This is a genomic window from Thermoplasmataceae archaeon (assembly GCA_038729425.1).
In the GTDB taxonomy this organism is placed as follows: Archaea; Thermoplasmatota; Thermoplasmata; order Thermoplasmatales; family Thermoplasmataceae; genus B-DKE.
The window spans coordinates 225,983-273,096 of the sequence record JAVYSB010000002.1 but is presented as its reverse complement, the minus strand read 5'-3'; the positions used below and the strand labels follow the sequence as shown (position 1 = coordinate 273,096).

The window sequence follows — 47,114 nt, the reverse complement described above, 5'->3', positions numbered from 1 at the left end:
AGCATTATCTCCAGCAGAAACGGTGGCCTGATCTTTGGAGGAGTTGATTACCGTCAGTGAAACCTTGCCATCACTCATAAAAATTGTGTCTCCCGGTTTTAGAGATCCAAGAATGCTTGGATGGTTAATGCCTATCTGATCGTCCCTTGCTGAGCCCTTGGTTAGGCTGTATTCCTTTCCAAGCATAATGTTCTTCGTTCCACCCGGGAATGTTAAGGTTCGGAGCTCAGGCCCTTTCAAATCCACCATAATGGCAACATGCGTTTTCTTCTTTGTATTAAGATCCGAGATAATGTTCGAGATCTCAGTGATATAACCGGCAGTGATGTGGGCAGAATTAATCCTTATGCAGGATAGGCCAAGATCGATCATCTTGGCCAGGATTCCTGGTTCCTGGCTGGCTGGTCCAACGGTGGCTATAATCTTGGTTTTTGGCATGCATGCAAATAGGCATTCACTCTAAAGAAAATGTCGATCAGATCATTTGAAGGCCCATAGCTTCAGTAACCTTCTTCATTTTCCCATAGAGCGACTCGAACTGCTGGAAATTAAGCTGCTGGGCTGAATCACTCTTGGCTTTGTCCGGATTGGGATGCACCTCGATCATCAGTCCATCAGCACCCGCGCCCATACCAGCCAGGGCCAGAGATCCAACAAATTCCGCAAGACCGGCAGGGTGACTCGGATCAACTAAAACTGGAAACTTTACCCGTGAATGGAGCACAGGCACAGCGCCAATATCCAGCGTAAACCTCATAGAACTCTCAAACGTCCTGATGCCACGCTCAACAAGCAGAACCCTGTGGTTCCCGGAATTAGAGACGTACCTGGCGGAACTGATGAACTCGTCAATTGTATTGCCAAAACCACGTTTCAGTAGCACAGGCTTCCCTACATGCCCTATTTTTTTCAACAGGGCAAAATTCTGGGAATTTCTTGACCCAACCTGTAGTATGTCTGAATATTTTGAAACCTCATCCATGACAGAGGTATCCATTACCTCAGTAACGATGGCAAGGCCTGTGGCTTCCCTCGCCTCTGCAAGCAATTTCAAGCCCTCTAGGCCTAGTCCCTGGAATGATTCAGGTGATGTCCTTGGCTTGTAAGCTCCGCCCCTCAAGACCTTCACGCCAAGGCGCCTGAGGAACTTTGCTGTCTCGATGATTTGTTCCCTGTCTTCAACAGCGCAAGGTCCGGCTATAACCAGAAATTTTCCATCTTCGATTGCCAGTTCGTCGTTTAACTGGAATCCTTGCATTCAGATCACCCTGAATTGACCGAGTTTATTCACTATGTCCTGATTGTCTAGCAATGCCTCGCCGATAACACCTTCATTGTATCCTGGGATTATAACTTTATCAATCGCCAGCAATGTTATCCCGCTCCCAGACACCCCTGTTCCGCTTATTTTCCTGTCAGGTCAACTGCCACCTCACGTGACTATTAACACGGGGCGTTCTGAGATTCCTTCTGTTGAAATCTTCTAGCCCAGCGTCGGAATCAAGGAGATCTTGCCATGGATATTGAGCAAATGATTCTCTAAACGTATGCAAGCATGTGCGCCTATTATCTAAACAGTTAGGTTCATTCTCTGAGTATCAAAATATTCAACTTTTCCTTGCGACGTGTATGACTACCGATCCCAGCATGAGCTTCAATACTTTCTCAACCTTCATACCAGCCCCACTGATCAGGCGGGAAATTTCCTCGGATGATTTGAAACGTATCACCGAGTTCGCAAGGTAAGTGTATGATTTCGAATGGGTCATTCTGTCTCCAATGAACGGCACAATATGAAAGAAATATGCAGAAAAAAGTTCCCTATATACAGGTATAACTGGCTTGTAGATATCCATGTTCACGAGAAGGCCACCTTTCTTCAACACCCGGAAGGATTCGTCAAAGTAATTTTTCTGGCTCGAAAGGTTTCTGGTGAGAAAGGCAGACATTATACGGTCCATGGATGAGTCAGGAAAAGGCAGTTTCTCAGCGCTGCCAACCACGAAACTTGTCCTTGGAACCAGTGACTTCCGAAACATTTTCTCAGTAATATCCAGTGAAGTCATGATGCATGTGGGGCATTTTTCGCTAACTATGGCCGTGAGTTTTCCGGTACCAGCGCCGCAATCCAGAAGATGCAGACCGTCCCGTAATTCCATTACTCTGACCATCTTCTTCCTCCATGGCTGGTCCAACCCGAAGCTGATCATGGAGTCTAGAAAATCATATTTATCCTGAATTGATTCGAATACGCTCCTGACAGATTCTTCCATCTTATTGGTTATTTTATGCAGCTGAATAAAGCTAATTGATTATTTTGGCGAGCTGGGCATGAGGCACCCTGCCTATATAGATGACGTTTTCTGGAGATACCAGATCCATTTCAATTGCAATGTTAACTACGTGTTCTCCTACGAGATTTGCAATCGTGCACAGATTTAGTGAAGAGCGGAATGTATCATCGGAAACTTTCACATTACCGTAGAAATCCTCTGAGATATTGAGATGAAGTTTTCCCTCCCTGACCTCCGTGTTAAGAAGATCCTGGTCAGCCGCGGACAGGAGTATCTCACCCTGAGCCCTGACAATCCTCATCACTGCAGGACCGGTCATTTGATAACCCCAACCTTCCCGTAGCCGGGTTCATATATCTGCCCCTGGTTTTTCATTTTTGAGAGGGCTGTTTCCACATTCTCTTTTGTCATTCCGCGGGAAACTGCAACCCTTATGACCTCCTCAATTTCCACCGTCTTCTTTTCTCCACCGAGCTCTCTGGCAATCTCCTTGATTATGTCCAGGACCTTTTCGGCTTCGCCTCTCTGTTTGGAGCTCATTCCAGTGTACAGTATGTCTATGCTCTGCTCTCCATTGCTCGTTGACACGTCACGGAGATAATAGTCAACAATCCTCTTGGCGAGAAGTGCATCGTTGTAAGATACCACGCCGGAAAGCCTAGCCTTGGCTGCTGCTTCTGCAAGCCTGATCGTACTTTCCAGTTGTCTTGCGGTTATTGGTATTGAGTCGGTTCCTGTATTTCTAGTGGTGACATACTCATCCTTCAGCAGGCTGATGGCCTCATCTGATAACCTGGGGAAGACCCTGCTCTTTGCATAAGACACGTATTTCCTCACCATTTCCTTTTCTATTGGTGGTGTGAATTCTTTTTCCTCTGGTATTTCAATGTCGGTCAACTCGTTCTGCTCAAGACTCCGGTAAATTTCACCAACGCGATGCGCCTTCAGGATATGCTCCGCAAGCTTCGAGTCGTTGTTCCTCTCCGGAACGTCAATCATCTTGAATATGACATCAAAACGGGAAAGAAGAGGCGGAGGAAAATCAATCTGATCCACGATGGTCTTGTTCTGATCATAGCGCCCGAATTTCGGGTTTGCGGCTCCCAGTATTGAGCACCTCGATTTCAGCGTGGCCATAATTCCTGCCTTTGATATTGTGACGGTCTGCTGTTCCATAGCCTCATGCATCGAAGCCGTATCCCTGTCATCCATCTTATCCAGTTCGTCAATGGCAGCGAAGCCGTTATCAGCCAGTACTAGGGCCCCTGCTTCAAGAGACCACCTTCCTTCACCAAACTCATCTCTCACGGCGGCCGCTGTCAGTCCAGCCGCACTTGAACCCCTCCCGAATGCAAACACTCCCCTCGGAGAAATTTCAGTCATGTACCTCAGAAGCTGCGACTTCGCAGTTCCAGGATCTCCAACCATGAGAATGTGGATATCCCCGCGGATGTTGGTGCCATCCTTCATCGTTTTTCGTACACCGCCGAACATCTGAAGCACGAGGCTAGTCTTGACCATTTCAAGCCCGAAGATCGTTGGTGCAATGGAACTGGCGAGCCTATCTATTATATTCGGCTCCTTAGATAGCTCAATGATGGCATGTTCGTCCTCTTCCGTGATGTGAATGTTCTCAACATCCTTTGATTCCTTCCTGTAGTTGATGGTATAAAGATACACGCTGAACTCCGTTAACAGAGCCGGACCAGCTCTTTTCTGTTCGGCTTTGAGAATTCCATCTATGATAACTCTATCTCCCGGAAAGAGCTTCCCTGTAAGATCGTCCTCCAGAACGACGGTGATTCTCTGTGGTTGTGCTCCCCCTTCAAGCGTTTCCGGATTTTCCTGGATTTCAATCTTTTCGATATCCACAAACTCTGATTCGCCCGTCAGCAACTTAAATCTAGTCTTGGTCCGGTCAAGTCCGCACTCTTCGTTACGGCATCTTACTGGTTCATCCTGCCTTCCCCTTTCCTGCTTCACATAATTTATCGTTCCGCATACAGTGCATTCAAAGGCTGCATTTTGGAGCCTGGGAAGAACTTCTGTATTCTTCCTTATTATGCCACTGACGCTGATCAGGGTTCCAACGTGGTAACTCCTGATGTTGCGGATCTCAGTATCTACGTCCTTAGCAGGAAGGTCTACAAGGCGTATGTTCACTCTCCTCGAATCAGAGGGTTTTTTCTGCTGCATAACATCTGAGATTACGCTTTCTCCTATCCCCAGATAAAGTTCTGGCATCTGCAGAACGTTTGAGGAAAAAGAGGGAACGTCAGAATCATAATCATATATATCCCTGAATGAAACCTTCAGGGATTTCTCATCTGGATACTGAGTGCTGAGGAAATTTATGGCGGTCCTGTAACCGTATTTACTGAAAAAGTCAGCCCAGTGCTGCTTTATTAGGTCTGCTTCCTCCTCCCCCACAGAGAACATGATTTTAGATAACGATGTGCGATATTTAACCTTCTTATTCCAGTGTTGGGGACCAACAAACAGCAGGTGTTTCGGGTTCCTCAGCTTTGCTGCGGGTCTTGGCTCAACAACTGAAAGGAATTATATACATAGTTTCTTTCCCATATTCATTGCCGCCGTAGCTCAGCCTAGTAGAGCGCGTGCTTGGTAAGCACGAGGTCGCGGGTCCGAATCCCGTCGGCGGCTTCTAACACGTATATTTGTTTATACAGCTTCCTGAATCCAAATTTAGAGCACTTTTTAATAAATTATTGGGCTACCATTTTCAAAAGAGCTCAGATTCAAAGAGTGTTTCCTCAATCTCAATAGGCAAAATCTCTTGCACGCAATTAGGATAAAATTACTGGGACGAAGATGCTTCCTAATTGATTTTAACCAATTTCAAAATATATCCCGGACCATGCACTACATGAAAACAATTCACATAATGTAAAATGAACATCATTATTTATGAACTGTTCGGACTAAAATCATTAAAAGCACCACTTACTAAATTTTGTCCCTGGGTATTTCCCTTGTATAAGCTAATTCTCTGAGCATCCCTATCAAAATGGATTTCAAACCTCAAGCCGGGTTGAAAAAAACTTTAATAAGTATGAATAAAGCTGTTTCTTTTGGCTCACAACGGAAATACAATTTACAAAGGAGATGCCATCTTATTTTTGATGTCAAAATCGAAAACTCCATTCAGACGCTAGCATCTTATCAGTCTGTAAATCCCAAAAAATTTTAGTGCAAAACTATCTGGAAGTATATTATTTCCTGGTCCCTCACTAAGGGCGTCTAAATATGTTCCTGGCTGACATTCGCAAATGACGTTCTCCGAAACGAAATAAGCGGCTTCCTGTATTAGCGTAGAACTGGCAATAATTTTTGTGAACAGAACATTGATTTGAAGGTCTGTGTTTTTTCTCGAAGGGAAGATACGCTTCAAAAAGGTAGGAAATATCAGAATAAAGCTGCCCAGTGAGAAATACGCTGGATCAAGTTCCTAGAATCTCTCTGAACTTCGCATACACTTCTTCTGTCTTATCACGGAAAAATAGATCCAATTCGTACGGCCGCTGTATGGAACTTGTTACCCTATTGTGGTTCTCAGTATCTCTACCTGAGGCCAAAGAAGAAGCTCCTTTTGCACTTACCCCCATATCATTCTTTATTTGTTCTATAGTGCCGAAATCTTTTGCATTTCTCCTTTTAAAATTTTCTACTACGACAGTCAGAGACACAAATCCCCCTTTTAGCAACTTCTTGTCCACGTCTAGGGACCTGACTTCATACCATGTAGAAAAATTCCTCCCTGATGGATGTTTTCTCTCTTCTTTCGCAGCTATTTTCTTTGCTTTAGCCTCTGCCCTCCTGATTTCCTTCGTAACTTTTCTGTCAGCAACCTTTTCTTGGGTTTCAATTCTGGATTTTTCCTGTTCCGTTATAAGACGGTAAACAAGCGTCGGACTGAAAACGATACTGTGTGGAGTGGAAACTCTCAGAGTGTTAACTTGGGTATAATATCCTTCAGTGCCTTTTTTTGTATTGCTTTTGTTGAAGTGAAGGCGCGGGCCACGTGCATCAATACCGTGCAGAAACAACATCCTCGCTGGTTCGCCTGAATCCTTTAATCTCGTGAATACTATGTAAGTAAACTTATCCGTTCCCTTGGCTTTTGACTTTTTTGCCAATGTTCGATCAAACAGAGCCTGCCCAAAAGTTCTGATTTCTTCAGCATGAGACTTCACGTCCCTAACGACATAGTAAACTTCCTCGTCTTCTCTGAGGTGTCTGGCCATCACTGCCTTTTCCGTATCGTTCATTTCTGCATCATTTAATGTTTTCAATTCAAATCACGCTCCATGTTTGTTTTCAGGGTTAGCAATTCGTTCCGTTTTTCGTCGTCCGGGATTCCACTTTCTTCTAATACTCTTATGGCTCTTTCAATGGGGGATATTGCAGCCTTCTTCATTTTCTTCCTGAGATGATTATCCGCCTCTATCATATAACATTCTATAGCCCTTCGCATTACTATTCTGGCGGAATCTGTTTCACCTAACTTCATATGAATAGTTGCCGCATGTTCAAAAGCGCGAGCAGATTCATCGTATCTCTTCTTAGTGAAATAATAATCGCCACCCTCTAAAAACACAGCCATGGCTTTATGCATAAACTCTTGGGCACGACTTTCATCATTATTTTTTACTAACATTTCGTAAACCCTTACATAAGTGTTACCAGCAACAATGTATTCCTTGTGTCTTGTGGCCTTGTCCGCAGTTTTGCTATAGTTAAGCATAGCATCGTCTAAATCGACCTGATCAACTTGAATGCCCTCATGAAGAGCCTTGTTGTGACTGATTTTTTTGTCACCTTTTATTCCAGAGAAATGTCTGCTACTGAGCTCTTTATTGATTTCATATTGCCTCTGGTTATATTCAGACGAGCTTTCGTGCTCAACCACTGCGGCAGACACCCTTGCGATCGTCCTTTCTTTGAGTAGATCAGCTCTTTTCTTTTCCTCATCGTTGCCACCCTGTGGTGATACTGAACTGATCCCAATGATCTTCTGCTTTACTCTCTCTATCCCGCCATCACTACCGCTTCCGCTCTTCTGCATTAATTTAATTGCCTGTTCATAATAAATCGCTGCCTGGTGAAGTTCCCCCTCCCTTTCGACAAACTCCCCTCTTTCTTCGGATAGTTTGGCTGCAATATTGAACTGGGCATTAGCGGCTTCAGTTTGGCCAATCTTAAGAAGCTGATCTCCGGCAAGTTTCCTCATCTCTATGGCAAAATTTGTCTTCCCCTTTCCTTCATACTTTTCCGCGGTCTTTATACTTTTTGATGCTGCCTTAAGACCGGCCTTATTGATTTTTTCCAAGGTAGTAATAAAATCCCCTCAAAAATACATAAACTGATATTTTATAAATTTTATTGTGTATATAATAATTAGGAAAATTTCGCCATACCATGTGGAGATCATTCATAATATAAAGAATAGCAGCTTCTTGGAATGGGAAATTGACTCTCATGGTTTGTAAGCGAAATATTAGAAAGAAGCACTAGTGATCTATTTAATCGAACAGATAACTGAAGGCGCCATGAAAGTTCACTCCAGTAATAAATTCGCTGTGAATGGCCTCGGGAATAACTTGGAATTGAAATATTTCTGTCTCAAACAATAGGGTGTTCTACTCCCCTTATGGTCAATAGAAACATATTTTGCGAAGATTCCTTGGGAATTATTCCAAACATCCGATACCGCAGAGCGACATAAGATCAGGACAGATAACGGTAATAATGAGTAACTGCTTTAATTGAATTGTTTAGTCCCACATCAATTAAAGTTTGTGAATTCCACATTCTGGGAAAAATTTATAACGATCACTCATGGTAATCGTCCATGACTTTCTCAGTGGTGGTTTATGACAGGGATGCAAAGGAGTGGGGAGTTGGTGTGGCCAGCAGGTATCTCTCGGTAGGTTCCGTTGTTCCGTGGGCACTGGCCGGCATTGGAGCTATCGCGACCCAATCATATGCCAACTATTCGTATGGTCCGAATGGCTTGGAACTTTTGAAAACTCATTCCGCAAAGGAAACTCTGGAAATACTCACAAGCGCAGATCCTGAAAGGGAGAAGCGGCAACTCGGAATTGTAGACTCCAAAGGAGAGGCTCAAGCCTTCACCGGAAGCCAGTGTCACGAATACGCAGGCCATTTCGTTGGAGATGGTTTTTCTGTACAGGGCAATATTTTAGCCGGAGAACGAGTAATAAATGCTATGGCCGGTGAAATGGAAAAAAAGGGAAGAATTGAGGACAGAATAATACGTGCCCTTTTTTCGGCTGAGAAAAACGGGGGCGACAGAAGGGGGAAGCAGAGTGCGGCAATGCTAGTGGTATCTGAATCCAGAAGTTTTGAGAAGGGTTCGCGGATAGTTTATGATCTCAGGGTTGAAGACCACAGAAACCCTGTAGAAGAAATCAACAGGTTGGTAGGACTCTGGAAAGCTACCAACCTTGACCGCGAATCCATTGAAATAATCACAGTAAAAGACAGCATCACGCATAGGCTGAGGCATCTGGGTTATGATAGCCTGGAGAAATGGGCATATGACAATTCACTCGAGAACTCTGTCAGCGCAGGGAAGATAGGTGTCGTGGCCTACAGGATTCTAATGGGAGAAACCAACCCAGAACTTAATCAATAGGTCAGAACCGATCTGCCATTCAGGAGATATTGCCCACAAAGGGTCCGATCGGGGCAAAATTAATAATGCCCGACCCATAATGCGCTCTGTTAAAATGAACTATGACTATGATGCAGTCGTGATTGGAGCCGGAACCTCGGGACTGGCTGCGGGTATTGCACTTCAGAAAGCGGGTAAGAATTATATCATACTGGACAAGAAAGACGAAATCGGCCTGCCGGTCAGGTCAACAGGTGCGGTATCCATGGAATGGGTCAACAGAATAGGCATGCCTACTGATAAGAGTATAGTTGCATCAGACATACATGCCATGAGCTTTCGCACTGACACAGGGAAGGCAATCTCAATGTCATTCGACAGAACCGTTGGGCTTGTATACGATTTCACGAAGTATGAGAAATTCCTTTCTGAATCAATTGCCGGAAAGCTGAACGTAAGGATGAGGACAAGGGTGAACGCGGTTGACGGAAATGAAGTTACTACCGATAGGGAGAGATTCACGGGTAAATATATAATCAAAGCTGCCGGACCACAGTCAAACATGGGTGCGAAACTTGCGCGTGACCAGGTGCTGGTCGCATATGAAGAAATCCGCAAATTGCCCAGGAGGGATGATTATGAGATGATACTGTGGTTCAGCGACAGAGCACCCGGTGGCTACTTCTGGGATTTTGCAGACGGGCCAGACAGAAGAAAGGTTGGCGTATGCTACTATCCCCTGAATTCCACGGCGCCAAAGGATGTGCTGGCGGAATTTACGAGGCGCTTCCCTGAGGTTGACGGTGCGATGGTAGAGACCATGGCACACCAAATACCACTTTCGGAACCAGCAGCAAGAGTTGTGGAAGGGGATACGATGTTTGTGGGTGATATGGTGAACGCCGTGTTGAATACAACTGCAGGTGGGTTACAGGGCGCATTCTGGTCAGGGAATTCTGCGGGAATTGCTGCCGCGACAGATAATCCTATCTATTACCAGCAGAAATGGGATTCAGAAATTAGACCATGGCTCATGAAACATCACATTCTCCACAAAAGAATACACAGAAACGGAGCAAAATCCGTGGGAAGATACATTACCATGGCCAAAATGATGCCAAAATCTTTCAAGCAGAGGGTATTCGGGGGCCTGTGACCAGTGTCATACTTCATTCATACTTGAATAACGGGACGGCGATCGCAGCCAGATCGGAACCGTTCTCCAGTGCCCTGACGATCTTCACTTTCCTTGCAAGCGACCTCATTTCCTCCTTCACCGCAAGCCTCAGCGGGTGGAAAAGGTCGTTGCCGGCACGTGAAATACCCCCGCCAATAATTATTAATTCCGGGTCAAGTATGTTCACAATGTTGACTATGCCTACGGCAAGATAATAAACTGTTTCCTCAATGATGAGCTGGGCAAACATATCGCTGTGCTTCTTAGCTTCGAAAACGGCCTGGGCATCAATATCATTGGGCCTCATCGTGGAGAACAACTGAGATTCACGGACAGCGCTAATATTCTCCGACACCCTCCTGGCAATGCCCTTCCCTCCAGCTATGGCCTCAAGACATCCTTTCCTTCCGCAACCGCAGGTTGGGCCATTGGACATTATTACCATGTGCCCAAGTTCACCCGCAAGGCCATGCGATCCGCGGTATAGCTTGCCGTTAATGAAGATCCCTCCACCAATGCCTGTGCTGAGCGTGACATAGACAAAGTTTTCAACATCCGTCCCGGAACCAAAAAGACGCTCGGCTATGGCGGCACCTGTTGCATCATTTTCGAGGGTGACAGGCGCTCCGAAATGTGACTTTATTTCCGAGGCTAAGTTGAAATTATTTAGACCTGGAATATTCGGCGAAGATATCACGACACCATTTTTCTGATCCACCAGACCAGCAAAAAGGATTCCTATACTGTCAACGACATCGAAACCGGCTTTCTCCATTACCTCATTTCCCATTTCAACGAGTTGCTGGACCAGCCTCTTTTTTCCGAGATGCTTTATGGTTGGCCTTCTCAGGTTTGCTATTATTTCCCCAGAATCGTTGCCAGCAACAGCAGATATCTTTGTTCCTCCAACATCAAATCCCAATATGGATTTTGGCACTCGCTGCAATCGGGTCTATATTTATAAATTTGGTTTTTATTGCTTTTTGACTCGTTCGACAAAAACCTTGAGGCCTTCTCTCCGCACGATCCTGACTTCCTCTCCCTTCTGAATTTCCTCGCCACCGTTGCTTTCAGCCCGCCACATTACGCCATCAATGGATACTGTACCCTTCGGGGACATCCTATCCTTCACGACTCCTACTGTTCCAATAAGGCTCTCGCTTCCGGTTATTCTCCTTGATTTGAGAGAAACAACAAGCCTTCTCAGGTATATGGCCAGGACAAAAGAAAGAAAAACGATTATTAAAGCTGCGATGATGCTGGCATTGTTGACCGGGCTCGGTGAATATCCATACTGATTCGCTGCCAGATAGGGCGATGCGAGAAGGAATATCCCCAGCATGCCAACTATAACTCCCGATATGAGGGCAATTCCATGACCCGTTTTGAATTCCAGTATTATGAGTACCCCTCCAAGAAGGAGGAAAATAAGACCAACCAGCGAAGCCCCAACTATTTCCGCCCCTATGAGTCCGAGAGCAATCATTGCGATTCCAACGACAGAAAGTATTGCCGTTCCATGATAAAGATCAAGAAGAATTGCAATTACGCCTATTAGAATAAGAATTCCATCAACGTAAGTGTTGCTCAAGAAACTCAGAAAATTATCATATACAGTCGGGTTCACAACTGTTTGCGGGTAAGACGAAAGTCCCAAGTCATCTATAAAGTTTGTAAAGTTTGTTGCCTGTCCGTCAACCAAGTGCACAGCGAATGCGCTCGAGTAATTATATGCATAGTTGTATGTGACCATTATGCCAGCTGCTGTTGCATTCCTGCCATGAGCGGTAGCCATTGACTGCATAAGAGAAAGCATTGCCGCCTCGGTGTGATTCTGCTCGAGGGCCGTGCCACCAACTACTATTGGGGTAGATGGCCCTATAAATGACCCGGGACCCATGTATATTTTGTCTGATGCCATAGCTACATATGATCCAGCTGAAGCTCCCATACCATCCGGTACGATGTAGGTGTATACCGGGATTCCCCTTGCTTCGGTTGCATTGATTGCATCAACCATCTGTATCATGTTGTTAAGTATGCCGCCGGGCGTATTCATGCTGATTATTACTGCGGCAGTATTCGCTGTGTTAGAAACACTGAGGGCATTTGTTATCATCGATCCGGATCCCGGATCAATTTCTTCATCGAGGTTTATCACCATGACATTCTTGGAGGATACCTGCGGCTGTGATGCCAGATGTGCGGGCAAAATAAGGATTGCCAGCAAGAAAAATACAAAGAAGGCGAGTACCAACCCCGGGTTCCTCATATACAAAGATATTCAGAATATGGTTATAAGGATTGATATTTATTATATCAACCTATAAATTTTTCCTTCAACAAAATAATTTTTAATTATCCATCGCTTGCTGAATACGGAATAATACATCACTACCTGCGTGATCCCAGATGCCAGTATCACGGATTAGTTTGTTTATTACGGATATGAAGAAACTTGTTGCTATAACCTATTTTTATATAATTTAATGACCTGACCCAACCATGGAAAGGACCTATGTCGGTAAAGTGTCAGAGAAACCTGCCGGATCGCAGCTTAGAGTCTGTGGCTGGGTACAGGAAATAAGGAGCCTCAAGAATATTTCATTCATGATTCTCCGAGATAATACAGGTACACTTCAGGTAACACTTAAACCTGACATGCTGGCAAATTACGCTGAGATCAGGGAAATAGATCGGGAATCCGTAGTGTGTGTAACGGGCACTATGCCAGAGAAAGGCAAGAGCACGAGCAACGTTGAGATAATCGCGAATGAAGTCTCCGTTCTCAACAGATCTGAAAAACCCCTTCCGCTTGGCATAAACGATCCTGTCTCAGCTGATTTCGAAACCAGGCTCAACAATCGCTTCCTAGACCTCAGAAAGCCAGAAAACTCTATCATTTTTGCCATAGAGAGCAGGATGCTGTGGGGTATCAGGGAATTCTTCCATAGAATGAATTTTGTGGAGATCCATTCCCCAAAGATCGTCGCAGCGGCCACAGAGGGTGGTGCTGATCTTTTCCCTGTAAAATATTTTGAGAGGGAAGCATTTCTTAACCAGTCGCCGCAACTGTACAAGGAAATCATGATGTCTGCTGGGTTCGATAGGGTGTTCGAAGTTGGTCCCGCGTTCAGAGCTGAAGAACACAACACAGTCAGACATCTCAATGAATTCACATCCGTGGACATAGAAATGAGCTTCGCGGACCATAATGATGCCATGTTTATGCTTGAAAATGCCGTGAAAGAGGGGATAGAGACAGCTATCAATGAACTTGGACCGGAAATAGAGAGAACTGGCATCAGGCTCGAAATACCTAACTTACCGTTTCCCAGGGTTACATACCGGGAGTGCATTGAATTCCTTGGAAAAAGAGATATTGTTGTCAGATTCGGCGACGATTTCTCCCCTGATCAATTGAAAGAGATAGGATCGCAATTTCCAGGATTTTACTTTATCACTGAGTGGCCATCTTCGCTGAGGGCGTTCTATACCATGCCTTCTCCTGATGACCCTGAAGTGTCAAATTCATTTGATCTTCAATACAACGAAAAAGAGATTACCTCAGGAGCCCAGAGGGTACATGACCCCGACCTCCTGACAAAGAGATTTCTAAGTAAAGGGCTTAGTCCTGACGACTTCGACTTCTACATCAAGGCATTCAAGTATGGAATGCCACCGCACGCTGGATTCGGTCTCGGTCTAGAGAGACTCACCATGATATTATGCAATCTTCAGAATATCAGGGAGGCAACCCTATTTCCGAGAGATCGAACGAGAATTGTTCCCTGAATAATTCCTTCTTTGCTTGTTTTCGTCCCCAAAAATTGTCCTTTCGAGTTCGTCGTAGCTGGCTGTTTCTTCCAGGTCATCTTTGCCAAGTCTTCTTTTGCTCATTATGACCGGTTATATATTTGCAATCGAACTATTTAACTTTTCCTTCAGGTGACCGGATACATATTCACCAGACGACTGGTTGGATCGTCAAAAAATCTTCTTCTGGCTGAGAAGTTCAACAGTTTCCTTGGGCAAGCTATCTTTATATTTCAAGAGAATGTCAGATAGAATTTTTGAAGCTTTAAAACTGCCCTTTATCATAAGGTTGTCCAAGGCGCCCACAAATAACCTGGCCGCACTGTCTGCATCTATTCCTCCCGCATCATCGATTTCCTTAAGAAATTGAGCTGCGTAGTTTGCTTCAGTAAGGCTCATGGCATTAACGAGACCATCAATTACCTCTGACGCCCCGATCATGTTCCTCTTGAACATCGCCTTGAGAAGGGCGTTGGACAGATCCTCACCGGAAACGGAGCCGTCAGCTTCCCTCTTCGTCTTTACGCTGTCAAACCTGGACAGAAATCCAACAGGATCTGCATCTATGGAAACAGAAATCACACCCTTCTGCAGAGCAATGGCTGCACCAGATTCCTGCATTGTCCATTCAGATGAAAAAAAATTCTTCGTAAGCAGGGGTACGAACACTGTGGAATTTGAGATATTTTCCAATACCTTTTCCTGAATGAGGGGTGAAACATCGCGTTCGTTATGCGCGATATAAACGTTTATGCCGTATTCACCGAGCCTGTTCCTAACTTTCATCGCGATAGACCGGTCCAGGTATGAATTTGATATGAAAACCTTAATTCGTCTGGAGTCTCCTGTGTTCTGGATCTTCTCTCCCACGCATAATAGCATGTATTGCAGCTATTAAACCTTTATAGGAACCGGCACCTGTATAGGATGCTTTGGGAGCTAATTGGAAATTCATATTGTGATCTAGCATCCTATTTCCCAAAGGGTTTATCGCTTGACAACCATCTGAAGGCCATTCCACCTAACCTTGTATCCTAACGCAGTGAGAACCCTGTTTGCGATGAGCCCTTTCGATTCTATATAGTCAACGATCCTGTCTGAATCCGGGTAAAGCTTTTCAATGTTCATCTTAACCTCGTTAATCAGATCCTTGTCCAACTCATTTTCCATCTTTTTTGTCCTGTTCTGATCATCTCTATGCCTCAGAGCTGTCTTTGAATCCGCCAGGGAATCCCTCAAAGCGTCCCAGTTTAGCGCACCGCTGTAGAATAGCCAGTGGTTTCTCGCTTCCCTTGTTTTGTGATTGATGACAGCTACGACAAAATTTATCCCGGCTTTCTCAAGTTCAAGAGACATTTTTAAGTCGTCCTCAATATATTTTGGTCCGGATATGAATACAAAGTATTTCCTGTCAGCTAGTTTTATTTCAAATGACGGAAAATATGTGTTTTCTCCAATTTTCAAGATCTCGCGTGAAAATCTTACCCATGGTGGGATATCAATTGTGCTGACCTCGATTTTTTTTGGAAGGTAATACAAGGATTCTGTTCCCAGGTGAAGCCAGAGAACGTCCTTCCTGCCCCAGGTTTTGTTTTCAATGAGGACCTGCGCTTCTATTGCCCAGTTCACTGAAATCATGACTGTTCTCACAAGCTCGAGAAATGCCGACATCCCACCGCTACCTCTCCCTCTCCCATTTGAAGGCGGAAAGATCTGAATTTCCACCGGTAGACCGGCATCTGTCTTAATCCTGGCTTCGATTCCCTTTAATCTTGCTACGGTTGAAATCCCTTGCCAGTCAATTTCACCGGTGACTTTAAGGCTGATGGACCTGGACAGCAGGGTCTCAAGCATCTCCATGTTGAATTCCCTGGCCAGATCGTGATCATCCATCACTGCCGAGGATTCGATTACCTGCTCCGATTCCTTATCTCCGTACATTCCCAATACCACTTCTTCCTTCGTTATGTGAAATTCATCTGAAGCTGCCTGAAGAATGACATCTTTTTCTTCCTCTCGGAATACGGCAAACCTTGCACGCTTGAAAAGAAAGTCGCGAATCTCGGAAGCAGGCACATGTGTCGGTGGAACGAAAACGGTTCTCCTGGTCATAATAACTCCAAGTGCCCTGACGATTTTATGCTTCTCAGACCTCAGTTCCAGTTCCCGAATCTCCCTTTCTATTTCACCTCTCGTCCTCCCTTTACTGGATCTAAAGATGCTGTTGATATCTGTGCAATAACGGATCTCCTCATCCTTCAGGAAAACTGGGAAAACTCGGCCATCTTTCGTGCGTCTAATCTGCATCAATTCGTTCGGGAACACCTTTGCGCCTCCTTTTTGAAGTCCCAAATTCGGAAGTGCCACTTGTCACTACCTCGTACATGGTGCTCTTCTTCGAGTCTCCTGGCCGGAGTATCCGTCCAAGCCTCTGCCGGAACTGCCTTGTGCTCCCGGAACCGCTGAGAACGATAGCCACGGAAGCGTCCGGTACGTCAACTCCCTCGTCCAGGATCCTAGAAGCCGCGATGGTGTATACATCTCCATTTTTGAACATTTCAAGGTAATGCTTCCTCTCACCGATAGGAGTCAGATAAGTGAGTGCTGGAACAAGAAACTCCCTGGATATCATGTAAGCCGTGTTTGTGTCCTCGGAAAACACGATTATTTTTTCCCCGGGATGCCTGCGCAGGACGTACCTCACCGCATCGATCTTTACTCTTGAATTGAAAGCTATTTCCCTTGCACGCCTCCAGGCATTAAGTGCCTCACGCCCTTCCCTTGACCAAGATCTCATGATAAACTTCTCAAAATCCCAAGGTCCACCAAGCTTGACACTGTGGCTCCTCAGATAGTTCGTGAAAATGTCCCTGTTTCGTTCATATTCATCTGTTTCTTCCGGGGTAAGCTCCACAGGAAGCCTGATGATTTTGTAATCAGCTATATATTCGCTCAGTTCCTTGTAGCCCATCTCGAAGATTTTTCCTCCCATGACATCCTCTAGCGTTTCATGGAGCTTGTCCGTCCTCTCATATGTCGCTGTAAGACCCATCCTGAACGGTGACGCGAATTTGACGGCTATCTGCCGGAACTGCTCCGAAGCAAGATGATGGACCTCGTCAATAAGCAGGAACTTGAATCGATTCCCAAGCATATCTGCCATTAGGAATGCAGAATCATAGGTACATACAGAAATATCCCTTATTTCCCGAATCCCTCCACCTATCTGCCCTATTTCGGTCTCGAATGTCTCAGAGAGTTTCAACCTCCATTGCGTAATCAGCTCTATTGTTGGTGCTATGATGATAGTGCTGCAGGAAAGCCTCGCTATAGCTTCCATGCCTATATGTGTCTTTCCGGCTGCAGTTGGAAGGACTATTATTCCTCTGCAGCCGTTTTTTTCCCACTGATCAATAGATTCAACCTGATATGGCCTCAGCGTGCCTTTCATCTTAAGATTTACTGGCTTTTGATCCTGGAAAACCATATCTTCGGCTTCAGGGTATCTGGCTTTCAGTTCGGAATAGGTGTAAGCGGGAAAAGAAGCGCCTGGTTCCCCACCGCTGCCTTGCGAGACGGTTATTCTTCCGCTCCGGTAAGTTATATTCATATCTGATTCTGTGATTTGTATCTGTAATGAATTAATAAAAGTATATAGAACCCAAACTAGGGTGTTTCTATCTCCCACACTTTTTTTTACTACTGTACCGATAAGGAAGTGAAATGCAGGCATCCACCAAGTTGATTTCCATCAATAGGACAGCGAGAACGTTCATCTTCTCCATTCTTGCCATAACGGCCCCGTACTATCTTTCTGGCTTTGAAGTCCCGGCTGTCTATATCGCTTTGATAATAATGATGAGCGGGGTTGTCTCGACGTTCTTTGTTTACGGCTTTTCAAGGCTAATCATAGGTGACAGATTAAAACTTATCCTGCTAAGTGCACTTCTGACGTTATCTCTTCTCTTATTAATCACCTTGCGAACGCTCCCTTTCTACATTCTCTCAATTATTATAGGAGGTATACCCCTGTCAGGAAAGGACTTCACAAACAACCAGGCGATTGAACAGTACTCCATAAGCATAGTGGAGCAGGAGAGGAGGAGCAAGAACGTAGCATTCGCGATTTACAACTTCGGATCGTATGCTTCTGCAGCCGTGGCGTCAGGCGTGATTTTCCTCCTTTATCATGGGAATATTGAATTCTTTTACGAGATCTGTTTCGTCCTTTCCTTCGTTCAGTTTATAACCTACAGCACCTCAACCATCACTTTCAGGCATAAAGACCGAATTGCCCCCATCAAGAGTGAGGCAAAAAACCCTGATGTTCCCATGCTCTCCTTCCTGTTCTCACTAGACTCTCTGGGAGGAGGGCTGGTTATAACGTCAATGATCTCCCTATGGTTCAAGATCGTTTACGGAGTTTCGCTTGCCCAGGTGGGATTGATATTTGTGATTGTTAACATCGTTACTGCGCTTTCCATCATCATTTCATCAGCGATATCTAACAGGATGGGCCTTGTCAGGACTATGGTGTATACTCACATAGTGAGCAACGTATTTCTTATTTTGATACCCATCCTTCATTCCCTCGTAATTTCTGAAGCCCTCCTGTATCTCAGGCAGACTACAAGCCAGATGGACGTCCCGGCGAGAGACAGTTTCGTAAACACTCTGATCCCTCATGATCAGAGGGTCAAGGCAAATTCCAGGTTCGTGATGGTAAGGAACTTCTTCCAGATCCCTGGACCAGCCATAGGCGGGGCTTTTTTTGAACTTTATCCTCCCCTCCTTTTTATTTCTGCAGGGGGAGTCAAGATATTCTACGACTTCCTATTTTACTGGAGGTATCGGAAGACTAATTTATAGGGATAATACATTTGATCGAGATCGCCAAAATTAATAGTGTGTCTGAATATCCATACTGTTTATGCTTGATACCTTTAATAAGATGGTGGCAAAGAACGGGAATGTAATGGATAGGATCGTCGACGGGAAGCTCACCCTTTCTATGGAAAGTGGCTCCTTACCTACTGAGAGGTTTATTTTCTTCCTTTCTCAGAACAGGCTTTTGCTGAAGGAGATTTCTGGAAATGTGGCAGTTCTTTCTGCTAGAATGCCCGATGCCGACGACTCTCAATCCCTGCTCTCGCTTTCACAGATCACGTATGAAGAATACATGTTCAGCCACCAGCTCATGAACAGCCTTGGTGAGATCAACAATTCCGGCCCCGATCTGATAAACCAACCGCTGCTGTCAACTCTCTCCTATTACTCCTTCCTGTACAAGACATGCAGCCAGTTTCCCATCAGTTCTTCGGTAGCTTCACTGCTTCCTTTCCTAATTGGACGCTATGAAATAGGAAACAGATATCGCAAAACAGCAAAGGATATCTACAGGCCGCTGTTAGCATATTATGGGTCGACCAAACAGAGGAGCATGGTCGAAGACTTTATCGGGTTATTTAATGCCCTAGATCATCACGATCCCGGTGATGAACTTGCATTTAAAATTGCAGCAAATCTCGAAATCAGATACTTGGATGACGTTGTTGCTGATAATGACCTGTTGTAATCCCCCAAGATAATTAATGACACCTGGCAAAGGCTACGAAAAATACTAAGCTCGTGATCATCACATTATGCTCGCATTTATTTTTTCTTGCGTCCTTTCCGGATCTAGATCGTATTAAATAAGCCCGTATTTCGTATGTTATTTAAATGCCCCATATCTTAATTATAAAGCCAGGGAAGCAAATATTTTCTTTCATGAATTTCCTCCAGTTTTCCTGATGATAAGGGAGAATTCATTTATACATATTAATCCCGGAATAGAAATCAGGAATACCCGGCGAAGAGAGCAGGTATTGGCAAAATATTATTCAACACCGTTATGATAAGCTGTTCGGACACAGTCATGCCAGAAGATCGTAGAAGGTACCTGAGCAGAAACGTTGCACTGTTATCTTTCTCAGCTTTTTTTGCGGATGCTGGCTATCAGGCTGTGACGGCGGTTTTCGCCATCTTGCTGGTAGTACAGATGCATCAGCCAGCCTACATCTACGGTTTACTACTGGCGATCAGTTTCGGAGCTGGTTCCGGATTCTCTCTTATCGGAGGAATACTTGGAGAAAAATATGGTAAGAAAGGCATTTCATTGATTGGAAACCTTCTGATTCCGCTGATGTCCATAAGCGTCCTTTTCAGTAACATCTATATTCTCGGTGCACTTTTCATATTCGGTTGGTGGGCACGATATTTCAGAACTCCGGCCAGGAGGGCATGGATGGTTGAAATATCTGATCCGGCGTACAGATCGAACATTTTTGGATTCCTTCATGCCCTTGACATAGGAGGTGGAATTATTGCCGTCTCTTACTCTGTCGTACTTATCCTTGTTGGCGTGTCTCTGAAGGAAATTATCCTGATAACCAGTGTTCCGATACTTGTTTCGAGTGTATGCCTGGCAATGGCGGGAACCGACGAACACAAAGATTACACAGCAGAAAAAATCAGGTCCGAGACGATGAATGCTCAAGATGAAGATGACCCCGCCATCCAGAAAAATAATTTTATATTCAGGGCAATAATCGTTTCGGCTACCCTGTTTGGCTTCAGTTATTACGCCATGGGTTTTCCAGTCATAACGGTTTCAGCTGCAACTGGAAGTTATGTTTTCGGAATACTTACATTCGGCGTATACCTCAGCGTATCGGCATTTTCCGGGTTCTTGCTTGGAACATTGAGGGGAAAGAAACCGCTAAGAACGCTTTGGTCACTAGGGTACTTGCTTGCCGCAGTTTCCTCGCTGATCATAGGCCTTTCGTACGCCTTTCAGGGAGGAATTTACCTTTACTATATTGGGGCGGCTGGTCTTGGTTTTGCAACGGGATCGGTAGAAACATTCGAACCGGTGATGATAGCTGCTGTAACCAAGGCTAAGAAAATGTCATCCGGAATGGGATGGCTCAGCTCAAGCAGGGCCATAGGACTCTTCGTTTCAAACTTGGTTATGGGAGTAATCTTTGTCATAAGCGTGATTGGTTCATACATATACGCAGCCGTTACTTCGCTGGCAGCTGCCATCATACTCCTTATTGCGGAACTTCTTTTATCGGATAAAACCAGGCAGGCAACCAAGAAGTGAAACGCTGGCCGATTTGGGTATTTTGCTTTTTGCGCATCGTTTATCAGAAATTATCATGTAAATTTTTACAACTTCGTGTCACATTTTCCTTAAAGCAACGTATTTCCATCCTGAACGCTGTTGAAACCTCACTGATTTTTATTTATAAGGACTGCATATCCATATTTATGGACCCAGTAGTTGGTGACATTTTTAATTATTCTGCAGAGGTAAAAAGCGAGGGAATTGACACGCAGAGAGCGGATGAGATCAAGAAGAGAATCGCAGACTCACTGTTTGTAGCATATGCTGCCTCGAATTCTGAACCTGTGATGCTGGAGAGAAAGGCGCTTCTCCCCTCCAAAGGAAAATACAATTCCACTATATTCTTCACGGGGGAAAAAGCATCTGTTGACATAGCTACCTTCCTGAACGGGTCCATGACCAGGTACCTGGATTACAGTGACACATATCTGTCTAAGGAGGCTCTCCATCCTTCTGATAACATCCCTCCAATCCTGGCTATGGCAGAGCCCTTTGAATCGTCAGGAAGCGACATTATAAAGGCTATAGATGTCGCCTATGAGGTGGTAGGATCTCTGTCAGATGCTGTTTCTATAAGGGACAGGGGATGGGACCACGTCACATATATATCCATTTCATCCGCCGCAGGAATTGGAAACCTGCTCGACATGGATGAATCACACTTTGAGAATCTCCTGAATCTAGGCATAAACAATAACATAAGCATGAGGCAGACTAGAGCCGGAGAACTCAGCATGTGGAAAGGCACCACTGCGGCCAATGCATCAAGGAACACTGTGTTCGCTGCTTGTCTTGCTCTGAATGGATTTACGGGACCATCACCGATATTCAACGGGGAAATGGCATTTATAAAACAGGTTTCCGGCCCACTGGTTCTCTCGATCGGGAAGAGAAGAGTCATGAGGACCATGATTAAGAACTACCCCGTTGAATACCATGCCATGAGTGCCGTTGAAGCCGCACTGAAGATTCGTGGTAAACTTACGGGCGGTATCAGGAAAATATCCGTGGAAACGTTTGAAGTAGCTAACAAGATCATTATCAAGGATCCTGAAAAACTTAGACCGCAGACAAAGGAGACCGCAGACCACAGTATGCCATATCTGGTAGCCTATTCACTTGTTTACGGAGATCCGACACCCGACTCTTATAAGCAGCACTTTCTGAACGACCCAAAGATACTTTCCCTGATTGATAAATCCAGTTATACGGTGACGGAACGGTTCAACAGAATGTATCCAGAATTCCTACCAGTCAAGATTACAGTGGAAACTGACAAGCAAACGATCGCTGAGGAACTTGACGTTCCCAAAGGACACCACCGGAAACCCTATACATGGGATGATGTCCTTGCCAAGGGAATGAAGGTTATGAGCGAGAGGAGCGCGAATGAGGTCGTGGACCTGGCAAAACGTTTTGACAGAAGTGACGCGGTAGAACTCATGGAGGTGATTAAGAACGTCCGTAATGAGAGACAATCGTAATCTTGGCCCTTCAGAACTCAGAAGACAGGTCAATGATGGTTTTGTCTTCTCAGCCGGAGTATTCAACGGGATCTCGGCCATGATAGCTGAGAAGGCCGGCTTCAAATCCACTTACCTTTCTGGTTCAGGCGTCGCTGGAGCCATGGGCTTTCCTGATCTTTCAGTGACAACGCTCACCGAGGTTGCGGCTGAAGCCGGGAAAATCGTAAACGTCACCAGATCGCCCCTGATCGCAGATATAGATACGGGATTTGGAGAGACTATCAACGTTACAAGAACAGTAAGGGAGATGGAGCGTGCAGGTGTTTCGGCAGTTCATATGGAGGATCAGGTTCTGCCAAAGAAATGCGGACATCTGAACGGAAAGAGGATCATAGATACCAGAGAAATGATCTCGAAGATAAGAGCGGCCGTGGAAGCTAGGAATGACCCAGATTTCATGATCATTGCCAGGACAGACTCCAGATCTGTAAACGGACTGGAAGATGCCATAGCTAGAGCAAACAATTATTTCGAGGCCGGAGCAGACGCGGTCTTTACAGAAGCCTTAGAAGGAAAAGATGAGTTCATTGAGTTTGCCAAAAGGGTGAACGGTCCACTGATGGCCAACATGACAGAATTTGGGAAGAGCCCACTACTGTCTGTGAAAGAGCTAAAGGAAGCAGGCTACAGAATGGTGATCTTTCCACTGACAGTTTTCAGGGCATTTCTCAAGAACGCACTGGAAGTCTATACTGACCTCATCAAACTCGGAACACAGACAAGCTTTCTGGACAAACTGATGACCCGCAAAGAATATTACAATATCATCGGTTATGACGAATATGAGAAAGAAGACCATGATCTGTTTAGCAGGAACCTGAAACAGTGAAGGCACACAACCCGGCTGATCGTGCACCTCATATAATTTTAATCTCCGTCTTCCTACCATCCTGATTGTAGGCGGAATAATCGCTCAATCGGAAGGGGTAGCCAACTATGAGGTGGATGGGGCCACTGTTCTGAAACATATGTATGTCGGCATCGGATGGCAGCGTAACTCCGGAAGGATGAGAGTGAACGCTCCCAACAATTGAGAAATCTATTGGTTTATTGTATGTCTGAAAAATCGTGTGCTTGTCTCCCTGAATGGTTCCCGGAAGAATTGCTATCTCATAAATGACGTTTTTTTCCGCTCTGAGATATGCGCCAAATTCCTTGGGCATAGAATCCCTTGATGCTTCCATTATCATTCTAAGTACCCTACGTCTAATTGACCACAAGTTTTATCAATTTCTCCCTGAGTTTCTCGTAAAACGTGCCCTTCAGCGAAATGAATCTTGCCTTTTCGTCAGACACAGCCACTTCCACAGTATCACCGGGATTGAGCGGGACATGTGACTGCCCATCAAGAATAAGGATCCCGTCCTGCTCCTTTCCTATCTGTTTTACTTTGATCGTCTCCCCGGCCGGCACGATCAGCGGCCGTGTCCTGGAACCGAACGGGGCGAGATACGAGATGACCATGGCCTTGAGATCTGGAAGAAGTATTGGGCCCCCCGCACTGAATGAGTAAGAGGTCGAACCCATTGGCGTGGCAATAATAACCCCATCGGCGCCGGTTCCCTCAATAAAATTATCGCCAACATAAACATTGAATTTCCTCAATTTGGCGATTTTACCTGTATAAATTACAGCTTCGTTTGTGCAATCAATCTGCCTTATACCGTTTACTCTCACGTCTAGCTTCAGGCTCTCCTTGATCTGGTACTGACCCCTTATAAGTTGGTAAATTGACTTTTCTATTTCCCCTATTTCAATCTCGGTGAGAAAACCGAGGCCACCCATGTTTATACCGAGAATGGGCCCCCTGGCCATCTGGAGTGCTCTGAGGGCTGTTCCGTCACCTCCAATTGTAATTATGATATCAGCATTTATTTCCCCTATGTCTTTACCCTCTTTGCCGACAAGGTCGGCTGTATCCTTATCAAATTCGGCCTCCCAATCTGGTGGGAACAGTTCTATTATTCTGCCAACAATTTTCGCGCATCTGGTGCAGTCACGCCTGATTATGAACGCAACCTTCATAATATCTCACCCTTTGATTTCTCACTGGAAAAAGCCAGGATGTTTTTCCTTTTCGACACATCAAGCCCCATGTCGAACTGATTTCCATCTCGATCGACGACTACACCGCCAGCCTCACGGACTATGGCAATACCGGCTGCAACGTCTATGTTCCTTATAAAGTTGTTCCTTCCAATGTAAGCAACCATATCCAGCCCACCTGACGCAAGTGTAGCCAACTCAAGGGAAGCACATCCGAGCGTTCGGATTTTTTTGGCACGTCTCAATAGTTTTTCAGTTATTGTATCGGAGGCATAATCTGCACTGAGAGAAAAATAACCTCTTGAATCGGTTGAAGTCATTATTTTCTTCCTGCCATGAAATGCTCCAGTTCCAGGTATCGAGTGAAAGTAATCGCCATTCGCCAGATCCATCACAAAGGCAATCTTGTTATCGCTTATTGTACTTCCAGTGCCTGCCACGGAGAGGGAATAAAACGGGATGCCAGCTTCAGCGTTGAAAGTACCATCAAGTGGATCAATAACAAGGTTATTTTCGTAGTGACGGTCGATAAACCCAACTTCCTCACTAACAATATTGTATGGAAGATCATTTTCATAAATGGCGCTGAGAACAATATCTTCGCTCACCTTGTCCAGATACTTTGTTGGCGTTCCGTCCGCGCCCATGCCCGTTATTTCCTGTTTGACTGAAGATGAGTTTAGGCTATCGATTTTCTCCATTATTTCAATACCGGCATCAATAAATATCTCGAGAATTCTATCCATGTTCGCGACACAATCAGCGTAAAAAGATATATAAAGAGTGCCTCAGCGACTCAGAACCCAGAATGTGTACCGCTTGTCACGAATCTTTCAGTCTGGCACAGCCATGCTGTTTAGAAGCACATTGAGTCTCTGCGGTATCCTCTTCAGTGCATAATTCAGGGCGTCTATTGCCTTGAGCGATCCGTCGGTCTCAAACTTGAATATAAACCTAGTATCATCCTCAACTATTTTCACGCCATCAGTTTCGAATAACTCTGAAAGCTTTCTGCAAGGCGAATCATCTGTGAAAACAATTTCATCGCCAGTTTCTCTCAATACAGATTCCGGGCAAGCAGTCTTTAACTCTTCCCACCTGTCAAAATCTGGTTTCTTAACTATGAATTCCCTGTGGTATTTGTAAGATACGCCAGACGTGACCTGCCACTTGGCGTGATCCTTTCCCCTCCCAAGAATTGCCTCGGCGCTTACAATCATGGCCTGGTTCTTACCGAGTTTCACTATTGGTATATCCGGATCAGCAGGCTTGAGGTCAGGATTTCCTATTGGCTGGATATCTCCAGACATTACAGTCGCAGGTCCGTTTCTGTTAACAGAATATGTCATCGTGCAAAGGGAACATCCCTTTCCATTGCAGGTACATTCATCTCTGAAATTCATTGTTAGGTCGGTTATAAGTGGAACCATGGAAAGCCTGTGTGCTACGATCTCATCGAACAACGGAAGCGAAGAGTCATACACGTTTCCTTCTGAGTCCCTGATCTGCCCGTGGTGAAATGTGACTTTCTCTATGGCCAGTTTCGGGATATCGTTAATCAGCGTCCTTCTTAGTGAGTTTGCAATCGATGGAGTTATATCAGTAATCGAGAATCTTGCAAAATTGTCCGTAAGTTCAATTATTTTAAGCGGCATGAAAATCAGACTCTCCTGCCCCTCTTTCCCCCCTTCTTCTTCGTTCCATCATGGGGAACAGGGGTCACTTCCTCAATTCTGAGGATCCTGAACCCAGCTCTTGACAGGGCTCTTATGGCAGATTGCGCCCCCGGGCCTGGAATCTTTGACTTGTTTCCTCCTGGCGCCCTTACCCTGATTATCAGTTCGGTGATCTCTTTCTCTCTGAGTTTTTCCGCAACAAGATCAGCAGCCTTCATGGCAGCATATGGGCTTGATTCGTCCCTGTCATTCTTCACTACCATGCCGCCTGTTGCCTTGGCAAGCGTCTCAGCGCCGGTAGTATCCGTAACCAGGATTATGGTGTTGTTTTGCGATGCAAATATATGGGCGACTCCAGTCTTATTCACTGAGCATCACCCTTTTCTTCGGCTTCACTTTCATTGACTTTTTCATCGGCATTATCTTCATCGGTCATCTTTTCTTCAGGTTCCTTCTCGTCCTCGGCAGTGCCGCTTACCCCGAGTATGCTTTGCCTTATGGGGTGAAGTTCATCAAGCAGTGGCGATCCCGCAGAATATTGTATCGAATCTTCCTCAGTTCCTTCCACCAGTATACCAGGAATAGTAACCCTTCTACCATTTAGGAAGACGTGCCCATGTGTAATGAGTTGTCTGGCTTGCTTTGGGGTTCTCGCAAGATTCTTCTTGGCAACAAGTGTCTGAAACCTCCTTTCAAGGATACTTTCAAGATTCAGTGAGAGTACGTCGTCCAGTGAAGCGTTGTCTCCAAGGATACTGTATCTGCTTAGCCTCTTTATCATTAATCGGAACTGGTTTGTAGCCCTCTCGTCGTTGTATCTGATCTTTGCCTGAAGATACCTGGCTTGTGCCCTGAAAGATTCCAGTATGGACTGCGTTCTCCACAGCTCCCTCTTATTCTTGAGCCCATACTTCTTGACGACCTCTTTCTCCTCGTCTATTCTTGTCTTTTCCCACGGATGCCGTGGCTTTGAGAATTTCTTATGCGGAAATTTAGGATCACCCATTCATATTCACCTTATTGCTGCTGGCCTTCCTTGTTCTTTATTACTCCAATAGCCAGTCCCCTTCTGCCATTTGATCGAGTTCTCTGTCCCCTGACCTTGTGACCTTTTTCGTGTCTTACACCCTTGTATGAACGCATTTTCTTCATCGCGTTGACATCGTCCTGAACCTGAATATCCAATTCGTTTGACACAAGGTTAAGGCTCTTCCCAGTTACTATCTCTCGCCTGTGATTAAGAGCCCATTCCGGGATACCCTCATATTCCTTTGCCTCAACATATTCTCTCAGTTTCTCTATCTGCTCTTCAGAGAGTTCACCAATGCGCTTATCCCTTGGCAAATCAAGAGCATTGATCATTATGTCGGCAAGTCTGTGTCCCACTCCTTTGAGATCAGAAAGGGCCAGATATACTGACCTCTCTCCATCTAGGTCACGATTTGCAATTCGTACTATGTACAGGAAATTTTCCTGTTTTGTCTTTTCGGTTGCACTCATTCAATCAGCCTTTACCAGTTTAGCATCTTCACGCCGATCCGACAACATTGGCTCGTATTGGGCCCGAAACATATGTCAAATCAGTATTCAGTGTGTACCGCTGATTTAAATAATCCTATTAAACATTTCTGAGAACCGGAAATTGTTCTACCTGAGCAATGTAAACAGACGATTATCCTCACCGCCATCAAAGATGCCGATCCTTACCCCGCTGTCGATCCACCCGTAGGAATAGTTCAGTGCGGCGAAGGCGTCGATATAATTTCCCTCGCTGTAAAAGTGTTTTGCGTCTGAGAAATAGCTCATTATCATCTCCATAAAATTGGATCCCATTTCTCCAGCAAATGAATTTTTTGGGGAAGAAATCCGCAATTTAGAAAGAGCTTCTTCCTCCATTCTTATGTATTTTTCAACCTTTTCCCTAAGTTTGTCCATGTACCGGATTACCTGAATTTGCTGTAATCAAAAACAAGATCAATGAGCTTCTGCTCCATTTTGTCTCCAATAATGCCTTCTTGGTGTTTCTTTGAGATAAAATCTTTGGCTTCCTTGGTGCCCTTTTTGGAAGCTATTGAATAAATGCTTCCCCTTATTGCACCTCTAATGCTATCTGGAAGTTCCTCGACGATCTTCCCAAGCATGAAGTTGAACTCGTCCGTCTTTCTCATATCCAACCTCTTTACTCTCTTTGGCCTATTCTTCTCGTAATAGTCCGCGCTTCCATTCCTGTTACGATTTTTAACCGAATTTTTCTTATTGTAATTATTTCTGAACATTTATTCGCGTTCTATCCTTTTATCATATAAATACTTAATCAATTAATTTTTTACGGAATTCATATAAGAGCAATTCTCCAGAATGGTATTTCCCAGACTGAATAGGTGACAGATATCTGATCATATGATCCTGGTTACCTCAATAGTCGTACTGACGTGGTAATAGTTTGGGCCCACTGATTTGACAATGTGGCTATCTATTATACTGGGAACATACGAGAAACTCAGGAAGCGTCTGTTCATTTCGCGCCTGAACGTGATCAGTCTGTCTGTTGAGACTAGGTGATGCAGAATTATTGTGCATCGGTCACCCGCCATGCTTAGTGCCTTAGCTATGAAGCTGGCGGACTCAAAATTTCCCATGATTATCAGGCCGTAACGTATGTTACTTTTGAGTAGCCTCACATCGCCCACAGAAATCTTAATTTTTTCTGAAACATTGTTTATTTCGGAGTTGCCCCTGAGAAATCTCGCAGAAATCGGATTGATTTCGCAGCACTGGACAAGCTCAGGGTCTGTGTACTTTGCTACGGGAAGCGAGAAATAGCCTATCCCGGCAAACATGTCCAGCACCCTCTGCTTCCTGGAGGGGAAATTCTTCATGGATACCCTTTCATTTACATTCCCTGGCGAAAACATTACCCTTGAAGGATCAAACTCGTACTTGATTCCATTTTCAGTGTGCTGAACCTCACCACCAGGTCCGTATATGAGTTTCATCGTCGGTTCCCTGATCTCTCCTCTAATACCCCCGTCAATTCTGTAGACTGTTTTAACGCCTAATACTTTCGCGTATGCTCCAGCGATCGCATACTGAGAATCCATATTCCCATTCAGTCTCAACGCAATTGAGTCTCCGTACCTTATCCATTTATCCGGAACCATTTCACGCGGAATTCCTTCGCCTAACACAAGGTCGAGTACCCGGCCATAGGGTGATTTCGGGACTTCTCTGTACCTCCCCCCTTCAGTGATAATATCCTTTGCATAATCAGGAGGTGCTGACTTTACAGGAATCATTACATTATTTCCAGATCTGGTAATCTTCAGGTCTGTTCTTATCAGTCTTCTTTTCCTAAGGTCCTTTATGACCGAACTTGCGATAGAAGTTTCCACAGAAATATACTCCGGCATTACCGTTGCCATATTTGATCTGTAAAGATTTAGTTGACGGTTGAAGTTCACAAACTTCTAACAGTGTAAAATGAGTTACAAGCCGGTTACAAAAAGATAAATCACCAGTTATGATATCTAACAATGGATTCTGCTGAATTATTCAGACAATCTTCACGGTTATTTCCCGGCGGTGTAAATTCTCCGGTCAGATACTATAAGCCGAACCCTGTGTTCATAACCAGGGCCAGCGGCTCCAGCCTTTGGGATGTGGAAGGCAGAAAATATGTCGATTATTCACTGGGTTTCGGGGCCATGATTCTTGGTCATGCGAACAGGGAGGTGGTGCAGGCCCTACAAAAGAGGGTGGAAAATGGTTACCTCTTCGGAGCACCCACAGAGGACGAGATAAGGCTCGCCAGAACTATCACGACTGCTTCCCGTACCATTAGGAAGATAAGATTCACAAACTCTGGTACTGAAGCAACGATGCACGCAATTAGGCTTGCTCGCGCATACACGAAGAGAAAAAAGATAATTAAGATGGAGGGCTGTTTTCACGGCGCACATGACTATGCACTCATTAAGTCGGGAAGCGGTGCCCTTACCTTCGGTGTCCCCTCATCTCCAGGTATACCGGACGAGGTATCCAGGACTGTTGCGATTGCTGATTATAACGATCTGGATTCTGTATCGAGATCATTCAAGCAGAACCGGGGAGAAATAGCCGCACTGATCGTGGAGCCTATCATGGGCAACATCGGAGTCGTGAAGCCTGCTGATGGTTTTTTGAAAGGACTGAGAGAACTGGCCACAGAAAATGATGCTCTTCTGATCCTTGACGAGATCATAACAGGATTTCGTTTTGGTTTTTCTCCCTATCAGGACATTGCTCGAGTTGAAGCTGATCTCACAACACTTGGAAAGATTATTGGAGGTGGCGCGCCAGTGGGAGCTTTCGGCGGAAGAGGAGACATTATGGACATGATCTCCCCTGAGGGACCCGTGTACCAGTCAGGCACGTTCTCAGGCAATCCTTTCACAATGACATCTGGATATTCCACGCTTGATCAACTCCGTAAATCCAGTTACCAGAATCTCTCTCGCATGACGGCGAAGCTTGTGGAAGGACTGCGTTCAATTATGCAAACATTAAATATAAACGGTGCGATAAATTCCATAGGCTCCATGTATCAGGTATTCTTTAATATAAAAAGTGCAGAGAATTATCGTGAAGTCATGTCTGCGGATATTAGACTATTCAAGAAATACTTCGATCAGATGTTAAGCAAAGGTATTTTTTTGCCACCAAGTACTTTTGAAACCAACTTTATGAGTTTTGCGCATAGTGAAAATGATGTGGAATTAACAATTGCAAAAATGGAGGAATCTTTGAAGTCATGCAAGATATAAAATTGGGAACAAGACCCAGCAAGCTCGCCCTTATCCAGACGGAACTGGTCAGGTCGTTTTTAGCTGAAAAGGGGTATAAATCAAGTGTGGTAGAACACCTTTCCAGGGGGGACGTAAGCCGCGAGAGCGCTATTTTCAGATTGGGTGAGGTTGGGGTTTTTGTCCGCGAATTAAACAGACTGGTCCTGGAGGGAAAGGTCGACTGTGCCGTTCACAGTGCAAAGGATATCCCCTCAAAGCTGGAGGAGGGCCTGGAAATCTCCGCGGTGTTGCCCAGAGAGGACCCTGGAGATGTGCTGATAGCCGGCAAGTCGCTTGAATCTCTACCATATGGATCTAGAATTGGGACCTCTAGCCTTCGGAGAACTGCGGAATTGAGAGGGCAGCGATTCGATATTATCGTAAAGAACATCCGTGGGAATATAGATACAAGAATCGCAAAATATAAAGATGGGGAGTACGATGGAATAATTGTTGCATCCGCCGCAATAAAAAGACTGGGAATCACTGAAAAACATTTCCCCCTCCCCGTGACTGATTTTCTACCTGCCCCCAACCAGGGCATTATCGCCGTGGTATCTTCCACTGAGGGGGACACAAAAGGAATACTCAGGAAGATAGATCATGGGGAGACAAGAAAAAATATGGAAATTGAGAGGTCAGTGATGCAGCGTCTGAACCTTGGATGCTCATCCCCAGTTGGCGTGCTGAGTAAATCTGTTTCTGGTTACAACTACGTTGTCTCGCGCTTTTACTCCATGGACCTGATCAATCATATGGATTTCAGCGGGGTGATCATGAACGACGCTGATCTTGACGCCTATCTTGATTCTATAAGAAATGAGCTCCCCAAGAATTTTGGATATGGCGCTCTTGGATAGGGGATATGATCAAGAATTTCTTAGTCTCGACTAGACCCGCAGAGAAAAGTAAATCCGTTCTTGAACGAAACGGGATTTTAATCAGAAATTTCCCTCTGACAAGAATCGTGAGTTACGGACACGACATCACTTTAGAAAAACAGATAACTGGTTTCAGTCCAGATTCCCTGGTCTTTACCAGCGAAGTCGGCGTGAGAATATTCCTGGCCGAATATCCACACGTGATACGTGACTCGTCCATGAAAATGTTTGCCATAGGGGAGAAAACAGCTATGGCTCTCGAAAGAATGGGATATACCGCGATATATCCTGAGAAAAAAGATTCAGCTGGACTTGCGGAATTCATCTTATCTTTTCCGGGTGACATTGGAAAGGTCGCATTAATCAGAAGCAAGAACGCCGATTCCCTCCTCCTTGACGTTCTGAACAGAGCAGGGGTTATTGCCAAGGACTTTCATATCTATGAAGTTACAAGAGCAGAAAATGCAGGCTTAATTGTGAAAGTGATCCAGAAGAGAGGGTTCATGGGGATCATTGTCACATCGCCCATGGAAGCACAAACATTGTTCGATCTGATCAAGCCTTATGAAATGAAAACTCTTCCGGTTTATGCCATCGGGGGAACAACCAGGATAAAGCTTGAATCCCTTGGAATAGGGGTGAATCCCCCTTTCGGGGAATCTGACTTCACAAAACTGGTTGATAAAATAACTGAAAACCTGAGAAAAAAATAGCGGGGAATGGATTTGAACCATTGATCTACGGGTTATGAGCCCGTCGGGATTTCCTAACTACCCTACCCCGCTTCAAAGGGAGATGCTGAAAAATCATATAAGACTTGTTGATAATTTATATGAGGGATAGCGGTCGGGGAATGAGGTGAATTTTAGACACAAAATTCGTTCCAGAAGAACTCAGACATTACAGACCGTAAGTGCATGGGGGATTCCCTTAGCTAACCCCCTCAGCCTATATCCTTGCCTGCTAGATTCCTGAATGAAAGAATTACAATGCGAAAAAAAATTATGTGCCGTTCCTTTTATCCAAAAGACTCCTCGATCCTTTTGAATTTGATTTCCTTGGCTTTCTTTTCCAGATACTGATAAACTGACCTATGCTTCTTTCCTGAAATGATCATGCTTATGGCCTCCCTTGAATACTGAATTGAAACGTAATCACCGATAATGGAAACCGTGTCACCGTACACGGATATATGCGTCGAAGTTAGGCTCTCTATCACCCTTCGAGTCTTCCCACCTCTTCCGATGATACGCCCCCTGATCTCTTCAATCCTTCTGGAACCTGGTTTTGCAAAGTCTCTTAGCGAGATCACGATTAATTGCATATAATCGTCGAAGATGGAAAATGCAACTTCTGGGTTGAACCCCCGTGATATGGCGTGAACGACGCTAAGGGTAAGGTTTGCTTTCAGGGCATCGTTTTTCTGTTCGACAGATACTAAACCACCTGCTGAATCTATGTTAAGTGCCACGTTACCAAGCTTTTCAAGCTTCCTCTTGGTCATCCCCTCTCTTCCTATGATCATCGGCAGTCTTTCTTTCGGAACTAACACTACTCCAGCTTCCAATTTACAATTCGCCCCTTATATAAGATTCAAGTTCATCGGCTGTGCTATCTATACCCTTCTTAATAAAATAATGAGTTATATTCTTTACGTCTCTTTGGAGGAAAAAATCTGCTGATGGATGTGAGGTTGACACCGACTGCCCCATGTCAATAAAATATGGCTTTTTGCGATAGTACAGTATATTGTATTCGCTGAGATCTGCATGCACAATGTGTGCTTTCTGATAAAGAAGTCGCATGTATTCTCTGAGGATGTTGTATACTTCGCGAGCATCAAAAGAGGCATTTCGTAGAGGTGGGGCAGGAATCCTTCCTGTGCCGATATAGGACATCAGAAGCAGATTCTTGTGAAACGAGATTGGTTTAGGAGCTGGTATGCCTGCACGTCTCAGTTCATCCAGATTCGTATATTCTTTTTTAGCCCATATAAAAACCATATTCGAACGGCTTAGCCGCTCCTTGGAAAACCTGTGGTCCCCCTCAATATAAATACTGATGTTGGAAAACTTAAGAGTGGACATTTTGTAAACCTTCAGGACTGCGGGTTTCTTCCTAATGTAAGCCTTGAAAACCACAGACTCCTTGCCGCTAGATATGGGAAAATCGATATAGTCTATGCCTTCTTTGCTGCTAAGTTCATAAATTGATTTTAGCGTTCTCTTATCGAAAACGAGCCCTGAAGTCTTTCTATCTAGGTTGAAGCTGTTGAGGAACTCCCCGGAATCAATAAGTTGTTTCAGCGCTGATCTTTCTTCTACCATACTCACTTAAAGATATTTATGACATCAGGAAGCAAATTGTTTCTACTGAGGTAACTAGCCTGTGTCTGTGTATATCTGTACACAACGTCAGCTCTCTCGTTCTGGAATTCCCATGGTTTGACAATTACGAGGTCATGCTCGCGGATCCACATCCTTTTCTTCATTTTTCCAGGGATTCTGGAGTTCCTAGTAAAGCCATCCTCGCACATGACAGTCAGCCTTGATGCACCGGACAGTTTTTCCACTATCCCGAACATTTCTCCCTTTCTCTTGTTTGGCAGGATCACCCTGACCTGCTGATCACTTTCATCAAATTGGCTGTCTGGTTGCATATTGGTTACCTTGCATTTAATGAACGAATATAAACCTGTGCCAACAAATTTGCACTTAATGGTCTTCTTCCAGTCAGATCAGTTATGCGATCGCCAGAATTCCGAAGAAGATAACAACGCCTATACTGGTCCAGAAAGCAATTTCTCTCGGCCTGCTGCTCCTGTATTCCCCCATTATCCTCTTATTCCGTGCAATAAGACCCGTTATGGTTGCCGGACCGGCAAGAACGAAGACAAAAAACACCAGGATGTACAGAGTTGAGCTTATTAACATGGACTGGGGGATTATCATTGCAGCAGCAAGCGAAGGAAGGCTCTCAAATATATAGATCAGATTCTTTCCATTCCGTCCGAACCCAAGCGCTTCTCCAAGACCCCATGCACTCCCAAGAGAAATGACCACCAGTGCGAGAAATGCAGATCCTATCAATCCGATCCCAAAGAGGTAGGGAGAATAACTGTTAGCGACCACTGACAGTGCAGTGGATAATTGCCTCGCAGATGCGAAATTGGTATCGGCAGAAACACCGCTCATTGTCATTTCCACAATTACCATGAGAAGCTCGCTGATCACCGCACCGACAAGCGTCTCTGTGCGCATCGAACGCAACGCCGATCGCGTGAACTTTAGTTCACTATGTTCAAGAGTGCTATCTGCGGGGGCTCCGGAATTTCCTGCAAGCCTGACCTTTGACACCTTCTCTGCTGTAGCTGATGTCTGAAAAAAGAGCATGAATGGCATTATTACAGCTCCTACATTGACAGCCAGAATAAACAGGAAACTTGGCCTGGGGGAGAAATATACCGGGCTGTATGGCATAATCCCCCTTATGAAGAGAACCGCCACGAATGAGGCTATGAGGACTAACGTTATTGCAAGAAGTATCTTTTCTATCATCATCCCTTTCTTCCTGGTAACAATCAAAATGTTCACGACATAGACAAATGGGAGCGCAACGATACCCGGAATGCCGAGAAGGTCGAGACCAATTGCAATTCCGATATATTCAACGGCGTACGTGACCATGTCTGTTATTGCCATTGGAATCGTCATCAGCAGGGTCGTGTTCCTGGTGTAATTCTCTCTTATGATTTCACCTAGCCCCTTCCGCGTCACCGTTCCTATACGACCGGATGTCTCCTGAACAAGATAAAGTGGGATTATAAGCAGAAACATGAACCAGATAAGCCCATATTTGAACAGCGCACCTGTCTCTGCTGCACCTATTGTACTGCTTGCATCCATATCTGCAATCATGACCAGCCATGCAGGCCCAAAAAATTTCAGGTATTCCTTCAACCTTGAAAATGAGATCGTTTCACTCACGCCCATCAAAACTGTTGTGGCTATATAGAAACCCGATTTGCAGGCTCAGAGAAATGTACATTTTGTTTCACGTAAGGCTAACCTGACAACTCAAAGTCATACTTAAAGATGTGACCTTATCTCTTATGCTCATCAGGCGTTCTTTAAAAAGTCAAACAGTCAGAATTCTATGTATTTTACTGCAGTAGATATCGACTCCGGCACAGACGCCCTCCCACCACTTCCTGATACCAGTACCTCTCCGTCTTCCCCGACCTCTATTGTGCTACCAGGGAGAAGGTCATGTTTATGAAGGAAGTTGAGGACTTCACTGCTTTCAAAAATGACTCTTGAGATCTTGAACCTGGAAAGCGGTCTAAGGTCCCTGAAGAAAAGGTCATCCGGATCAGTAACATTACCATCTTCGTCCGGTACAGGGTTTCCATGAGGGCACGTTTTGCATCCGTAAGTGTCGCAGACCAGCTTTGCAATATTTTCTGTAATTCCGTGCTCAATGCCCATTGCTTCACTGTCGAGCAAGTTCCAGGGCATATTAATAGACCTGCTGAGCAGTATTTCTGCAATCCTGTGTTTCCTGAGGAAAATATTTGCCTCCTTTTTCCCGCTTGGTGTAAGCACGTATTCGCCCTTATTGGTTCTTTCAACTAGCTTTTGTTCGATCAGGATGTTCATCTCATCATATACGCTTTGTCTGGTTACAGAAAGAAATTTTGAAATGTCATTCAGTGTCGCAAACCCCTTGTATAAGGTCAATTCATCTATAATTTTGAGGTAATCTTCCGCAGTGACTGACCTGTGGTCCATGGAATGATAATTGTAGTTTAGGTTTAATTATTTATGCCTGAGACCAGATGGCGATAACTTTACGGACGCCATTCTCATCTGGATTATGTGAAAGTGAATGTAAAAGTGCATCGCGGTCCGGCCAGGGTTTCTCAAAGCGCGTCAGGCCTGGAGATTTATACTCAGGAACCCATGGAAAGAAACAAGGCCAACATAGACGTTATCAGGCAGATTGCTGGATTTTATAGGGTGTCACCGACATCAGTCCGGATTGTAATCGGGGCAAAAAGGAGAAGAAAGGTCGTGGAAGTAGAATTATAAGCTCGCTGATTTGGCTACATTATTGTTTGATATTTATGGAATGAATTGGAAAGAACCTTCCCACCGCGTCTCTCAGCAGCTTTATATTTTTGCCTTCCTTGCCGATTGCCTTCCCTATCTCTGAACTCTCCACAGAAACAAGTATGTCCGTTACGTTCTCCTTCCATGTTATGTTAATTTCCTTTACTCCGTACCTGTAAAATAGGTTCTTCACAAACATTAGAAGGTCTCTGGAAGTTTCGGCCATAAGTATGTGTTTGTTGACCTTCTCCTTAAGTTCAGATACAACATTCTTGTTCCGGTTGAATATGTCTGCCAGCCTCTTTTCGCCAACTATAAACAGTACCATCTCGTCATTCTCCAAACATTCCTTAAGTTCAACATGGGTCAGCCTTTCAAAAATAGCAATATAGCCCATTATCTTGTTGTCTATTGTTATTTCCTTCATTATATGCACGTCCAAAAATAGTGCGAAAAGTAGTTCATTTTTTATTTCCCTTGTATACGAGGTTTATTGCCCCAGTACCCAGCGTGATTGGCTGGCCCACGATTATGTTCTCTGCAACGCCCGTCAGTGGGTCAACTTCCCCCAACAGGCCAGCTCTCAGGAGGTGTTTGGTGGTTATTTCAAATGCCGCCCTGGCCAGAACGCTGCTCTTCCGTCCAGAAATACCCTGTCTGCCCACTGCTCTGACTGTTCCAGAAAACGTCATCATGTCTGATACCAGCATGAGATGCCTCTGATCAACTATAAGACCCTGTTCCTGAAGAGTGTTTGCGGATTCCCTGAAAATGGCATTCCTTCCAGCTTCTATTCCAAGAACGTTTGCAATCTCGATTATGTCATTTGTATATGTTCTTGTGGAGTCAATCTCATCCAGCTGCAGGACATCTTTCAGGTTTGATCCCTGCGTGTAAATTATCCATTTTCCATCGCCCTGAATCCTTGCTATCGCTCTCTTTATTCCGGTAATCCCCTTGATCGTCAAGCCCTTCAGCTGTTCCTGCACTTGATAGAGTTTCTTAAAGGATTCCTGCTGTGGCTTGATCACAATGTTATCGCCACTTTCGGATTTTATCACTGTGATTCCTTTCATTTTTTCAAGTGCCTGAAGAAGATCGTCAGGCACAACCAGGCGTTCCTTCATCCTGGACAGATCTGGCTTAATGGTAAGCAGCATTTCCCCTACATCTGTTACAATATCAGCAACATCAATAATTGTGGTGTTTTCAAGTTCCTTCACCACTTTCAGCACAGCCTCTTCTGATTCTTCGATATCATTGTTCAGGTAGACGGTCATCGAAGGCGTGCTTGGAATCCTTCTAGCATCCACTATTTCTATAAGGCGAGGGAGGCCTAGAGTGACGTTCATTTCTCTGACACCGGCAAAGTGAAACGTTCTCATGGTCATCTGTGTTCCGGGTTCCCCGATACTCTGAGCTGCTATTATACCTACAGCCTCGTATGGATCAATGGATTTCTTGACAATATCTGTGCTGATTTCTCCGAGGACCCTCTCATATACTTTTTTCTCCATTCCCTCTCTTTTAGATGCAAATTCCGTTGCAACAGAAACCGGAATGTCAAAACCCTTTGCCTTAGCGTCGCTAAGTACAGCTTTCACCTCAGGACTCAGTGATTCGGAATAGGAGGACTTTTCCTCCATTTTTGCCTGAACCCTATCTGCGAGCATGAAATCCTCGAATTCCTTAATTCTCTTGGACCCTTTTCTGAACTCTCCCAGTGATACGGGATCGATTTCTCTGGCTGATTCGATTTTCAGGATGCTCTTGAGACCGGTCTTCTTCTTCACGAATATGTCTTCCTGCTCTTGATATTTTTCGACGCCGGAAATTTTCAGATAAAAGGTAAAAGCCTTCTGATCCACAGTTACATAACCCTCTGTGGGTGCCTGATCTACCTCAGCTTCAACAGCATAACTAGTAGGAGAATGCCTGATCAGATCCCTGAGGTTTTTCTTTGTATCTTTCCACAATATGGATGTCATCACTGCACCTCCTGTTCTGCATCGAATATAAGGTAGTCCAGGTCAACAGTCTCTCCTCTCTCGCTCCTTGTTGGATCAACACCATCCTCTCCATACTTGAACTGGATGACTGTTCCTATTGTGTCCTGAACACTCCTTGTTTCGTCCACCTTGAGATCTTCAAATGCATTGATTAGCCTTCTCTGCATGTATCCGCTCCTTGAAGTTCTTACAGCCGTGTCCACGAGACCCTCCCTTCCACCAATACTGTGAAAGAAATACTCAAGAGGATCAAGCCCCGATTTGTAAGACGATTTCACAAAACCCCTGGCCTTTCCACCAATGTCATTTACCTTGAAATGTGGCAGTGTTCTTCCATAGTATCCCCTGTTTAGTCTTCCACCTCTGACAGATTGCTGGCCCACCATTCCTGCCACCTCAGAAATATTTAGCATTTTAGCCCTGGCGCCGGATCTTGCCATTATGACAGAGGGGTTATTCAATCCCAGATACGCACTTGCGACCTTTCCAGACTCATCCCTGGCTCCACCTGTTACGCTCAGGATCTCGATTTCAAGAGTCTCTTCAACTGACCTTCCAGGTGCAGGTTGCAGCATTCCTTCCCTGTATGTATCTATCAGCCTGTTTATCTTCACAGTGGCTTCATCTGATATTTCCTTTATTCTTGAAACCGCATTCTCCGGGATATCGTAGTCTTTTATACCCGTTGAGAAGCCCCTTCCACTAATAAATCCGACAGACAACCTGGTCATCCTGTCAATGAACTTTGCTGTTTCTTCTGGCCCGTATTTCCTGAAAATTTTGTCAATGATTATACCTGAAAACGGCCCTATGGCACTCTCGTCTATAGTACCGTGAATCATCTTCCCGTTGATGATTACTACCTCCTTATCCTCAGGGTCTGATTCATACTCACACTTCGCCTTGGCTGCTGAGCATAATTTGCTGGTAAATCTCAGATTAAGACCTTCGGGCAATACCGTCGAAAAAATATCCCTGCCATGGTAGAACTTCTTTCCATCAATGACCACGGGTTCAAGAGGCTTTTCGGACTTAACGTAACACATCATGTGGATCGTCTGTTCTTCCGTGTAAAGTGGATTTTCATGGGTGAGGAGGAATAGCGAAGTTATGTGGTCATGTATACCACCTATGATCGGCCCACCGAACCTTGGTGACATGATCTGTTCCTGGACCTTCATAATGATCCTTGCCTCGGCCCTGGCTTCCTCCTTCTGCACGATGTGAAGGTTCATTTCATCACCATCGAAATCGGCGTTGTAGGGAGTGCATACAGCCAGGTTAAACCTGAATGTCTGTCCTGGCAGGATTCTTACAGTGTGAGCCATCATTGACATCCTGTGAAGTGACGGCTGTCTGTTGAAAAGGACAATATCCCCCTCCATCAACTGTCTTTCCACTGTCCATCCGACCTCCACCCTCTTACTGTTTTCTTCGGCATTCTGAACCGTGACCCTGATTCTTCTACCATCCGGCCTAATTATATAATTGACGCCTGGGAGGTACTTTCCAAATTCATCTCTTGGAGCAGGACCGTTCTTGACAAAATCCCTTACACTCTCAAGATTAAAAATATTCACAGTCATCGGAACCGTGAGTTCCCTGGCTGCCTTCTCCGGGACCCCAACCTCATTTATGGAAAGGAACGGTTCAGGTGAAATTACAGTCCTGGCAGAGAAGTTTACCCTCTTTCCGGACAGGTTTGACCTAAATCTGCCCTCTTTTCCCTTCAGCCTCTGAACTAGAGTTTTCAAAGCCCTGCCAGATCTGTGCCTCGCAGGCGGTATCCCAGCAGTCTGGTTGTCAAAATAAGTAGTTACGTGAAACTGGAGAAGGTCCCAGAGATCCTCTATGATTAGCTGCGGTGAGCCATTGTCTCTGCTTTCCCTGAGCCTCTGGCTTATCCTGATAATATCCACCAGCTTATGCGTAAGGTCATCTTCGCTGCGTTCCCCGGTTTCAAGAGTTATTGAGGGTCTGACATTGATTGGCGGAACCAGTAAAACTGTCAGAACCATCCATTCAGGCCTCGCAACTTCCTTGTTCAGGCCGAAAAACACCAGATCATCGTCAGGTATCCTTTCAAGCCTTTCCCTGACTTCCTTTGGGGTGACTTTAATACCTTCTTCTCTGAAGGTTGTCGGCTTGTCAAGTATGACTTTGACCTGCTGAACACCACAGTGTGGGCATACCATCCTCTGGGATGCTTCGTCGGTGACTTTCTTTGACATCAGCCCAATGATTTCAGGGTCAGCGGAAGAAAAGTTCATCGCCTCGAATTTCTTCCTGTATGAGGCGACCTCATCATCTGTCAGCTTTATCCTCCCACACGACTTGCATGTCGCATCAAGAAATGTTTTGATCTCTTTGATAAAACCTACATGCACTACGGGCATGGCAAGCTCGATATGGCCAAAATGCCCTGGACACTCATCGACTTTACCTCCACACGTGGCGCATTTAAGTCCGGGCTCTATTACGCCAAGATGCAGATCCATGAGCCCCCTTTCGATTGGATAGCCGTCATCATCATAAGTATCAGCTGTGATGATCTTTACCTGCGACATTTTTCTAATCTCTTCTGGAGAAAGAAGAGCAAATTGGATCCTGTTTATTCTTTTGGATATTCCACCCGTCATTTCATATCACCTAAATTAAGTCTCATAATAACTCCAAGAGAGTTCAGTTCATCCCTCATAAGCTTGAAGGCGTAACTTGTCTCTACCGGATGAATATTTCCAGTGTTGCCACACACTGGACAGCGAAGTGTTCCTCTCCTCCTGTCGAGGATCGCGATATGGCCGCATTTGGGGTTTCCACACACATAAAGTATGGTACCATCGCTCTGGTCCAGCAGCCTGTCCTTTATAACCATTGCAGCACCATGGGCAATGAGGGTGTCGCGCTCCATTTCACCGAATCTCAGGCCACCCTGCCTCGACCTTCCCTCTGTAGGCTGCCTCGTGAGTATCTGCACCGGTCCTCTGGACCTTGCATGGAACTTGCCAGCCACCATATGGTGGAGCTTCTGGTAATAAATAATACCCGTAAAGATATCAGCCTCATATTTCCTGCCCGTTATGCCGTCGTACATACTTTCCTCGGATGACTTCCTGAATCCAAACTTTCTAAGCCCTTCTCTCAGGCTTGTCTCGGGTTCTCCACTGAATATGGTACCGTCAATAATCTCCCCCTTCATGGAAGCTACTTGGCCACCTATCATCTCTAGTATATGACCCACGGTCATCCTTGATGGTATGGCATGTGGATTGATTACGAGATCTGGGATTATTCCGTCCTCTGTGAAGGGCATGTCCTCCTGCGGGACCACTGAACCTATGACTCCCTTCTGGCCGTGTCTGGACGCAAACTTGTCGCCCAATTCAGGTATTCTCTCACTCCTGACCTTGATCTTAACAACCCTGCTGTTGCTCTCGGAGACGGTGAGTATAACATTGTCCACGAAACCGTTCTCGTTGGGCCTCATGGTAATTGATGATTCTCTCCTCCTCTGTGGGCCAAGTTTGTCTCCGCCCTCTTCCAGAAATCTCGGCGGCGAAGTCTTTCCCACTAGAACATCGGCACCTTCGACGTAAGATTCCGGAAAAATTACACCGTTTTCGTCCAAGTTTTTGTAGCTCTCCTCCGCTCTTGCCCCTAGTACGTCGTGAGTGGGTATCTCAAACTTGTCCTCCTGCCCGCCAGGGTATCTTCTTTCCTCAGCAGTATATGTTCTGAAAAATGTGCTCCTCCCTAGACCGCGCTCAACAGCAGCCTTGTTCATTATAAGAGCATCCTGGATATTGTATCCCTGATAGGAAAGTATAGCCACCACAAAATTTTGTCCGGCAGGTTTCTTGTCATACTTTATGAAATCCATTATTTTGGTCTTTACAAGGGGAATCTGTGGGTAGTGAAGTACATGCCCCCTCGTATCTGTCCTTATCCTGAAATTTGTGCTTGAAAGTCCTATTGACTGTTTTGTCATGGCTGCTGCCATTGTGATTCTAGGAGATGAGTTATGTTCAGGGTATGGGGTTATGGAAGCTACAACGCCTAGAATAAGCGACGGATCGATCTCCATATGCGTGTATTCCTCTGTCAGAAGGTTCTTTCCGTCGAAAGTCGCCTTGCATTCCTGACACTGGAGAATTACCTTATCGCTGCCAGACTCACCATGATTGATCCAATCAAGTTTGCTCCTGTAAAGGTATGATCCGCAGTTTGGACACTTTTCGGGGAAATCGTAGCCATAAACGGCAATGTAGAGGTTTTCTTCCTCCTCGGCGTCTATCCACTCCATGGCACCTTTTTTTACGAGATCTCTGAGTTGATATTCTCCGCCTTCTAACTTTTTCAGCATCTCTCTTGTGAGGACAGTAGTCCCGTTGTTCAATGTCAGGAGCGGTCTTCTTATCCTTCCCCTGTCGCAGTTAATGATCACTTCTCTTGTCTCAAAATCAAATCTCACATTGACATCGTCTGGGAGTTTTCCTTTCCTCCTCTCACTTCTGATCTGATTTGTAAGTTTTGCCGGATCGTCATGATAACCTATGAAGTCTCCATTGAGGTACACTCTTCCAGTATTAGGGTTCTCTTCGAGGATCTCCTTGACGTCCATTCCTTTCAGGAATTCCAGAACAATTTCCGGATCAATGCCCTCAGTTACATTAATTATGAGCGCAGCATTTTTCACGAGACCGCAATTCTGACCTTCCGGAGTCTCATTAGGGCAGATTCTACCCCACTGTGTAGGATGCAAATCCCTGGCTTCGAAGTGTGGTTGAGATCTGGTCAGCGGTGATATTATCCTCCTGAGATGGCTCAGGGTACTCACGTTTGAAACCCTATCCAGGAGTTGCGAAACACCGGTTCTGCCTCCGATCCAGTTACCCGTTGCCATGGCGTGAAGAATCTTCTGTGTGAGCAGATCCTGTCTAACAGCAGGTCTGAGCCTGATCCCCTTTTTCCTGTTATAAGTTCGCTCAAGCTGGTACTTAAGATCCTTGAGCACAGACTGAAATGCGTTTCTGAAGAGCTCATCAAGCAGATCTCCAGCGAGTTTAATTCTCTTATTCGCAAGATGATCTTTATCATCCTCCTTCCTGATCCCAAGGTTCAGCTCAAGGAGTGACCTGGCCATCCTGCCAAGATATATTGCCTTTTTTAGCCTGTCAGCTTCAGTGTCACCAAGATGTGGAAGAAGTGACTTGTCCAGCATCTGTGAAACTTTCTTTTCCCTGAATTCCTTAGCCTGGCCAGCAGCGAATCTCTTTTCTATGTAAGAAATGGCGTCTTCGGTATTGGATATGCCATTTGGTGGGAAAATTTTAGGGTTCTTTGCTTCTTCGATATTAGCGTAAATGATGGGGTCCATCTTCTGGACAGTTGCTATAGAATTGTGAACATCCACATCCTTCTCGAGCCCGAGCGCCTTCATCAGGATAACTATAGGTATTGTACCTGCAACGCTTGGAATTGAAACACTTATTATGCCGTCGTTCCCTTTTTCAATGGAAGTGAGGGCCCTGAATCCTCCTCTCTGAGAGAACACTTTTGCCACTTCTACCCTGGATTCGTACTTCTCCTCGAATTCAACGAGAATCTTGTTTGGGGCAAGATCCTCGAGCGAAACTATGACTCTCTCTGATCCCCCGATAATGAAGTATCCGCCTGCATCCTCCGGGTCCTCTCCCACGTATTGCAGCTTTTCCTTCCTTGTAGCATTAACTGGACCATTGTTCTTTTCCACATAAAGATCAAGGTTACCTTCAGCCAGCGTACACACTCTCGATCTGACCATTACTGGAATATCCCCGATCTTAATTGTTTCGGGCTCTTTCTCTATTCCATCCTCAATAACCCTCAGTTCAAGGTTTATTGGAGCCATGTAATTCAAATCTCTCAGTCTCGCCTCATTGGGCGTAATTTGATTTGAAGCGCCTGAAGCTTCCTTTATCTCTGGCCTGTCTACCCATATGGTAGAAGGCCCAATAGGCCTGTTTTTTTCCCTGACTCTTCCGTATCTGATCTCAATTTTACGGTTCTGTGTCTTCGCAGGATCAAGCGTCATTATGCCTGGTTCACTGTCATCAGAGATCTTTGTATCGTCCACGATCTGCTGCATTATGTTGTCTGGGTTGTCCTTCGACGCAACAAAATAATTCATTGATTCAATTTGATGGTTCACAACACTTTCTTTCTTGAAAAATACATCAACAAGTTCTCTCATTTAAAAACCTCACCAGTCACAACTCTATAATATGTAGATAGCCCCACCGTCGGGCTCCTTCTGATAATCTTAATCATTCTCCCGTTCTCCAGAGGCCCGTGTATCTCCTCAAGAGCCTTTACAGCCGGATCATTCCTGCTGATCTTAGGGAGTAAATCCTTTGCGACATTTAACTCTTTCAGAATCTTCTGTTCCTCTTTAGCATCAACGAGATGATGCTCAGGCACCAAATCATGCTGCAATACGTTGAACTTCCCCATCTTAACCGTCACCTGCCGCGGGCCCGGGGGGGTTCGAACCCCCGACCACCTGGTTAAAAGCCAGATGCTCTACCTAGCTGAGCTACGGGCCCCGCCTGTTTAATAGCAAACTTTATCGATTCTCAGGATATAAACATTCTCGTTTTTGCGGAAAGCACAATGTCCTCTAATTCTGCCAGCCTTCATTACAGGATGAAGTCTTGAAGATTTTATTAATGCGAGAAAGTAGCTGGAGGATAGGTTCTCAACGTGTTCTGTTGCATTCACAAACCGAGCCGGTCGAAAATATAGTCCAAGTCAACCTGAGTGTTAACCATCAATACCTGCATGATTTCCTTTCTCCCAATCTTTTCATACTTTGATTGAAAATCCTCAATTCTTTTACTAATTCTCTCAAATAGCATCGTTTTGAGTTCGCCGGTGAGGATCTCTCCGCTCTTATACCGGGCATAGAGATTCTCAGAGTCCTTCGGAGATAGAAAGTAACTCTTCAGGTACTGGAATGAAACATCTATTTCCGGGATACCGCCGAGCTTCCTGTGTTCCTCAATGGACACCCGGCCGCCGCTGTATGAGTTCATGACCTTCTTCCGGATGCTCTTTAGGCTATCCATAAGAAATATGGCATTGTTCTTTGATTTCGACATCTTGGTCCCGTCTGTTCCCATCAGGAATCTGGAATGTAATACCGCAGGCTTTTCAAACCCGAACTTTTCAGCTACATCACGACATACCCTGAGGTGGGCATCTTCGTCCGGTCCAATGGGAACGATAACATTCCGGTATCCCAAGGTATTCGGGAAGATGATGTGGGCTGACTGGATAGCGGGGTAAAAATGCAAGCCAGTATTCTTGTCATTAGAGTAACCGTATACTGCCTTGATCTCAGACATATTTATCCCCCGGGACAGCTTGATAGCAAGATTGTAAATTTGGGTAAAAATCTGGTCTATTATAATGTGCGTCTTCTTCAGATCATACCCAAAAGCAATCATGGCCCTGGCAATGAGAATAGAATTTTTCAGGCCCTCCTCCTGGTCGTTGATCTTTCCGGAAACATAGCTTTCGTCGTCCGAAATTGGCATGAAAACCTGCACATTATGTTCCCTCTGGAAATAGAGATTGGTGTCAAAGACAGATATGTGACCTATATGAGGGGTCATGCTGGCATTGAAGCCAGAAACAACAGCGCTTTTCTCCCCGGATTTCAATCTCCTTAGGAATATGTCGAAATTCCGGTGGGAATATATCAGCCCGTTTCTAAATGTGTAGAAGTCTGGAAGTTCCTTTATTTCGGAAATTGAGCTAGCACCAAATTGCGAGACAAGTTTTTCATTGTCAGAATCTAATTCCCGGAGTTTTTTTAATTTATCTTCCTCGTCAGTTATTTGTTCTATTGATCTAAGATCATCCTGATCTTCTGCCATCTGCTCC

Annotated in this window: 45 protein-coding genes and 3 tRNA genes; 13 read left to right on the top strand and 35 right to left on the bottom strand. The window is 45.0% G+C overall.

The features are described 5' to 3' along the window. From QW597_03265 to QW597_03245, 5 genes are all read right to left on the bottom strand, one after another. The coding region (locus tag QW597_03265) for a pyruvate kinase (protein ID MEM0155606.1) at positions 1-438 on the bottom strand (438 nt) is incomplete at its 3' end. Positions 439-475: 37 nt separating this feature from the next. Next, positions 476-1,258 carry a 3-deoxy-7-phosphoheptulonate synthase gene (gene aroF / locus QW597_03260; protein MEM0155605.1) on the bottom strand — a complete coding sequence of 261 codons (783 nt, stop codon included), beginning with the start codon at positions 1,256-1,258 and terminating at the stop codon, positions 476-478. 349 nt (positions 1,259-1,607) lie between these two features. After that, a complete protein-coding gene (locus QW597_03255) occupies positions 1,608-2,273 on the bottom strand; it encodes a class I SAM-dependent methyltransferase (GenBank protein MEM0155604.1) in 666 nt (221 codons plus the stop codon). A gap of 31 nt (positions 2,274-2,304) precedes the next feature. Further along, a complete protein-coding gene (locus tag QW597_03250) occupies positions 2,305-2,613 on the bottom strand; it encodes a DUF424 family protein (GenBank protein ID MEM0155603.1) in 309 nt (102 codons plus the stop codon). Then, on the bottom strand, positions 2,610-4,733 hold the full coding sequence (locus QW597_03245) for a minichromosome maintenance protein MCM (GenBank protein MEM0155602.1): 2,124 nt from the start codon (positions 4,731-4,733) through the stop codon (positions 2,610-2,612). The genes QW597_03250 and QW597_03245 overlap by 4 nt, the downstream gene beginning before the upstream one ends. 151 nt (positions 4,734-4,884) lie before the next feature. Here QW597_03245 and QW597_03240 point away from each other — a divergent pair. Further along, positions 4,885-4,958, top strand: a tRNA-Thr gene (locus QW597_03240). Between the two features lie 797 nt (positions 4,959-5,755). Here the strand turns inward: QW597_03240 and QW597_03235 are convergent. Both QW597_03235 and QW597_03230 read right to left on the bottom strand, forming a co-directional pair. Continuing rightward, complete coding sequence (locus tag QW597_03235; GenBank protein MEM0155601.1) at positions 5,756-6,607, bottom strand: hypothetical protein; 852 nt, start codon at positions 6,605-6,607, stop codon at positions 5,756-5,758. Then, the gene (locus tag QW597_03230; GenBank protein ID MEM0155600.1) at positions 6,604-7,644 is read right to left on the bottom strand and encodes a hypothetical protein; all 1,041 of its coding nucleotides are present in this window, start codon (positions 7,642-7,644) and stop codon (positions 6,604-6,606) included. The genes QW597_03235 and QW597_03230 overlap by 4 nt, the downstream gene beginning before the upstream one ends. A gap of 522 nt (positions 7,645-8,166) precedes the next feature. On the opposite strand from QW597_03230, the gene QW597_03225 reads away from it, so the two are divergent. Next, the gene (locus tag QW597_03225) at positions 8,167-8,973 is read left to right on the top strand and encodes a DUF1028 domain-containing protein (protein MEM0155599.1); all 807 of its coding nucleotides are present in this window, start codon (positions 8,167-8,169) and stop codon (positions 8,971-8,973) included. Between the two features lie 94 nt (positions 8,974-9,067). Next, positions 9,068-10,108, top strand: a complete 1,041-nt coding sequence (locus QW597_03220) for an NAD(P)/FAD-dependent oxidoreductase (GenBank protein ID MEM0155598.1) — start codon at positions 9,068-9,070, stop codon at positions 10,106-10,108. A 13-nt stretch (positions 10,109-10,121) separates the two neighbouring features. On the opposite strand, the gene QW597_03215 is transcribed toward QW597_03220, so the two are convergent. Both QW597_03215 and QW597_03210 read right to left on the bottom strand, forming a co-directional pair. Beyond that, positions 10,122-11,066: an ROK family protein gene (locus QW597_03215; GenBank protein ID MEM0155597.1), complete on the bottom strand. Its 945-nt coding sequence runs from the start codon at positions 11,064-11,066 to the stop codon at positions 10,122-10,124. 36 nt (positions 11,067-11,102) lie between these two features. Continuing rightward, positions 11,103-12,386: a nodulation protein NfeD gene (locus QW597_03210; protein MEM0155596.1), complete on the bottom strand. Its 1,284-nt coding sequence runs from the start codon at positions 12,384-12,386 to the stop codon at positions 11,103-11,105. A 248-nt stretch (positions 12,387-12,634) separates the two neighbouring features. Here QW597_03210 and aspS point away from each other — a divergent pair, with 248 nt between their 5' ends. Then, a complete protein-coding gene (aspS, locus tag QW597_03205) occupies positions 12,635-13,924 on the top strand; it encodes an aspartate--tRNA(Asn) ligase (protein ID MEM0155595.1) in 1,290 nt (429 codons plus the stop codon). A 192-nt stretch (positions 13,925-14,116) separates the two neighbouring features. Here the strand turns inward: aspS and QW597_03200 are convergent, their stop codons facing one another. The 3 genes from QW597_03200 to QW597_03190 all read right to left on the bottom strand — a co-directional run bounded on the left by QW597_03200 (position 14,117) and on the right by QW597_03190 (position 17,555). Further along, a complete protein-coding gene (locus QW597_03200; GenBank protein ID MEM0155594.1) occupies positions 14,117-14,815 on the bottom strand; it encodes a toll/interleukin-1 receptor domain-containing protein in 699 nt (232 codons plus the stop codon). 117 nt (positions 14,816-14,932) lie between these two features. Further along, positions 14,933-16,270 (bottom strand): DUF790 family protein, encoded by a 1,338-nt coding sequence (locus QW597_03195; protein ID MEM0155593.1) that lies wholly within the window; start codon positions 16,268-16,270, stop codon positions 14,933-14,935. Continuing rightward, on the bottom strand, positions 16,242-17,555 hold the full coding sequence (locus QW597_03190) for a DEAD/DEAH box helicase (protein ID MEM0155592.1): 1,314 nt from the start codon (positions 17,553-17,555) through the stop codon (positions 16,242-16,244). The genes QW597_03195 and QW597_03190 overlap by 29 nt, the downstream gene beginning before the upstream one ends. 113 nt (positions 17,556-17,668) lie before the next feature. Here QW597_03190 and QW597_03185 point away from each other — a divergent pair, with 113 nt between their 5' ends. The 5 genes from QW597_03185 (at position 17,669) to prpB (ending at position 23,471) form a co-directional block, all read left to right on the top strand. Continuing rightward, complete coding sequence (locus QW597_03185; protein ID MEM0155591.1) at positions 17,669-18,814, top strand: MFS transporter; 1,146 nt, start codon at positions 17,669-17,671, stop codon at positions 18,812-18,814. A 61-nt stretch (positions 18,815-18,875) separates the two neighbouring features. Further along, positions 18,876-19,520, top strand: a complete 645-nt coding sequence (locus tag QW597_03180; GenBank protein MEM0155590.1) for a hypothetical protein — start codon at positions 18,876-18,878, stop codon at positions 19,518-19,520. A 342-nt stretch (positions 19,521-19,862) separates the two neighbouring features. Beyond that, the gene (locus QW597_03175) at positions 19,863-21,092 is read left to right on the top strand and encodes an MFS transporter (GenBank protein MEM0155589.1); all 1,230 of its coding nucleotides are present in this window, start codon (positions 19,863-19,865) and stop codon (positions 21,090-21,092) included. Between the two features lie 167 nt (positions 21,093-21,259). Continuing rightward, a complete protein-coding gene (locus tag QW597_03170) occupies positions 21,260-22,600 on the top strand; it encodes an MmgE/PrpD family protein (protein MEM0155588.1) in 1,341 nt (446 codons plus the stop codon). Beyond that, positions 22,584-23,471, top strand: a complete 888-nt coding sequence (prpB, locus tag QW597_03165) for a methylisocitrate lyase (GenBank protein ID MEM0155587.1) — start codon at positions 22,584-22,586, stop codon at positions 23,469-23,471. The genes QW597_03170 and prpB overlap by 17 nt, the downstream gene beginning before the upstream one ends. A gap of 28 nt (positions 23,472-23,499) precedes the next feature. On the opposite strand, the gene QW597_03160 is transcribed toward prpB, so the two are convergent. The 10 genes from QW597_03160 to QW597_03115 all read right to left on the bottom strand — a co-directional run bounded on the left by QW597_03160 (position 23,500) and on the right by QW597_03115 (position 29,774). Next, positions 23,500-23,832 (bottom strand): Mov34/MPN/PAD-1 family protein, encoded by a 333-nt coding sequence (locus QW597_03160; GenBank protein MEM0155586.1) that lies wholly within the window; start codon positions 23,830-23,832, stop codon positions 23,500-23,502. Between the two features lie 16 nt (positions 23,833-23,848). After that, entirely contained in the window at positions 23,849-24,667 is an 819-nt protein-coding gene (locus QW597_03155) for an NAD(+) kinase (protein MEM0155585.1), read from the bottom strand. Further along, positions 24,664-25,434, bottom strand: coding sequence for an inositol monophosphatase family protein (locus QW597_03150; protein ID MEM0155584.1), 771 nt, complete (start codon positions 25,432-25,434; stop codon positions 24,664-24,666). Before QW597_03150 ends, QW597_03155 begins: the two co-directional genes overlap by 4 nt. Before the next feature lie 87 nt (positions 25,435-25,521). Next, complete coding sequence (locus tag QW597_03145; protein ID MEM0155583.1) at positions 25,522-26,343, bottom strand: DNA-directed RNA polymerase subunit D; 822 nt, start codon at positions 26,341-26,343, stop codon at positions 25,522-25,524. Between the two features lie 5 nt (positions 26,344-26,348). Then, the gene (locus tag QW597_03140) at positions 26,349-26,732 is read right to left on the bottom strand and encodes a 30S ribosomal protein S11 (protein MEM0155582.1); all 384 of its coding nucleotides are present in this window, start codon (positions 26,730-26,732) and stop codon (positions 26,349-26,351) included. Further along, on the bottom strand, positions 26,729-27,370 hold the full coding sequence (locus QW597_03135) for a 30S ribosomal protein S4 (protein ID MEM0155581.1): 642 nt from the start codon (positions 27,368-27,370) through the stop codon (positions 26,729-26,731). Before QW597_03135 ends, QW597_03140 begins: the two co-directional genes overlap by 4 nt. A gap of 11 nt (positions 27,371-27,381) precedes the next feature. Next, positions 27,382-27,864, bottom strand: a complete 483-nt coding sequence (locus QW597_03130) for a 30S ribosomal protein S13 (GenBank protein ID MEM0155580.1) — start codon at positions 27,862-27,864, stop codon at positions 27,382-27,384. A 147-nt stretch (positions 27,865-28,011) separates the two neighbouring features. Further along, positions 28,012-28,299: a DUF357 domain-containing protein gene (locus QW597_03125; GenBank protein ID MEM0155579.1), complete on the bottom strand. Its 288-nt coding sequence runs from the start codon at positions 28,297-28,299 to the stop codon at positions 28,012-28,014. A gap of 8 nt (positions 28,300-28,307) precedes the next feature. Next, on the bottom strand, positions 28,308-28,640 hold the full coding sequence (locus tag QW597_03120; GenBank protein MEM0155578.1) for a hypothetical protein: 333 nt from the start codon (positions 28,638-28,640) through the stop codon (positions 28,308-28,310). Positions 28,641-28,760: 120 nt separating this feature from the next. Further along, the gene (locus tag QW597_03115; GenBank protein ID MEM0155577.1) at positions 28,761-29,774 is read right to left on the bottom strand and encodes a methyltransferase; all 1,014 of its coding nucleotides are present in this window, start codon (positions 29,772-29,774) and stop codon (positions 28,761-28,763) included. A gap of 123 nt (positions 29,775-29,897) precedes the next feature. On the opposite strand from QW597_03115, the gene hemL reads away from it, so the two are divergent. The 3 genes from hemL to QW597_03100 are packed head-to-tail and all read left to right on the top strand — an operon-like array spanning position 29,898 to position 32,781. Then, a complete protein-coding gene (gene hemL, locus QW597_03110; protein ID MEM0155576.1) occupies positions 29,898-31,166 on the top strand; it encodes a glutamate-1-semialdehyde 2,1-aminomutase in 1,269 nt (422 codons plus the stop codon). Continuing rightward, complete coding sequence (hemC, locus tag QW597_03105; GenBank protein ID MEM0155575.1) at positions 31,154-32,047, top strand: hydroxymethylbilane synthase; 894 nt, start codon at positions 31,154-31,156, stop codon at positions 32,045-32,047. Before hemL ends, hemC begins: the two co-directional genes overlap by 13 nt. A gap of 5 nt (positions 32,048-32,052) precedes the next feature. Further along, the gene (locus QW597_03100; protein MEM0155574.1) at positions 32,053-32,781 is read left to right on the top strand and encodes a uroporphyrinogen-III synthase; all 729 of its coding nucleotides are present in this window, start codon (positions 32,053-32,055) and stop codon (positions 32,779-32,781) included. Here QW597_03100 and QW597_03095 read toward each other — a convergent pair. From QW597_03095 to QW597_03070, 6 genes are all read right to left on the bottom strand, one after another. After that, positions 32,779-32,853 (bottom strand) — tRNA-Met (locus tag QW597_03095). The two genes, QW597_03100 and QW597_03095, sit on opposite strands and share 3 nt — an antisense overlap. 233 nt (positions 32,854-33,086) lie before the next feature. Beyond that, positions 33,087-33,635: a KH domain-containing protein gene (locus tag QW597_03090; GenBank protein MEM0155573.1), complete on the bottom strand. Its 549-nt coding sequence runs from the start codon at positions 33,633-33,635 to the stop codon at positions 33,087-33,089. Between the two features lies 1 nt (position 33,636). Further along, the gene (locus QW597_03085) at positions 33,637-34,395 is read right to left on the bottom strand and encodes a serine protein kinase RIO (protein MEM0155572.1); all 759 of its coding nucleotides are present in this window, start codon (positions 34,393-34,395) and stop codon (positions 33,637-33,639) included. Between the two features lie 2 nt (positions 34,396-34,397). Beyond that, complete coding sequence (eif1A, locus tag QW597_03080) at positions 34,398-34,727, bottom strand: translation initiation factor eIF-1A (protein MEM0155571.1); 330 nt, start codon at positions 34,725-34,727, stop codon at positions 34,398-34,400. Positions 34,728-34,809: 82 nt separating this feature from the next. Next, entirely contained in the window at positions 34,810-36,054 is a 1,245-nt protein-coding gene (locus tag QW597_03075; GenBank protein ID MEM0155570.1) for a divalent metal cation transporter, read from the bottom strand. Positions 36,055-36,213: 159 nt separating this feature from the next. Continuing rightward, a complete protein-coding gene (locus tag QW597_03070) occupies positions 36,214-36,858 on the bottom strand; it encodes a metal-dependent transcriptional regulator (GenBank protein ID MEM0155569.1) in 645 nt (214 codons plus the stop codon). An 87-nt stretch (positions 36,859-36,945) separates the two neighbouring features. Here QW597_03070 and QW597_03065 point away from each other — a divergent pair, with 87 nt between their 5' ends. Next, a complete protein-coding gene (locus QW597_03065) occupies positions 36,946-37,158 on the top strand; it encodes a DUF167 family protein (protein MEM0155568.1) in 213 nt (70 codons plus the stop codon). A 19-nt stretch (positions 37,159-37,177) separates the two neighbouring features. On the opposite strand, the gene QW597_03060 is transcribed toward QW597_03065, so the two are convergent. From QW597_03060 to trpS, 7 genes are all read right to left on the bottom strand, one after another. Further along, entirely contained in the window at positions 37,178-37,606 is a 429-nt protein-coding gene (locus QW597_03060) for a NusA-like transcription termination signal-binding factor (protein ID MEM0155567.1), read from the bottom strand. Between the two features lie 34 nt (positions 37,607-37,640). Next, positions 37,641-39,167, bottom strand: coding sequence for a DNA-directed RNA polymerase subunit A'' (gene rpoA2 / locus QW597_03055; GenBank protein MEM0155566.1), 1,527 nt, complete (start codon positions 39,165-39,167; stop codon positions 37,641-37,643). After that, the gene (gene rpoA1 / locus QW597_03050) at positions 39,167-41,827 is read right to left on the bottom strand and encodes a DNA-directed RNA polymerase subunit A' (protein MEM0155565.1); all 2,661 of its coding nucleotides are present in this window, start codon (positions 41,825-41,827) and stop codon (positions 39,167-39,169) included. Before rpoA1 ends, rpoA2 begins: the two co-directional genes overlap by 1 nt. Next, positions 41,824-45,420 (bottom strand): DNA-directed RNA polymerase subunit B, encoded by a 3,597-nt coding sequence (locus tag QW597_03045; GenBank protein MEM0155564.1) that lies wholly within the window; start codon positions 45,418-45,420, stop codon positions 41,824-41,826. Before QW597_03045 ends, rpoA1 begins: the two co-directional genes overlap by 4 nt. After that, entirely contained in the window at positions 45,417-45,680 is a 264-nt protein-coding gene (locus QW597_03040) for a DNA-directed RNA polymerase subunit H (GenBank protein ID MEM0155563.1), read from the bottom strand. The genes QW597_03045 and QW597_03040 overlap by 4 nt, the downstream gene beginning before the upstream one ends. An 18-nt stretch (positions 45,681-45,698) precedes the next feature. Then, positions 45,699-45,772, bottom strand: a tRNA-Lys gene (locus QW597_03035). Between the two features lie 171 nt (positions 45,773-45,943). Continuing rightward, on the bottom strand, positions 45,944-47,107 hold the full coding sequence (gene trpS, locus QW597_03030; protein ID MEM0155562.1) for a tryptophan--tRNA ligase: 1,164 nt from the start codon (positions 47,105-47,107) through the stop codon (positions 45,944-45,946). Positions 47,108-47,114 lie beyond the last annotated feature (7 nt).

Excerpts from the sequence above, each read along its gene's own strand:
- QW597_03040 (MEM0155563.1), bottom strand. The coding sequence starts at position 45,680 with ATGGGGAAGTTCAACGTATTGCAGCATGATTTGGTGCCTGAGCATCAT.
- QW597_03185 (MEM0155591.1), top strand. The coding sequence starts at position 17,669 with ATGCAGGCATCCACCAAGTTGATTTCCATCAATAGGACAGCGAGAACG.
- QW597_03135 (MEM0155581.1), bottom strand. The coding sequence starts at position 27,370 with ATGGGTGATCCTAAATTTCCGCATAAGAAATTCTCAAAGCCACGGCAT.
- QW597_03115 (MEM0155577.1), bottom strand. The coding sequence starts at position 29,774 with ATGCCGGAGTATATTTCTGTGGAAACTTCTATCGCAAGTTCGGTCATA.
- QW597_03145 (MEM0155583.1), bottom strand. The coding sequence starts at position 26,343 with ATGCCGCTTAAAATAATTGAACTTACGGACAATTTTGCAAGATTCTCG.
- QW597_03060 (MEM0155567.1), bottom strand. The coding sequence starts at position 37,606 with ATGAAGGAAATAACAATAGACAACAAGATAATGGGCTATATTGCTATT.
- prpB (MEM0155587.1), top strand. The coding sequence starts at position 22,584 with ATGAGAGACAATCGTAATCTTGGCCCTTCAGAACTCAGAAGACAGGTC.
- QW597_03250 (MEM0155603.1), bottom strand. The coding sequence starts at position 2,613 with ATGACCGGTCCTGCAGTGATGAGGATTGTCAGGGCTCAGGGTGAGATA.
- QW597_03160 (MEM0155586.1), bottom strand. The coding sequence starts at position 23,832 with ATGATAATGGAAGCATCAAGGGATTCTATGCCCAAGGAATTTGGCGCA.
- eif1A (MEM0155571.1), bottom strand. The coding sequence starts at position 34,727 with ATGCAACCAGACAGCCAATTTGATGAAAGTGATCAGCAGGTCAGGGTG.
- trpS (MEM0155562.1), bottom strand. The coding sequence starts at position 47,107 with ATGGCAGAAGATCAGGATGATCTTAGATCAATAGAACAAATAACTGAC.
- QW597_03045 (MEM0155564.1), bottom strand. The coding sequence starts at position 45,420 with ATGAGAGAACTTGTTGATGTATTTTTCAAGAAAGAAAGTGTTGTGAAC.
- QW597_03180 (MEM0155590.1), top strand. The coding sequence starts at position 18,876 with ATGCTTGATACCTTTAATAAGATGGTGGCAAAGAACGGGAATGTAATG.
- rpoA2 (MEM0155566.1), bottom strand. The coding sequence starts at position 39,167 with ATGACATCCATATTGTGGAAAGATACAAAGAAAAACCTCAGGGATCTG.
- QW597_03175 (MEM0155589.1), top strand. The coding sequence starts at position 19,863 with ATGCCAGAAGATCGTAGAAGGTACCTGAGCAGAAACGTTGCACTGTTA.
- QW597_03245 (MEM0155602.1), bottom strand. The coding sequence starts at position 4,733 with ATGTTCTCTGTGGGGGAGGAGGAAGCAGACCTAATAAAGCAGCACTGG.
- QW597_03150 (MEM0155584.1), bottom strand. The coding sequence starts at position 25,434 with ATGGATAGAATTCTCGAGATATTTATTGATGCCGGTATTGAAATAATG.
- QW597_03155 (MEM0155585.1), bottom strand. The coding sequence starts at position 24,667 with ATGAAGGTTGCGTTCATAATCAGGCGTGACTGCACCAGATGCGCGAAA.
- QW597_03085 (MEM0155572.1), bottom strand. The coding sequence starts at position 34,395 with ATGGTAGAAGAAAGATCAGCGCTGAAACAACTTATTGATTCCGGGGAG.
- QW597_03070 (MEM0155569.1), bottom strand. The coding sequence starts at position 36,858 with ATGGACCACAGGTCAGTCACTGCGGAAGATTACCTCAAAATTATAGAT.
- QW597_03130 (MEM0155580.1), bottom strand. The coding sequence starts at position 27,864 with ATGAGTGCAACCGAAAAGACAAAACAGGAAAATTTCCTGTACATAGTA.
- QW597_03190 (MEM0155592.1), bottom strand. The coding sequence starts at position 17,555 with ATGAATATAACTTACCGGAGCGGAAGAATAACCGTCTCGCAAGGCAGC.
- QW597_03100 (MEM0155574.1), top strand. The coding sequence starts at position 32,053 with ATGATCAAGAATTTCTTAGTCTCGACTAGACCCGCAGAGAAAAGTAAA.
- QW597_03120 (MEM0155578.1), bottom strand. The coding sequence starts at position 28,640 with ATGTTCAGAAATAATTACAATAAGAAAAATTCGGTTAAAAATCGTAAC.
- aroF (MEM0155605.1), bottom strand. The coding sequence starts at position 1,258 with ATGCAAGGATTCCAGTTAAACGACGAACTGGCAATCGAAGATGGAAAA.
- QW597_03225 (MEM0155599.1), top strand. The coding sequence starts at position 8,167 with ATGACTTTCTCAGTGGTGGTTTATGACAGGGATGCAAAGGAGTGGGGA.
- QW597_03255 (MEM0155604.1), bottom strand. The coding sequence starts at position 2,273 with ATGGAAGAATCTGTCAGGAGCGTATTCGAATCAATTCAGGATAAATAT.
- rpoA1 (MEM0155565.1), bottom strand. The coding sequence starts at position 41,827 with ATGACGGGTGGAATATCCAAAAGAATAAACAGGATCCAATTTGCTCTT.
- hemC (MEM0155575.1), top strand. The coding sequence starts at position 31,154 with ATGCAAGATATAAAATTGGGAACAAGACCCAGCAAGCTCGCCCTTATC.
- QW597_03220 (MEM0155598.1), top strand. The coding sequence starts at position 9,068 with ATGAACTATGACTATGATGCAGTCGTGATTGGAGCCGGAACCTCGGGA.
- QW597_03170 (MEM0155588.1), top strand. The coding sequence starts at position 21,260 with ATGGACCCAGTAGTTGGTGACATTTTTAATTATTCTGCAGAGGTAAAA.
- hemL (MEM0155576.1), top strand. The coding sequence starts at position 29,898 with ATGGATTCTGCTGAATTATTCAGACAATCTTCACGGTTATTTCCCGGC.
- aspS (MEM0155595.1), top strand. The coding sequence starts at position 12,635 with ATGGAAAGGACCTATGTCGGTAAAGTGTCAGAGAAACCTGCCGGATCG.
- QW597_03125 (MEM0155579.1), bottom strand. The coding sequence starts at position 28,299 with ATGGACAAACTTAGGGAAAAGGTTGAAAAATACATAAGAATGGAGGAA.